The organism is Cohnella laeviribosi DSM 21336, from assembly GCF_000378425.1.
In the GTDB taxonomy this organism is placed as follows: Bacteria; Bacillota; Bacilli; order Paenibacillales; family Paenibacillaceae; genus Cohnella; species Cohnella laeviribosi.
The window spans coordinates 1-52,537 of the sequence record NZ_KB899814.1; the positions used below are offsets into that span (position 1 = coordinate 1).

Below are 52,537 nucleotides of genomic sequence, written 5' to 3' on the forward strand. Positions count from 1 at the left end.
GTAGGAAATTTGAGAGGGGCTGTCCTTAGTACGAGAGGACCGGGATGGACGCACCGCTGGTGTACCAGTTGTTTCGCCAGGAGCATAGCTGGGTAGCCAAGTGCGGAAGGGATAAGCGCTGAAAGCATCTAAGCGCGAAGCCCGCCTCAAGATGAGATTTCCCAATACGTAAGACCCCTGGAAGAACACCAGGTTGATAGGCTCGGGGTGGAAGCGCGGCAACGCGTGGAGCTGACGAGTACTAATCGGTCGAGGGCTTATCCTAAAGCTTCGACAACAGCGCTTCGTTTCGTATCCGGTTATCAAGGTGTAAGCCTTGAAAGCTTGATTAACCGATCCTGCGCAGCCGCGAGGTTGTGCATGGTACGTGGTGTGGCGGCGTAGCTCAGCTGGCTAGAGCGTTCGGTTCATACCCGAGAGGTCGGGGGTTCGATCCCCTCCGCCGCTACCAAATTACATATTTCGATCATGGAGACTTAGCTCAGCTGGGAGAGCATCTGCCTTACAAGCAGAGGGTCGGGGGTTCGATCCCCTCAGTCTCCACCATCACGCGGAGCTGTGGTGTAGAGGCCTAACATGCCTGCCTGTCACGCAGGAGACCGCGGGTTCGAATCCCGTCAGCTCCGCCACTTTCATGCATACAATAACTGCGGCTCGGTAGCTCAGTTGGTAGAGCAGAGGACTGAAAATCCTCGTGTCGGCGGTTCGATTCCGTCCCGAGCCACCATAGCTTTCACAGCCGGTATAAGCAATCGCGAAAAACGCCATGCTAACCGGAGACCGCGTGGAGGGTTAGCGAAGTGGCCAAACGCGGCAGACTGTAAATCTGTTCCCTTTCGGGTTCGGTGGTTCGAATCCATCACCCTCCACCATTTATCCGAGCCATTAGCTCAGTTGGTAGAGCACCTGACTTTTAATCAGGGTGTCGAAGGTTCGAGTCCTTCATGGCTCACCAGTTTTTTTGCAAACGACAGGCGCGCAGGCGTCTGTTTTTTGTTTTTGTACCGCTTTGCGCGATTCCTTCTCCATTCCGTATTCTTGTCGTCCGTTCGGGAAAAGTAAGAACATTCCCTTCAGTCCGGAGGACAAGCGCATGACGTACCTTTATGCAATGGGATTTGCGTTTCTGCTCGTCTTTTTGCTCGTTCCCGTCGTAAGAACCGCCGCGCTGCGCATCGGCTTCGTGGACCGGCCCGCTAGGCGCAAAATCCATAACCGCCCCGTTCCGCTAAGCGGCGGAGTCGCCTTGTATGCAGGGGTCGTCTTGACTTCCTGGCTGTGGCTGGGCGATTCGCCGCTGGTGCGCGCCCTTGCCGCCGGCGGCGGGCTGCTGGTCGTCATCGGGCTGGCCGACGATGCGTTCAAAGCCCGGGGACGGGAATTTCCGGTATGGCCGAGGCTCGTTCTTTACATCGGGGTTTCGCTGATTCCCGGATGGCACGGCATTGCGATTGCCGGCATTTCGTCGCCCTCCTCTTCCGCCATGATTGTCTTTCCGGAAGGATGGGGGATTTTTTTTACGGCGGTATGGGTGTTCGCTCTGATCAACATGGTCAACTTTATCGACGGCATCGACGGATTGGCCTCCGGGGTGTGCGTCATCTCTTCGTTGACGTTGTTCGCGGCGTCTCTGCTCGGCCATCAGGAGGTTACGGCCCTGATCGCGGTCGCGCTTGCCGGTTCGTGCCTGGCGTTTCTCGCGTTCAATTTTCATCCGGCCCGCATTTTCATGGGAGACGCCGGAGCCACGTTTCTCGGGTATACGCTTGCGGTTACGGCGATCGAAGGCACGCTGAAGGGGGCGACGTTTCTTTCGCTCCTTGTGCCGCTGCTTGCTCTGGGGGTGCCCATTCTCGATACGGCGGTCGTGTTTACAAGGCGGCTGCTCGAGGGCAAGGGGCTGCATCGGGCGGACAATCTGCACACGCACCACAGTCTGATGAAGTGGGGATTGACGCAGGTGCAAACCGTTTCGTTTCTTTATTTGATCGCGTCGGTGTTCGCGCTGATGTCCATCGTCGTATTGCTGATGCTGAGGTAGAGCTTAACGTCTTCGATCCCGGAATTATGTTACAATAACGGTAACGACTCGCGGGAAAGGGGCGGACAACGTTGACCAAAGCGAAACTTCAGCAGCTGCAGCAGGTGTTGGGCGCTCCCGTCGTGACGGGTACGATGAGCTTGGCCGACTGGGAACGAATCGGAGGCAAAAAGGATGCCGAAATCGGGGATTACGTGGAAACCGAAGACGGCGTCCGGCTGATCACGTGGACCGAGGCCAACGAGCTGCAGTACATTCAGACAGAGGCAAAGCTGACTCCGCTTGAGAAGGAACTGCTGAGATGGGCGCTGCGGCAGCAGTCGGGTAAACCCGGAGGCGGCACCGATCTGGAACGCCAGGCGCGCCGGCTTGGGGAGTGGATCGAGCAGCGCATTTTGTCCGGGCAGACCCACGCGGAGGTGCCGGACTGGCTGGAGATTCGCGGCAAGCTGTTTGACGGAATGATCCCTTTTCTTCTGCAGAACGATCAGGCGGGCGACCGGGAGCCCGCCTATTCCGAACTGGAAAAGGTGCTCCGCTCGTTCCTTTCCGATGAGATGCTGCTTGTGCCGCTTCAGGAAAGGGAATGGCTGATTCTCGGTCCGGACCGGCTGCTTTTGGAGGTCGATTCGGCCGACAGCGAGCTGGTCGATCACGAGGAGACGAAGGAAGCGCTTTTTTCCCTGGCTACAGGGCTGCACGAGATGTTCACGGAACAATGGGGCGGAGAATGCCACGTCGCCGTGGGCGAACCGATCATCCCGACCGAAAGCCTGGTGCGCGCGGTCAGCGAGCTGCGCGAGACGATTCATTTGGGCCGCAAGTTTCATGTCGGCATGCAGGTGCATATGCCCTGGGCCGTTCACCTGGAACGGCTGCTGAACGATATTCCGGAAGCCGCCAGGTCGCGCTTTATGGAAGAGATGATGGCGCGGCTGGATCTGTTCAACGACCCCGAAACGGTGTCGACGCTCGACGCTTTTTTCACGATGGACTGCAATGTCAGCGAAACGGCCAAGAAGCTGTATATTCACCGCAACACCCTTTTATACCGGCTGGACAAGTTGAAGCAGGAGGCCGGGCTTGACGTCCGTTCCTTCAACGACGCGGTTCTCGTGCGGATTATGCTGCTATTGTACAAAGTTACGAAAAGGAAATGAATTTTTTGTGCGCTTTGTGCATAGTCATTCGTTCTCCCCGTGCGGTAAGATATTACTGTACCTTAAACGAAGTGTTAGGGGGAACTTATACGATGGCAGGCGTACGTTTAGAGCATGTTTATAAAAAATATCCGGGTTCCGACAAAGCTTCGGTAACCGACTTCCACCTTGACATTAAAGACAAAGAGTTCCTCGTACTGGTAGGTCCTTCCGGCTGCGGCAAATCGACCACGCTGCGGATGATCGCAGGCCTTGAAGAAATTTCCGAAGGCAAGCTGTACATCGGCGACCGCGTCGTCAACGACGTAGCCCCGAAAGACCGCGATATCGCAATGGTGTTCCAGTCCTATGCACTGTATCCGCACATGAACGTGTATCAAAATATGGCGTTCGGCCTGAAGCTGCGCAAATTCCGCAAAGACGAAATCGACCGCCGCGTTCGCGAAGCTGCCCGCACGCTGGAAATCGAGCACCTGCTCGACCGCAAGCCGAAGGCGCTGTCCGGCGGTCAACGCCAGCGCGTCGCCTTGGGCCGCGCGATCGTCCGCGAACCTCAAGTGTTCCTGATGGACGAACCGCTGTCCAACTTGGACGCTAAGCTGCGTACGCAAATGCGGGCCAACATTTCCAAGCTGATGAAGCGTTTGGAAACGACCTGTATCTACGTAACGCACGACCAGACCGAAGCGATGACAATGGGCGACCGCATCGTTGTCATGAAAGACGGCGTCATTCAACAAGCGGCAACTCCGGAAGTGCTGTATAACCATCCGATCAACCTGTTCGTCGCAGGTTTCATCGGCGCTCCGGCGATGAACTTCATCCCGGGCCAACTGACGGAAGAAAACGGTGCCGTTCACTTCCGGGCGACGGGCATCAACGTCGAAATTCCGGAAGGCAGAGCGAAAGTGCTGCGCAGCAAGAGCTATGTCGGCCGCGAAGTCATTCTCGGCTTCCGTCCGGAAGACATTCACGAAGAGCCGGTATTCATCGAGGCTTCGCCGAAGTCGGTCGTAAACGCCAACATCGAAGTCTGCGAAAACCTCGGGCCGGAAATGTACCTGTACCTGACCGGTCTGGGCAAAGACAACGTCATTGCCCGCGTAGACGGACGTTCTACGCTGAAAGAAGGCCAAAACGTCAAGCTCGCCATCGACATGAACAAAATCCATATTTTCGACAAGGATACCGAGCTGAACGTGTTCGAAATCGAATAAGGCAATGCGGATCGCTTCCGTTTCAGAATGCCCGGCCGTCATGGCCGGGCGTCTTTCGTTTCGACGGCTGATGCGTCATAGTTTACATTGATTTCGCGCGTTTTTTTCGATACGATGAATAAATAACCGGGAAGGGAGCTGTACGATGCCCAAAAAAGTTAGAGTATCCGAACTCGTGCAGCAGTTCCAATTGGAAGTGGTGGCGGGCGAAGAAGGCTTGCGCCGCACGATCGAGACCGACGACCTCAATCGGCCCGGCCTGGAAATGGCCGGCTATTACGACTATTATCCAGTGGAACGCGCACAAATTCTCGGGAAGACGGAGTTGGCCTTTCTTGAGACGCTGACGTCCGACGAACGCCGGGAACGGTTGGAACGGATCTGCACGGATGAAACGCCCTGCATCATCACGACTCGCGGGCTTGAAGTTCCCAAGGAGCTCGTCGAAGTTGCGAACGAACGCCAATTTCCGGTTTTGCGCAGCGGCATGGCGACGACGATCCTGATCAGCCGCATCACCAACTTTTTGGAGAAAAAGCTGGCTCCAACGGCTACGATCCACGGCGTCCTGGTGGATGTGTACGGGGTTGGAATGCTTATTACCGGAGGCAGCGGCATCGGCAAAAGCGAAACGGCGCTGGAGCTCGTCAAGCGCGGCCATCGCCTTGTCGCCGACGATGCGGTCGAAATCCGGCAGACGGCGGATAACCTGCTGTACGGAAGCGCTCCGGAGCTGATCCAGCACTTGCTCGAGATTCGCGGGCTGGGCATTTTGAACGTCATGACGCTGTTCGGCGCAGGGGCCGTTCGCACGCAGAAGAAAATCAGCCTGGTCATCAAGCTGGAGAACTGGCAGCAGGAGAAGCAGTATGACCGCCTCGGGTTGGACGAAGAGACCACCAAAATTATCGATGCGGAAATTCCGCTTGTGACGGTGCCGGTCCGCCCCGGACGGAACCTGGCCGTCATTCTCGAAGTGGCCGCAATGAATTACCGCCTCAAACGGATGGGGTACAATGCGGCTCTGCAATTCACCAACAAGTTGACCGAAGCGATTGCGGACGATGATTACGATTAATGACGGCCCGCGGCGTCTTGCGCGGCCGGAAAGAGACGGAGGATACGGATGTTGCCGTTCGTGTTGAATCCCATTGCCTTTACGTTGGGGCCCATCGAGGTGCACTGGTACGGGATTATTCTCGGCATCGGCGCTCTTGTCGGGCTGCTGCTTGCGATTCGGGAGGGGAAACGCTTTGGAATTCCCTCCGACTTTTTTCTGGATTTGCTGCTGTTTGGCGCTCCATCGGCGATCATCGCCGCCCGTTTGTATTACGTGCTGTTCAAATGGGATTATTACCGCGAGCACCCGGGCGAGATTATCCGCATTTGGGAAGGCGGCATCGCCATTTACGGGGCTTTGATCGGAGCGCTCGTCTGCGGGATCGTCTATTGCCGCAAAAAAGGGTACTCGTTCCTGCGCATCGTCGATATTTGCGTTCCCTCGCTGCTGGCCGGCCAGATGATCGGCCGCTGGGGGAATTTCGTGAACCAGGAAGCGTACGGAGGGCCGGTAAGCGAGTCTTTTCTCCGGGATACGCTGCACCTGCCCTCCTTTATCGTCGATCAAATGAACGTGCAGGGCACGTACGTTCATCCTACCTTTTTGTACGAATCGCTGTGGAGCCTGCTGGGCCTTATTCTCCTGTTTATCGTCAGAAGACAAACGTTTCTCCGGGCCGGCGAGCTTTTTGTCATCTACTTCTCCTGGTACTCGGTCGGCCGCTTCTTTATCGAAGGGCTGCGCACGGATAGCCTCGCCTTCAAAGGGCCGGAATGGCTCGCCTCGCTGGTGAACGCCTTGTGGACGCCGATGGAATGGGCCGGCTTCGAGCAAGGCTATTTGGACCCGATGTACGGCAACGTTCGCGTTTCCCAGCTTCTCGCGCTTCTTATTGTGATTGCCGGTATCGTCTTTTTTGCGGTTCGCAGACTTGCGGGCTGGGCGAACGAGCGTTATGCCGATCCGATCGTGCCCAACCAAGCGGGCGCGCCCCGGCACGATGCCGCCGCAGCGGGCAAAGACGCGTCTGCGGACGCGGGAGCCTCTTCCGTCATCTCCGCGCATTCGTTTGCAACGCCCGATGAACGCAAAGAAGAGCGGCTTGCCGCAGGCACCGGAGATGGGCGTTCCGAACGGGAAGGAACGGCCTCTCGCGATGACGCTTCGGACAAGCCGGCAAGCCCGGACGGCTCATCCGGCTCCTCCGGCGGCAGCGATGGCGCGGGGGGATCGGATTCGAGCCCGGCCGATGCCGGTTCCGCGGGAGGAGCGGAGCCTGCGGGTTCGTCCGACGGCGGATCAGCGGGAGGTTCGGACTCTGGCGGAGGCGGGGGCGGTGCGGATTGACCGGCGTGCCGGGCCGCTTCGGGCCGGCGTATTCCGGGAGTTATTTTCAGCATGAATGTAAAATGAGGAGCTTCAACGCATGAACCAGGCTATAACGACCGTTCTGTTCGATTTGGACGGTACGATTATCGACACGAACGAACTGATCATCGAATCGGTCCTGCATGCCGTGCAAGGCGTCGTGCCGGAAGGCTTCAACCGCGAGCACATTATTCCGAAAATGGGATTGCCGCTGGCGATGCAGATGCGGATGTTCACGGGGCTGGAAGACGTGGACGAGCTGGTAAGGCGGTACCGGGAGTACAATCTGCGCCGTCACGACGAGATGGTGTCGCTGTTTCCGGGCGTGGCCGAAACGGTGCCCAAACTGAAGGACGCGGGCTTGAACGTGGGGATCGTCACGACCAAGATGCGCGACACGTCCCGCCGCGCTTTGAAGCTGCTCGGCATTTTGCAATATATGGACGTCATCGTGGCATTGGACGACGTGCAGCATGCGAAGCCGCATCCGGAACCGGTGCAGAAGGCGATGGCGGCGCTCGGCGCCGAGCCGGCCCAAACGCTTATGATCGGCGACAGCCCCGTCGATATCGAGTCCGCGCTGCAGGCCGGGGCGATACCGGTCGGCGTCGCCTGGTCGCTTAAAGGCGAGGCCGTGCTGCGGGAGGCCGGGGCGGCTTACGTGCTGAACAGCATGGACGATCTGCCAATTATATGCGGAATCGAGGCTGAATCCCGGTGAGACAGGTGGAGCGGTACCCGGTGGAGGGGCCGAATTCGTTGTGGCAGGTATACCGCACCGTGCCCAGGTGGAAGGCCGTGCGCAATTTCGTCTTTATCCAGCTGGCCCGGTACTGCCCGGATCTTCGGGTCAAAAACTGGATTTACCGCCGCATCCTCGGCATGAAGGTGGGGAAACAAACCTCTTTTGCGCTTATGGTGATGGTCGACGTATTTTTTCCAGAGAAAATAACGGTCGGCGACAACACGATCATCGGCTACAACTCCACGCTGCTGACCCACGAATACCTGATCGACGAATACCGCCTCGGGCCGATTCGGATCGGCTCGAACGTGATGATCGGCGCCAACGTGACGATTTTGCCGGGCGTGACGATCGGCGACGGCGCCGTCGTGGCGGCCGGGTCGGTCGTTCACCGGGATGTGCCGGCCAATGCCCGGGTGGGCGGCAATCCGCTGCGCGAGCTCGGTGCGGACAAGCATGAGCCGATCTCGGCGTTTCGCCCGGAAGGACGGGAATGAACGATAAAAGCCGTTTTCCCGCGGCGTTGCCGTCTTTGGCGTGTACGGCAGGCATAGGGCGACGAAAAAACGCTTTGGCTTACCGCCTCCAGACCGTCCTGATTGCAAGGACGGTTTTGGGGGTTTATTTCGTTCCGCTCAGGTTCGCTCCTTTGGGGCGGATTACCGGCTTGACGGCGGGCATGCTTCATGATAAAGTACATTCAAAATCTTTATTTTGGCAGTATGGTAATATGGTAGCACTTTAACGTGATAAAGAAAGTGCTCCGCAACATACAGAAACGGGGTTTGCGTTGTGTCCAAGCCAAAGGTGTTCGAAAAGCCGACGGGCGTCAAAGACTATTTGCCTCATGCCGTGGCGAAGCTGCGGCGGATCGAGCGGAACGTGCTGGAATGCATGCGGCGCTGGGGCTACGAGCAGATCGTGACGCCGACGTTGGAATATTACGATACGGTGGGGGTGGCCAGCGCCACCTCCGATCGGAAGCTGTTCAAGCTGCTGGACCATCGGGGCACGACGATCGTGCTGCGCTCGGACATGACGGCGCCGATCGCCCGCGTGGCCGCCTCGCTGCTGAAGGAAGCGCCGTTTCCGCTGCGGCTCAGCTATCACGCGAACGTGTTTCGCGCATTCGAGGACGAGGGGGGACGCGACGCGGAATTCGTCCAAACCGGCGTAGAGCTCATCGGCGATCCGTCCCCGGAGGCGGACGCGGAGACGATTGCGCTTGCCATTGCGTCCCTGAAGGCGGCGGGCGTGCCCGCGTTCAAAATCGCGGTCGGCCATGTAGGCTTTCTGAACGGATTGTTCGAGGAGGCGCTGCCGGGGCGCGCCAGCGAGCAGGAAAGCCTGAAAGGCAGATTGCTCCAGCGCGACTACGTCGGGTATCGCGAGGAGCTGCGATCGCTGTCGCTGGATGAAGCGGTGCGCGAGGAACTGGAAGGCGTGCTGCGGCTGCGCGGCGGCCGGGAAGTGTGCGAGCAGGCGATGCAGCTTGGCGCCAGCGGGGATGCGCAGGAGGCCATCCGCCATCTGCGCGCCGTTTGGGACGTGCTCGAGGCTTACGGCGTTCAGGAGCACGTGCTGATCGACCTGACGATGATCGGCGATTTCTCCTATTATACGGGCATGACCTTCGAGGGCTATGCGTCGAATCTCGGTTTTCCGGTGTGCAGCGGCGGCCGGTACGACAATCTGCTCGGCCAGTTCGGCCGGCCGGCTCCGGCGACGGGATTCGCGCTCAAGACGACGCGCATTCTCGAAGTGGTCGACGACGAGGCGGAGGACGCCGGGCGCACGCTGATCGTATACGCGCAAGACAAGCGGCGCGAGGCGCTGGCCGAAGCCGCACGGCTGCGCGCGGACGGGCGGATCGCGGTAACGGCTTTGGCCGAGGAGGCGCAAGAGGCCGAGGAGCTTAGGAAGCTGGCTGCGGACGGCGGACGTTTCGCTTACCGGGGCACGGACTACAGCCGGCTTGTCGTGTACGGATTCGGAGAGGAGGAGCGGGCATGACGGATAACGGCATGTTGAAGGTCGCGATGCCCAAGGGCCGCATCTACAAGCAGGCCAGTAAGCTGTTCCGGGAAGCGGGTCTGCCGATTCCCGAGGACTTTGACGACTCGCGGCGCCTGATCGTCCCGGTTCCGGAAGCGAATATGGAGTTTATTTTGGCCAAGCCGGTCGACGTTCCGACCTACGTCGAATACGGCGTGGCGGATATCGGCGTCGTCGGCAAGGACGTATTGATGGAAGAAAACAAGGACGTGTACGAGCTGCTCGATCTCGGCATCGCCAAGTGCCGGATGTCGGTGATCGGGCTGCCCGGCTGGAAGCCGGTCATTCATCCGCGCGTCGCGACGAAATATCCGAACGTGGCTTCGCAGTATTTCCGCGAACGGGGACAGCAGGTAGAGGTCATCAAGCTGAACGGCTCGATCGAGCTTGCTCCGCTGATCGGGCTTGCCGACCGCATCGTCGATATGGTGGAGACGGGGCAGACGCTGAAGGAAAACGGGCTGGTCGAGATGGAGACGATGTTCGCGGTGACGAGCCGGCTGATCGCCAACCGCGTCAGCTACCGGCTGAAAAACGCGCAAATCCAGGAGTTGTGCGACCGGATCGGCCGCCATGTGCCGGCCCGGAGTTAAGGAAGCAAGGGCAAATTCGTCAGGAGTAAGGGGGACGGCCTCATGTATATCGGTTCGGCGAAGGGCTTTCGCCTCGAGCGGGAGACCGAATACGGCACGCCGCAGCAGAATGCGACGGTCGCGGAGATCGTGGCGGCGGTGCGCCGGGAAGGCGATGCGGCGCTGCTTCGCTATACGGCGCAGTTTGACAAGGTGGAGCTAAAGCCGGGCGAGCTGCGGGTGACGGAAGCGGAAATCGCGGCGGCGTACGACAAGGTGGAGCCGGACTTTCTGAGCGCGCTGCGGCAGGCGGCGGCGAACATTACGGCGTTCCATGAAAAGCAGAAGCGGTCGTCGTGGATGGACGTGCAGCCGGACGGAACGATGCTCGGGATGGCGATCCGGCCGCTGAAGCGGGTCGGCTTGTACGTGCCGGGAGGAAAGGCGGCGTATCCTTCGTCGGTGCTCATGAACGTGCTGCCGGCCAAGGTGGCGGGCGTGCCGGAGATCGTGATGGTGACGCCGCCTTCGACCGGAGGGCGCGCGGGCATCGACCCGTACATTCTCGTTGCGGCCGCTGAGGCGGGCGTGACCGAGATGTACCGGGTCGGGGGCGCGCAGGCGATTGCGGCGCTCGCGTACGGGACGGAGAGCATTCCCGCCGTCGACAAGATTTGCGGGCCCGGCAACATCTATGTGGCGCTGGCCAAGCGCGCCGTGTTCGGCGCGGTGGACATCGACAGCATCGCCGGGCCGAGCGAAATCGTCGTGCTGGCCGACGACACGGCCGATCCGCGCTATGTGGCCGCGGATATGCTGTCGCAGGCGGAGCACGACGAGATGGCGTCGGCGGTGCTGGTGACGCCGTCGGAGAAGCTGGCGCAGGCGGTCGCAGCCGAGCTGGACCGCCAGGTGGCGACGCTGCCGCGCCGGGACATTGCGGCGAAGTCGCTGGCGGATTACGGCGCCATTCTGACGGTGGCGGACCTTGCCGAAGGCGTCGCGGTCGTCAACAAGCTGGCGCCGGAGCATCTGGAAGTCATGGTGGAGGACCCGCTTAGCCTGCTCGGATCGATCGAGAACGCGGGAGCGATCTTCCTGGGGCCTTACAGCTCCGAGCCTGTGGGCGACTATTTTGCCGGACCTAACCACATTTTGCCGACGAACGGAACCGCGCGGTTTTCCTCGCCGCTGAATGTGGACGACTTTTTGAAGAAATCGAGCCTGATCCGCTACAGCCGCGAGGCGCTGCTGCGCGACACGCCGGGCATCGCGACATTGGCGCGGCACGAAGGGCTTGAAGCTCACGCAAGAGCGGTCGAAATCCGATGGGAAGGTGGAAAAAACCAATGACGCAACAGGCGCAACAACGCGCGGCCGAAATCGCCCGCAAAACGAACGAGACCGACATCAAGCTGTCGTTTGCCGTCGACGGCACGGGCTCCGTGGATATCGAGACGGACGTCCCTTTTTTGAACCATATGCTGGACCTGTTTGCGAAGCACGGCCAATTCGACCTGAAGGTCGAAGCCCGCGGGGATGTGGATGTCGACGATCATCATACGGTCGAGGACATCGGCATCTGCCTCGGCCGGACGCTGCGCGAGGCGCTTGGCGACAAGGCCGGCATCAAGCGGTACGCGAGCGTGTTCGTTCCCATGGACGAAGCGCTGGCGCAGGTTGTCGTCGACATCAGCAACCGGCCGCATCTCGAATACCGCGCCGAATACCCGTCGGCGACCGTCGGCAGCTTCAGCACGGAGCTGGTGCACGAATTTCTGTGGAAGCTGGCGTTGGAAGCGCGGATTACGCTGCACGTCATCGTGCACTACGGGAAAAATACCCACCACATGATCGAAGCGGTATTCAAGGCGCTCGGGCGGGCGCTGGACGAGGCGACCTCGATCGATCCCCGGGTGAAAGGCGTGCCGTCCACGAAGGGAGTGCTGTAAGGTGATCGCCATCATCGATTACGGCATGGGCAACCTTCACAGCGTCAGCAAGGCGGTGGAGCGGCTTGGCTACGAGGCGGCCGTGACGTCGTCGCCGGAGGCGATTCTGGCGGCGGAGGGCGCGATTTTGCCCGGCGTCGGCGCTTTCGGCGACGCGATGCGCAACCTTCGCGAGACCGGACTGGAGGACGCGGTCAAAGCTTACGCCGCATCCGGCAAGCCGCTGCTCGGCATCTGCCTCGGCATGCAGCTGCTGTTCGAAGAGAGCGAGGAGCATGGCGTTCACAAAGGGCTGGGGCTGCTTCCGGGCCGGGTAGTCCGCTTTAAGGGCGACTATAAGGTGCCGCATATGGGCTGGAACCAGCTTGCGTTCACGCAGCCAAGCCCGCTGTTTGACGGGCTTAAGCCGGGCTACGTCTACTTCGTGCACTCCTACCATGCGTTGCCGGAGCGTCCCGAAGATTTGCTCGCGACCACGGATTACTACCAGCCGGTGACGGCGATCGTGGGCCGCGGTTCGCTGTACGGCATGCAATTCCACCCGGAAAAAAGCGGCGAGCTCGGCATGGCGCTGTTGGAGCGGTTTCTGTCGATCGCCCGGGCCGGATAAGGACGACCATAAAGGAGGAACGGGCGAATCATGTCCCATTTTATTTTGTATCCCGCCATCGATATTCGCGGCGGAAAATGCGTTCGGCTGCTTCAGGGCGACTACAACAAGGAAACGGTATATAACGAGGACCCGGTCGCCGTTGCCCGCGATTGGGAAGCGCAGGGCGCGCAGTGGATTCACCTGGTCGATCTGGACGGGGCGAAGGCCGGGCATCCGGTCAACGACGAGCTGATCGGCCGCATCGCCGCCGCGGTCAAGGTGCCGGTCCAGGTCGGCGGCGGGCTGCGGACGGAAGCGGACGTGGAGCGCCTCATCGGGCTTGGCGTCTCCCGCGTGATTCTCGGCACGGCCGCGATCGAAGACCGCGCGTTCGTGAAGAAGGTCCTGGCCCGCTACGGCAGCAAGGTCGCGATCGGCATCGACGCCCGGGACGGCTTCGTGGCGACCCGCGGCTGGCTGGAGACGTCCGAGGTGAAGGCGGAGGAGCTTGCGGTTTCGCTGGCGGCGGAAGGGGCCGAAACGTTCATCTTCACCGACATTTCCCGCGACGGGATGATGGGCGGCCCGAACGTGGAGGCGATCGTGCGGCTTGCGCAGGTGTCCGGGCGCACGGTCATCGCCTCCGGCGGCGTGAGCAAGCCGGAGGACCTGGAGCGGCTGGCCGGGCATGCGGCGGACGGCGTCGGCGGCGCGATCGTCGGCAAAGCGCTGTACACGGGCAGCATCCGTCTGGCGGATGCGGTGAAGCGGTTCGCTTCCCAATCATAACCAGACCGGCCGAAGGCAGCCGGGGCAGCGCCCAAAGAGCGTCTCCCGACGGCTGCCGGCGGCGGATCGGAACGGAAAGGGGCCAAGCTTATGCTGGCAAAACGGATTATCCCTTGTCTTGACGTAAAGGACGGCCGCGTTGTCAAAGGCGTCAACTTTGTCAACCTTAAAGATGCGGGCGATCCGGTCGAGCTTGCGGCGCTTTACGACCGGGAGCACGCGGACGAGCTTGTATTTCTCGACATCTCGGCTTCGCACGAAGGGCGCGCGACGATGGTCGATGTCGTCCGCCGGACCGCGGGGGAGATCACGATCCCGTTCACGGTCGGCGGCGGCATCGCTTCGGTCGACGACATGAAGCGGCTGCTCCGCGCGGGCGCGGACAAGATCGGCATCAATACGGCGGCGATCCGCAATCCGGATCTGATCACGGACGGTGCGAAAATGTTCGGCAGTCAGTGCATCGTCGTCGCCATCGACGCGAAGTTTAACCCCGAATGGGGCGAATGGGAAGTCTATACGCACGGCGGCCGCAATCCGACGGGCATCCGGGCGCTTGAATGGGCGAAAGAAGCCCAGCGGCGCGGAGCCGGCGAACTGCTGCTGACCAGCATGGACGCCGACGGAACGAAGGACGGGTTCGATCTGAAGCTGACGCGCGCGGTGTCGGAAAGCGTGAGCATCCCGGTCATTGCGTCCGGCGGGGCGGGCAATGCGCAGCATTTTGCCGACGTGTTCGCGGAGGGCAAGGCCGACGCGGGGCTGGCCGCGAGCATTTTCCATTACAAAGAAGTGACCATTCGCGAGGTTAAGGACGAGCTGCGGGCAAAAGGAGTGAACGTACGATGAGTGCGTCTTGGATCGGCGGGATCCGCTGGAACGCGGACGGGCTGGTGCCGGCCGTTGTGCAGGATGCGTTGAGCAAGGAAGTGCTGATGCTGGCCTACATGAACGAAGAATCGCTCAAAAAATCGCTGGAAACCGGGACGACCTGGTTCTGGAGCCGCTCGCGGGGAGAGCTGTGGAACAAAGGCGCGACAAGCGGCCATACGCAGGAGATCGTATCCCTGCATTACGATTGCGACGGCGACACGCTGCTGGTCAAGGTGAAGCAGAAAGGCCCGGCCTGCCATACCGGCGCTTACAGCTGCTTCTACCGCAACGCCAACGAAGACCTGCCCGGCGACGCGGAGGTTCGGCAGGCGGATCGTTTCGCCGCGCTGTCCAATCTGGAAGCGACGATCGCGCAGCGGGAGGCGGAGCGGCCGGAGGGTTCGTATACGACGTATTTGTTCGAAAAAGGCCTCGATAAAATCCTCAAAAAAATCGGCGAGGAAGCGGCGGAGGTCATCATCGGCGGCAAAAACAACGATCGCCGCGAAATCAGCAGCGAAGCGGCGGATTTGATTTTCCACCTGATGGTGCTGCTGCGCCAGCAGGGCATTCCGCTCGACGACGTGCTGAAGGAACTGGAGTTCCGCCACCGCAAGCCGGTCAAAAAGGACTAGGTGAAACCGATGCGCATCGATTACCATACCCATCACGTTCGCTGCGGCCACGCCGTCGGCGAGCTGGAGGAATATATTCAGAGCGCGATCGCCAAAGGGCTGAGCGAAATCGGACTGTCCGACCATATGCCGCTGCTGCACGTCGATCCGGCGGACTACTATCCGGAGATGGCGATGCCCATGGAGGAGCTGCCCCGGTACGTCGAAGAGTGCTTGCGCCTCAAGGAGAAGTACAGCGGCCGCATTGCGGTAAGGGTGGGGCTCGAAGGCGATTTTATCGAAGGGTACGAGGAAGAAATCGCCCGAATCGTCGAAGCGTACCCGTGGGATTACGTGATCGGTTCGGTCCATTTTCTGGGTACGTGGGACGTGACGGACTTCCGGCAGGTGCACAATTGGGAGGGCAAAAACGTCATCGACGTGTACGAGACCTACTACGACGCGGTTTGCAAAGCGGCGGCGACCGGATTGTACGATTATATCGGTCATATCGACGCGATCAAGCGGTTCGGCTACCGGCCGGAAGAGGATGCGACGGCGCTTGAGGACAGGGCTCTTAAGGCGGTGGCAAAGCACGGGCTTGCGATCGAGCTCAACGCGGCGGGCATCCATACGGCGGCTAAGGAAATGTATCCGTCGCGCAGGATGCTGGAACGGGCGTTCGCGCTCGGCATTCCGGTTACCTACGGTTCGGACGCGCATCATCCCGACCGGGTCGGACAAAAGTGGGAAGAAGCTTCTGCGATGCTGAAAAGTGTCGGATATTCGCAGCTGGTGACGTTTAACGGCCGACAACGAAGGCTGGCGGATTTTTAAAAGTCGGACCCGCTATTGTATAATGTTAAGGTCTATTTAAGAGAAATGTCGATAGACGCGATTTGATCGAACCTGTGGAGGGGCACATGTACGGTAGTAAGCTTCGTATTTTTTCGGGGTCGTCGACTCCGAGGTTAGCCGAAAATATCGCCAATCATCTCGGAATGCCGCTCGGGAAAATCAAGCTTTCGCGATTCAAGAGCGGCGAAATTTATGTTCACTACGAGGAGACGATCCGCAATTGCGATGTGTTCCTCGTGCAGTCTCTGTCTCATCCGATCAATGAATTTTTTGTCGAACTGCTGGTCATGATCGATGCGGCCAAGCGGGCTTCGGCCAGAACGATCAACGTCGTGATGCCGTACTACGGATATGCCCGCCAGGAACGCAAAGCGGCCCCCCGCGAGCCGATATCCGCCAAGATGGTGGCGGACGTGCTGACGACCGTCGGCGCAAGCCGCGTCGTGACGATCGACCTGCATGCCGCGGCCATTCAAGGCTTTTTCAACATCCCGGTCGATCACCTGACCGCTCTGGATCTCATCAGCGATTATCTCAAAGCGAAAAACATCCGCAATCCCGTCGTGGTTTCGCCGGACGCCGGAAGGGCTTCCACCGCGGAGAAACTGGCGAACCAGCTTGACTCCCCGTTTGCGATCATGATCAAAAAGCGCCCCGCACACAACGAATCGGTCATCACTCATGTTATCGGGAATGTAGAAGGCCAGACGCCGATTATTATCGAGGATTTGATCGATACCGGAACGACCATCGTCAACGTCGTGGAAAGCTTGAAGGAACGCGGCGCGGAAGACGCGTTCGTCTGTGCGACGCACCCGCTGTTCTCGGGCGACGCGATCAAGAAGCTCGATCACCCGAATATCCGGGAGGTCGTCGTAACCGACTCCATCGAAGTGCCGCTTGACCGTCCGGAGCGGTTCAAGGTGCTGTCCGTCGCGCCGCTGCTTGCCGATGCGATCCGGATCATTACGGAAGGCGGGTCGATCAGCACGCTCTTTAAGAACGCGGGCATTTGACCTGCGGGCGGAAATCGCATCCATGTCCCAAAGCGAACTTATCGGTTTCGGAGAAAGCTCCGTTCCCGTCTTGGCGGGCCGGGGCTTTGTTTTATTTTAGAGCGTCCATATGCGCATCCGTAACCCGCTTTCCTTGCGGAAACTGCAAATCGTGAAGCTGCCGGTAGCGCCCGCCCGCGCGCAGCAGCTCCTCGTGCGTGCCGGATTCGACGATGGCGCCTTTTTCCAGCACGACGATGCGGTCGGCCTGCCGAATCGTGGACAGGCGGTGGGCGATGACGATGCTCGTGCGGCCGGCCAGCAGGCGCGTCAGCGCTTCCTGAATTTGCTGCTCGGATTCCGTATCGAGCGCCGAAGTCGCCTCGTCGAGTATAATCAGCCGCGGATTGCGCAGCAGCGCGCGGGCGATGGCCAGCCGCTGCTTCTGGCCGCCGGACAGCTTGACGCCCCGTTCCCCGATTTGCGTATCGTAACCGTGCGGAAACGCCGTAATGAAGCCGTGCGCGGCTGCGGCCCGGGCGGCCGCCTCCACTTCCTCGTCCGTTGCGTCCGGCTTGCCGTAGGCGATGTTGTCCCGGACGGTCCCGTTCAGCAGCATAATGTCCTGCGACACGATGCCCATTTGTTCCCGCAGCGACCGGACGGTGACATCGGCAATCCGGTACCCGTCGATCGTGATCTCGCCTTTTTGCGGTTCGTAGAAACGGGCGAGCAGGTGAACGATCGTCGTTTTGCCGGCTCCCGACGAGCCGACGAGCGCCGTCATCGTGCCCGGCTCCAGTTCCAGATTAAAGCCCCGCAGCACCGGCGCTCCGTTCCCGTAGGCAAAATGGACATCCCGGAAAACGATTTTGCCTTGGACCGGCGGCAGGGGAACTGCCCCCTCCTTGTCTTGGATTGCCGGAGACCGATTCATGATTTCCTGAATGCGTTCGAACGCCGCCGCAGCCTGCTGTACCGTATTGAGCGCGCGGCTGAAACGGCGGACGGGATTTTGCAATAGCCGCAAATAGGCGAGAAACGCGACGATTTCCCCGACCGTGAGCTTGCCTCTCATCGCCTGCCAGGCTCCGATCAGCAGAACGGCGGCCATGCCCGTATAGTTGAGCAGGTCGATGAGCGGCTCATAGACCGCGCGCAGGCCGGCGGCCTTGACGCTCGCGGTCATGTTGCTCCGGCTTTTGTCCGAAAACCGCCCGGCCTCATAGTCTTCGCTTGTAAACGACTTGATGAGCCGGATCGACGAAAAGCTGTCCTGCAAATGGTTGTTGACCTCCGCGACCGATTCCTGCACCTTGCGGGAGGCGATGCGGATGCGATGGCCGAACTTGCGCGTCGATAGGATCATAAACGGGAACGTGGCGAGCATGATGCAGGTAAGCAGTCCGTCTTTGTACAGCATATAGGCGACGACGGCAACGAACGTAAACAAGTCGCTTACCAGCGACAACATGCTGGAGGATACGAGCTGCTGCAGCATGTTGACGTCGTTGGTCACCCTGGACATCAAATCGCCCGTGCGGTTGCGGTCGAAAAATCCCATGTCCATCCGCTGAATATGCCGGTACAGCCGGTTGCGCAGGTCGTAGATGACGCGCTGGCCGACGGATGCCATCGTGTAGCTGGCGATGTAGTTGAACAAGCCGAGCAGAACGGCCGTGCCGACAATGCCCGCCGCGATCCAGGCAAGCTCCGCCCGCCGCCGTTCGGAGATGACGTGGTCGATCGTATAGCCGGTCAGCTGCGGGATGACGAATTCGAGCAGGGCGATCAGGACGATGCAGATAAAGGCGGCCACGATCCGCTTCCATTGAGTTCGGATGTGCGGGGCGACGTATCGGAACATGCCGAGGATGCGGCGCTTGCTCGGCGCGGCCCCACCCGGCGCCGCTTTCGCCGCCGCCTGTGCCCTCCGGTTCATCGCGGGCGCTCCCATTGATCGAGCAGATCGCTTAGATGGCGCGCGGATTTGTCCAGCACCCGGCGCAGCGCCGCCCATCGGTCGGGATGCGATCCGGCCGCGCTTTCCGCGCGGACGAGCAGGCGAATCCATTCGGCTTCGGCAAGCCGCAGCTCCTCGGCGGACCAAGGGCGGCTTTCCGGGTTTTCCGGGGATGCGTCCGGAAACGCCCGCTCCTGCTTTTTGCGCGCATGTTCGGCCAGCCATTTGCGGCCGGCTTCGGTGATCGCGTAAATTTTTTTGTCGTCTTCTTCTTTCGCATCGGCCAGCCCCCGCTCCACCAGCATCTGAAGCGCCGGATAGATCGAGCCTGCGCTCGGGCTGTACGCCCCGTCCGACTGCTCCTCGAGCGCCTTCATCATCTGGTACCCGTGCATCGGTTCGTCCGCGATCAGGCGAAGAAGCATGACCGGAAGCCTTCCCCGGCCCAAATACCGGCCTCCGCCTCGCCCCGAGTGATGCCCCCACCGCATATGCCCGTCTCCTCTGCCTCGCATTGTGCAGCCCCTCCCGCAAATGGGTTTTAATATATCGATAAATTTATTTAACGATATATCGAAATCTAAGTCAAGCCGGTTTGCGGCTGCGGCGGGCGCATTCGGGGCAAGCGGCGTTTCGGGCGCGCAGGGAAGGCATGCAGCCGGGTTCGCCGGCTTTCGGGAGCATTTTATTTTAACGATGCTCCGCGTATGGTATAATCGTGGTAATGCAGCCGGCCGTGACGAACGCCCGTACGGAACCGTGCCAATTTACGCAACCGGGAAGGAGCCTTGCCGATGAATCAGCGCAAACGCGCGGTGAAGAGCCGTCGACCGAAAGTCATTCCGTTTTCCCCCGACGCCACCTTCTTTTTCGAACGGGCCGTGCAGTCGCTGGATCGTTTTCACTACGACAAGGCTTTGAAGTATTTCCGGCGCGCGGTGGAGTACGAACCGGACAACCCGGTCAACCATTGCAATATGGCGGGCATTTTGTCGGAGATGGGCCGGTACGAGGAATCGAACGACATTTTGCGTTCCGTCCTGGACCGGATCGATCCGGCCATGACGGAATGCTATTACTATTTGGCGAACAATTATGCCAACATGGAGCAGTACGAAGCGGCGGAGGACGCGCTTGTCCAATATTTGGAGAACGATCTGGAAGGCCATTTTCTGGAGGAGTCCGACGAGCTGCTCGACCTGCTCAATTATGAGCTGAACCGCCCGACCAAGCTGACGACGATCAAGTCGCGGGAAAATCTGTACGCCCACGACAAAGCCCGCGAACTGCTTGAGGCCGGGCGCTTTGCGGAAGCGGTGCGGATTCTGGAAGGAATTCTCGAGCGCCAGCCCGACTTTCTGGCTGCGCGCAATAATCTGGGCTTGGCATACTACTACATGGGGCTGTTCGACAAGTCCGTCCAGACGATCGGCGAGGTGCTCGAGGCGGACCCCGGGAACCTCCATGCGCTTTGCAATCTGGCGATCTTTTATCAGCATGCGAACCACGGCGAACTGAAGGGCCTGATCGCCCTGCTGAAGAAAACGATTCCCTTCCACCCGGAGCACGTCTTCAAGCTGGCGACGACGCTTGGAATCGTCGGAGAGCACGGCGAAGCGTACCGGCATTTCCGGCGGCTGCTGCGTTCCGGGGAATTGTCGGGCGAGCCGTGCCTGCACCATTTCGCGGCCGTCGCCGCGGCGAACATCCGGCGCTACGACGATGCCGAGCGGTTTTGGAAGCAGGCCGCGCGCCTCGATCCGGAATCGGAAGTGCCTCCGTTTTACTTGGGCAAGCTGGACGCGATGCGAAGCGGCGAGTATCCTGCGCCGTCGCATTACCATTTCCACCTTCCCTTCGACGAGCAGTTCCGCCAGTGGGAGCAGCATCCGGAAATGGTGCCCGACGCGCTGAAACGCAATCCGCTTATCCGTTCGTCGTTTTTCTGGGCGCTTCGCCACGGCGACCGCAACACCAAAGCGCAGGTGATTCAGGCGCTCGGGCTTGTGGCCGACGAGGAAGTGATCGACGCGCTGAAGGCGTTTTTGGTCGATCCCGGGGAAGAAGACGAGCTGAAGCGCGTCGCCGTGCTGGTGCTGCGTTCGATCGGCGTGCAGGATGCGCTGACGGTCGTTTACGGAGGTAGGACGCTGACGCTCGAGTCGCGCCGCAAATCGGCGAATTTGCCGATCTGGGACAGCGCCTGGCAGGCGGTGTTGGAGCTGGCGATGGAGCAGATGGCCGGCCGCTACGACGTCGTTCAGCAGCACGACATGATGACGCTGTGGGTCGATTATTTGTCCCGCGTTTATCCCAGCGTGCCGAAGCTGCTCAAGCCTTCCGGATGGGCGGCGGCGCTGGAATATTGGACGGCGAAGATGCACCGCAGGCCGATCACGTATGCCGACCTGGTCAGCCGTTACGGCGCCTCCCAGGCGAGCATCAGCCGTTACGCGAATCTCATTGACGAAGTTTGCGGCATCCGCGAGAAGCTGAAGCGCAGCAGCGCCACGTTCGGGGAATAATAGGCGGCAGCCTTCCCGGAATCGCCGAGCGCGGAAGCGCCGCTATTGGCCAGGTTGCGGAAAGAAGGGTCGACTGTTACAATAATTATTACAGTTAGAACAGGATTGCCGGCGAGCCATTGCCACCAAGGAGGAGAGAATGATGTACAAAACGATAGTCATCGGTACAGGACCGGCGGGATTGACTGCGGCGATCTACTTGGCCCGCGCGAATCTGAAGCCGCTCGTCATCGAAGGGCCCGAGCCCGGCGGCCAGCTGACCACGACCACGGAGGTCGAGAACTTTCCCGGGTTCCCGGAAGGCATTATGGGTCCCGAGCTGATGGCCAACATGCGCAAGCAGGCCGAGCGGTTCGGGGCTCAATTCCGTACCGGCTGGGTCAACTCGGTCGAGACGTCTTCCCGTCCGTTCAAGCTGTCGCTTGAAGGCGGCGAGACGCTGGAAGCCGAGACGCTGATCATTTCGACGGGGGCTTCCGCGAAATATCTCGGCATCCCCGGCGAGAAGGACAATGTCGGACGCGGCGTCAGCACCTGCGCGACCTGCGACGGCTTCTTCTTCCGCGGCAAGAAGATCATTGTCGTCGGCGGGGGAGATTCCGCGATGGAAGAAGCGAACTTCCTGACCCGGTTTGCGTCGGAAGTGACCGTGGTGCATCGCCGGGAAGAGCTGCGCGCTTCGAAGATCATGCAGGAACGCTGCCGCGAAAATCCGAAAATTTCCTGGAAACTGAACCGCACGCCGCTGGAAGTGGTCGCGGGCGAAAACGGCGTTACCGGGCTGAAGGTCAAAAACAACGCCAGCGGCGAGGAAGAGCTGATCGAAGCGCAAGGGGTATTCGTCGCGATCGGCCATACGCCGAACACGAAGTTCCTCGGCGGACAGGTCGAAACGGACGAACTGGGCTATATCGTGACGAAGCCGGGCTCGACGGAAACAAGCGTGCCTGGAATCTTCGCCTGCGGCGACGTTCAGGACACCAAGTACCGTCAAGCGATCACGGCGGCGGGCAGCGGCTGCATGGCGGCGCTCGATTGCGAGAAATTTCTTGAAGGTTCGGCCGTTCACGACTGGAGCCATACCCTCAGCTAACCATACTTCATCTTAACTTATCCGAGGTGTCAGCCATTATGTCTCAAGCTTTATACGTCGGCGTCGATTTGGGCGGTACAGCGATCAAAGTCGGTTTATGCAACGCTGACGGTCAGTTGCTCCGCATCTACGAAGGTCCGACGCAGACGGACCGGGGTACGGAGGCTATTCTGAACAATATTGCGGCGTACGTAAGGGAACTCGTTCCGCCGGATACGGACGAATGGAACGAGGTTCAGGGAGTCGGCATCGGAATCGCCGGGTTTCTGGACATTCCGAACGGCATTATCGACTTCTCGCCGAATCTTCCTTTCCGCAAGGTGCCGGTTAAGGAGATTATGCAGGAGAAGCTGGGCAAAGCCGTCAAAATCAACAACGACGCCAACGTAGCAGCCCTGGGCGAGGCGTGGGGCGGAGCGGGACGCTGCGTCGCGGACTGCGTCTGCTACACGCTTGGCACGGGCGTCGGCGGAGGCATAATCGTTGGCGGCCGGTTAATCGAAGGGTTCAGCGGAATGGCCGGGGAGCTCGGGCATATGGCGGTCGTTCCCGATCTGGAAGCGATCCAGTGCGGCTGCTCCCAAATGGGATGCCTGGAGACGGTGTCGTCCGCGACCGGGATCATCCGCATGGCGCGCGATGCGGTGGAGCGGGGAGACCGGACTTCGCTCGCATACGTGGAAGAGCTGACGGCCAAGGATGTGTTTGACGCAGCCAAAGACGGCGACGAGGTTGCGCAGCGAATCGTCAGCCGCGCCGCGTTCTACCTGGGCAAATCGATGGCGGCGGTCGCAATCGTCGTGAATCCGCAGCGGTTTATTATCGGCGGCGGGGTCAGCAAGGCGGGCGAGTTCCTGTTCTCGCAGGTCCGCGAAGCGTTCGTCAAGCTGACGCCCGAGAGGGCGCGAAACGGCGTCGATATCGTCGCCGCGGAGCTTGGGAACAATGCCGGTGTCGTAGGCGCCGCGGGCTTGTTCCTCCGGGCCTAATCGAGAGTGCGCCTGACTGTCGGCGTTCCTGCGTCGGCAGGCTGGCGCCTTTATTATACGATTCGGCGCGAATCCTTTCTGACGAAGGAGACTGGATATGGATACGCTAAGAGCCAACCCAACGCTGGTCATTATTACGGGAATGTCGGGCGCGGGCAAAACGATTGCCGTGCAAAGCATGGAGGATTTGGGGTTCTTTTGCGTAGACAACCTGCCTCCGGTGCTGATTCCGAAATTTGCGGAACTGATCGACCAGTCGCAGGGCCGCATTGCGAAAGTGGCGCTTGTGATCGATTTGCGGGGACGGGAGTTTTTTACCGCCTTGTCCGAATCGCTTAATTATATTCGCGAACATTATACGATTAACAGCGAGATTCTGTTTCTGGACGCGACGGATTCGGTGCTGGTCCAGCGCTACAAAGAAAGCCGGCGCAGGCATCCGCTCGCTCCGGAAGGCATGCTGCTCGAAGGCATCCAGTTGGAGCGGAAGCTGCTTGAGGACCTGAAGGGAAGAGCTTCCCAGGTCATCGACACCAGCAATTTGAAGCCGGCGCAGCTGAAAGAGCGGATTATCGCCCGCTTTACGAACCTCGACCGGAACGCGATTGCGGTGAACATCACCTCGTTCGGCTTCAAGTACGGCGTGCCGATTGACGCCGATTTGATTTTCGACGTCCGCTTTTTGCCGAATCCTCATTACGTCGAACACCTCCGGCCCCGAACCGGACAGGATCCCGAAGTTTACGAGTACGTGATGAAATGGCCCGAGACGCAAAGCTTTCTTTCCAAGCTTTTGGATTTGTTGCAATTTTTGCTTCCGTTATATCATAAAGAAGGGAAGAGTCAGGTGGTAATCGGCATCGGCTGCACGGGCGGCAAGCACCGGTCGGTGGCGCTGGCCGAGTACCTGGGGCGCACGCTCGGGACGAGCGAAACGGAAACGGTGCGCGTCAGCCATCGCGACGCAGATCGCGATCGACACGGATGAGGCGGTGAAGGGATGAACATAACGGCCAAGGGGGCCGGGCGCAAACCGCGAATCGTCGTCATTGGAGGCGGGACGGGACTGTCGGTGATGCTTCGCGGACTGAAGCATAAGAGGCTCGACATTACCGCCATTGTGACGGTGGCCGACGACGGAGGCAGTTCGGGCATTCTCCGGGAAGAGTTGCGGATGCCGCCTCCGGGCGACATTCGCAACGTGCTGACGGCGCTTGCCGATGCGGAGCCGCTGCTTGCGGATATGCTTTCCTACCGGTTCCATAATGGAACAGGACTAGCCGGACATAGTTTGGGCAATCTGATACTGGCGGCGATAACGGATATATCGGGCGACTTCGTAACCGGCATTCGGGAGTTGAGCCGGGTGCTCGCGGTGCGGGGCCGGGTGCTTCCCGCTGCGAATCAGGCCATTGTGCTGAAGGCGGAAATGACGGACGGCACCTGCGTCAGCGGGGAATCTGCCATCCCGAAAGCCGGAAGGCAGATCCGGCGGGTCTTTATCGAGCCGGCGCAAGTCGAGGCGCTGCCGGAGGCGGTCGAGGCGATCCGGGAAGCGGACGCCATTCTGGTCGGGCCGGGCAGTCTTTATACAAGCATTATGCCCAATCTGCTGGTGCCGAAGCTGGCGGAAGCGATCGTAGCGTCCGATGCGATCAAAATTTTCGTGTGCAATGTCATGACGCAGCCTGGAGAAACGGACAATTATTCGGTCAGCGATCATTTGAACGCGATTCATGCGCACGTCGGCCATCATTTGTTCGATTATGTCATCGTTAACGACGGAGAAATTCCTCCCCAGGTTCACAGCATGTACGCCGAGCAAGGCGCCAAAGCGGTCCATCTGGACTTGGACGAGGTTACCCGTCAGGGATACAAGGTTATTGCTGACAGGCTCGTTCTGTTCCGCACTTATTTGCGGCACGATGCAGCCAAGCTAAGCGAACATATTTACCAGTTGGTGGAGAACTGGATGCTGAGAAAGGAGTGAGCGTCGTGTCTTTCGCGGCTCAAACGAAAAAAGAATTGACGATGGTGGAGGCGGAACCGTGCTGTGAGATTGCGGAGCTGTCCGCACTGATTCGGATGAACGGGACGGTTCAACTCACCAACAAGCGGATCGTTCTGGACATCTCCACCGAGAATGCCGCGATTGCGCGTCGGATCTACACCTTAATGAAGCGCCATTTTGCCGTGCCGACAGAGCTGCTCGTGCGCAAGAAAATGCGGCTGAAAAAAAACAACGTCTATATCGTGCGGGTACCGGCCGGCGTGGAGCAACTGCTGAAGCAGCTGATGATCACGAGCGAAGGCTTTCAATTTCATCCCAAAATCAACAAAGAGCTGATCCGCAAGCCTTGCTGCAAACGCGCCTATTTGCGCGGAGCTTTTCTGGCCGGAGGCTCGGTCAACAATCCGGAAGGTTCGTCCTATCACCTGGAAATCGCCTCGATGTATGAGGAGCACTGCCGGTCGCTTGCGGAGCTGGCGAACAAGTTTCACTTGAACGCCCGGTTCATTGAGCGCAAAAAGGGCTTCATCCTCTACATCAAAGAAGGCGAAAAAATCATCGAATTTCTGAATATAATCGGCGCTCATCAGGCGCTGTTCAAATTTGAGGACGTTCGCATCATGCGCGACATGCGGAATTCCGTCAACCGGATCGTCAACTGCGAGACGGCGAACCTGAACAAGACGATCGGGGCCGCGATTCGGCAAATCGACAACATCAAGCTTCTGCAGAAGGAAGTGGGCCTGGAAAATTTGCCCGAACGGCTTCGGGAGGTTGCCGAAATTCGCCTTAAGCATCCCGATTTGAATTTGAAGGAAGTCGGCGATATGCTTAAAGGGCAAGTCAGCAAGTCCGGCGTCAATCACCGGCTGCGCAAAATCGACGAGTGGGCCGAAAAAATCCGGAACGGCGGAGCATAAGCGTCTGGCGCAACCGTTCGAATCAATGCTATAATAAGTGACAGACTAGGTACGGTAGGTCCCGCGATCGGGACGAAATCAGACAGGGGGTATCCGTTCCATGACGAGACAGCCGGTGGTTGTTCGGCTTAAGACGGGGCTTCACGCCAGACCGGCGGCTTTATTTGTACAAGAAGCCAATAAATTTTCCTCTGACGTCTTCGTGGAGAAAGACGACAAGAAAGTGAATGCCAAAAGCATCATGGGGATTATGAGTCTGGCGATCAGCTCGGGCACGGAAGTATACATCAGTGCCGAGGGTTCGGACGCAGAGCAAGCTGTAACCTCTTTAGTTCAGCTGGTCAGCAAGGAAGAACTTGAAAACCAATAAAAACGACCTTTTGCGACAAGCTCCCGGAAGGGAGCTTGTTGCGTTTTGGTGTTTGGCATGGTCTGCGCATGTTTGCAACCTTTTCCGCCTATGCTGCGTTAGGGAGGATAAACAGGGAAAGGGGCTTGAACGATGAAAAACAAAGGCATGATCATCGCAGCTGCTCTGCTGGTGACGGCAATCGGCTGGTTCGGTTTCGGACGCGGGGAGGCGGGATCGGCGAAAGCGGAGTCGCCTGCGGCGCAGTCGGCCGGATATGCGCCCAATACGGTTACGGTTGAAGCCCAAGGCTCGGTTAAGGTGGAACCGGATGTGGCTTACGTGAACGTTGCGGTGGAGACGCGGGGGCAGACTGCGAAGGAAGCACAGCAGGCGAATGCGGACAAGTTCGCGGCCGTAGAGAAAACGTTGTACGAAACGTATGCGATCGACAAAAAGGATGTGCAGACGACAAACTTCAACGTCTATCCGGAATACAATTACACGGAGAAAGACGGTCAGGTTCTGAAAGGATATGTGGCGCTTCACCAGGTGCAAATCACGTACCGCAAGCTGTCCGAGATCGGCAAGCTGTTGGATGCGCTTGCGGCATCCGGCGCGAACCGGATGGACGGCGTGACGTTCGGCACGGAGAAGCGGGAGCAGTACGAACTGGAGGCGCTGAAAAAAGCGATGGCAAACGCTAGCGCCAAGGCGAGCGTGCTGGCGTCCTCGGGCAACCGCCAGCTCGGCGGCGTCATCCATATCGTGCAGGGCGACGCAGCGCCCATCCCGGTCGCGCAAGCCTCCACGATGAAGGAGGCCAAGATGATGGCGAGCGATTCCGCCGCTTCATCTTCCGTCCAGTCCGGTCAGATCGAGATTACGGCAAACGTAACGGTCCAATACGAATTAAAGTAACGCTCGGCAGGGGCTGGCCCGTAAGTAGTGAAATCTACGGAGGGTCGGCTCTTTTTTATGTTGTAAAAAGCTTTTGGTTGTACAATTCGCGGTGGGAAGGAAAGTTGATCCCGTCTTTGGGCTGGTCTGTCCGCATTCTTTTTTCGGTGGGAGCACCCCCCGTCCGCTTGGCCGGTCTGGTGGGCAGGAAGCCCGATGTAGTTGCCGCAGAAGCAATTAAAACGGGGGCGTGCGCGGAAATGGGCTGTGCAGTTGCCGTTAAAGCAACTGCAGTCCCGATTGGACGGTCCGGCGCTTAGGCGTAGCGGCCACGCAAAAGCCCCCGGTAATAAAGCCGGGGGCTTTTGCGCGTGCGGACTGTGGAAATTAAACCGTTTCTAATCTATCTTGTCTTGCATGTCCGAATCATGTTATTCAGGCTTTCAGCCTGTGCTCCAGGCGGCGGAGCTCGATAGCATCTTCCAGCAACTCGATGAATTCGGCCGACAAGTTCATCTTCTTGGCTTCACGGTACACTTCCAACAGGTGCTCGTCATTCAAAGGGCGAAGCAGCGACGCTTTATCGCTTAAGCTCCGCGCGGCGATGGTGTCAGGAATGTCCGCACTGCGGCTGGCGGTTGCTGAATCTTTTGCGGTTGAGGTTCGCGGTACCAGTCGAACGATGTGCGACGTGCGACTCATGGGGATCCCCCCTTTGCAAGATTCCTAGGCTTTAGCTAGATATGGTTGTTTATGGAATGTTTCTCTAGCTTAGAATAACACGTTATGAAAAATTCGCAGAGGGGGGATTCACAGATTTGAATTCCTGTTGACAAAATAGAAAGATTATGATAATAAAGCCTCCCCTCGTTTGGACGAAACGGGGGAGGCGGGCAAGCGGGGCGCAGCCGTCAGAATTTCTCGATGACTTTGTCAACGAGGCCGTATTCTCTGGCGGTTTCCGCGTCCATGAAGTTATCGCGGTCGGTGTCCTTTTCGATTTTTTCGAGCGGTTGGCCGGTCCGTTCGGCCAGAATGCGGTTCAGTTTGTCCCGCATTTTCAGAATGCGGCGGGCTCTGATCTCGATATCGCTGGCCTGGCCTTCGGCGCCGCCGAGCGGCTGGTGGATCATCACTTCGCTGTTGGGCAGCGCGAAGCGTTTGCCTTTCGCGCCCGCCGCGAGCAGGAAAGCGCCCATCGAAGCGGCCAAGCCCACGCAAATCGTGGAGACGTCCGGCTTGATGAATTGCATCGTGTCGTAAATCGCCATCCCCGCCGTAATGGATCCGCCGGGACTGTTAATGTAAAGGCTGATGTCCTTCTCCGGATCGTCGGCAGCGAGGAACAGCATCTGCGCAATGACCGAGTTGGCAACAGCGTCGTTTATCGGCGAACCGAGAAAGATGATTCGATCCTTAAGCAAACGGGAATAAATGTCGTAGGCCCGTTCTCCCCGGTTGGTTTGTTCGATGACCATAGGAATGAAACTCATGCGATTCATCCTCCTTCGTTTGATTGTGAAGTGATTCCATCATAAACCATCCAAACGAAAAAGTCAAAAAAGGTCAAACAAAGGGCAGAAAAAAACCAGCTATCTTGATCAGCCGGCCGCTTAAACCCATGAAGGGCTGCTATTAGATTGAGCATTGGCGCGCCCGTAGGGAATCGAACCCCAATCTCAGGCTCCGGAGGCCTGCGTCATATCCTTTGGACCACGGGCGCATACTTGAAAGGATAAACCGTGCGCTGCAAGTTTGACAGCAAGAGTTATTATAGGCCAAACGCCAACAAAAAGCAAGAGCCCCCGTAAAAAGAAATTCAGTCCCGATTCGCAGGGCCGGTTGCTCTTGCAAGCGGCGTGAAGTTGGATTAAAATAATGGTGGGACTTAAAATGCAGTAGCGGGACGATTAGCGTCCAGCTTCGACGCCCGCATTCGTGCCGACTCCATCCGGCATCAGGGGAGGCCGGTAACATGCACATGCAGAACATCCTTCATATTCAAAAAAAGCTTGTGCCGGATTTGGTGCAGGTCATGCAAAAGCGTTACAAAATCCTGCACCAAATTCTCGTGTCCGGAACCGTGGGCAGAAGAACGCTGGCGGCAAACCTCGATCTTACGGAACGCACCCTTCGCTCCGAGCTCGACATCTTGCGCGAGCAGGGTCTGCTTGAGACCGGAACGACCGGAATGACGCTTACCGAATCCGGCAGGCGGCTGCTCGAGGAGCTGGAACCGTTCGTCAAGGAAGTGTTCGGGCTTTCGGAGCTCGAAGAAGCGGTCCGGCTGAAGTTCGGGCTGCGCAAGGTCGTGGTCGTGCCGGGGGATTCCGACGTTTCGGAAGATGCGAAGCGGGAGATCGGCCGGGCCGGAAGCCGGGTGCTCAGCCAGTCGCTCTCGCCCGGCGATATCGTCGCCGTCATGGGCGGCACGACGATGGCGCGAATGGCCGCCCAGATCAAAGTGCAGGCTCCGCTGACGGACAACTGGTTCGTGCCTGCCAGGGGAGGCCTCGGGGAGAGCGTCGAATACCAAGCGAACACGATCGCCTCGGAGCTGGCCAAGCGCACCGGAGCGCGCTACCGGATGCTGCACGTTCCCGACCATCTGAGCGAGGAAGCGTATCAGACGATCATGCAGGAGCCGAACGTCCGGGAAGTGGTGGACATGATCCGAAGGGCCCGCATCGTCGTACACGGCATCGGCGACGCGATCACGATGGCCCGGCGGCGGAAGCTCGACGCGGATACCGTTCGGGAGCTTCTGAAAGACGGGGCGCTCGCAGAGGCGTTCGGGTACTACTTTGACAAGAACGGAGCCGTCATCCATCGGATGGCGACTGCGGGGCTCAGGCTGGAAGACATCGAAGCCGCCGAAACGGTCATCGGACTTGCGGGCGGACGAAGCAAGGGCGAGGCGATCGCCGCGGTGCTGCGGTTCGGGCATGACGACATTCTCGTCACCGACGAAGCGGCGGCGGAGGAAGCCTTGAAGCACGGCTGACCGAGCCGGCAGCCGGGCAATGCGATGGTGGTCTGGGCGCAATGTTTCAGAGCGCCTGATATAGATCAAATTTGAACAACAGAATGTTAAGGAGGAACCATTCATGAGTGTTAAAATCGGTATTAACGGTTTCGGTCGCATCGGACGCAACGTATTCCGCGCATCGCTGAACAACCCGAATGTCGAAGTTGTGGCGATCAACGACCTGACGAGCGTAGACACGCTGGCGCACCTGTTGAAATACGATACGACGCACGGCAAGCTGAACGCGACGGTCGAAGTCGCCGACGGCGCGCTGATCGTCAACGGCAAAACGATCAAAGTATTCGCGGAACGCGATCCGGGCGCTCTGCCTTGGGCTTCCGTAGGCGCTGAAATCGTCGTCGAATCGACGGGTATCTTCACCGCCAAGGAAAAAGCCGAACTGCACCTGAAAGGCGGCGCGAAGAAAGTCATCATCTCCGCTCCGGCTACGAACGAAGACATCACGATCGTTATGGGCGTCAACCACGAAAAGTACGACCCGGCCGTTCACCACGTCATCTCCAACGCTTCCTGCACGACCAACTGTCTGGCTCCGTTCGCCAAAGTTTTGAACGACAAGTTCGGTATCGTCAAAGGCATGATGACGACGGTTCACTCCTACACGAACGACCAGCAAGTGCTGGACCTGCCGCATAAAGACCTGCGCCGCGCCCGCGCTGCCGCAGAGAACATCATTCCGTCCACGACGGGTGCTGCCAAGGCGGTTGCCCTCGTGCTGCCGGAACTGAAAGGCAAGCTGAACGGCATGGCGATGCGCGTTCCGACGCCGAACGTATCCGTTACCGACCTGGTTGCCGAGCTGAAAGTCAACGTAACGGTCGAAGAAGTCAACGCCGCGCTGAAAGAAGCTGCGGAAGGCCCGCTCAAAGGCATTCTGAACTATTCCGAAGAGCCGCTCGTTTCGAGCGACTACAACGGCGATCCGGCTTCCTCCACGATCGATGCGCTGTCCACGATGGTCGTGGAAGGCAACCTGGTTAAAGTCGTCTCCTGGTACGACAACGAATGGGGCTACTCCAACCGCGTCGTCGATCTGGCCGCTTACATCGCAAGCAAAGGCCTGTAATTCGTCCCAAAAGCCATATAGCCGCAACGGAAGAGGAGGCGCACGCTCCTCTTCCTCCGCGATTCGGGAAGTAGATGATGTCCTTTATCTTTCTCCGAATCGGCTCCGCTAAAACGGGTGCGCCCCGGGAAACGGACGGCGCAGCCGTTTTACTTGGATATACGGGGTTTGCTCTTTGACGTGCCGGTCCGTAAGGCCGCTTTCGTTTGAGAGCCGACTAACTCTGAAGGAGAGCTGACCATGAACAAAAAAAGCGTACGCGACGTAGACGTTCAAGGCAAAAAAGTATTTGTGCGGGTTGACTTCAACGTGCCGCTCGAGAACGGGAGCATTACGGACGACACCCGCATCCGCGAGACGCTGCCGACGATCCGGTATCTGATCGAACGCGGCGCCAAAATCATTCTCGCAAGCCATCTCGGCCGTCCGAAAGGCGCGGTTGTGGAAGAGCTTCGGCTTACGCCGGTCGCCGCGCGTCTGTCCGAGCTGCTGGGCAAGCCGGTAGCCAAAGCGGACGAAGCGATTGGCGACGCCGTCAAGGCGAAGGTTGCCGCGCTCAATGACGGCGACGTCCTGCTGCTGGAGAACGTACGCTTCTATCCCGGCGAAGAGAAGAACGATCCCGAGCTGGCCAAAGCCTTTGCCGAACTGGCCGACCTTTACGTCAACGACGCCTTCGGAGCCGCGCACCGCGCGCACGCGTCGACGGAAGGCATCGCGCATCACCTGCCTGCGGTCGCCGGCTTGCTGATGGAGAAGGAATTGGACGTGCTCGGCCGCGCGCTGAACAACCCGGAGCGCCCGTTCACGGCGATCGTCGGCGGCTCCAAAGTCAAGGACAAGATCGACGTCATCAACAAAATGATCGAAATTGCGGACAACATCATCATCGGCGGCGGTCTTTCCTACACGTTCTTCAAGGCAAAAGGCTACGAGATCGGAAAATCGCTGTGCGACGATTCCAAGCTCGACTTGACGCTCGAATTCATCGAGAAAGCGAAGAAGCTCGGCAAAAACTTCTATCTCCCGGTAGACGTCGTGGTAACGGACGAATTCAGCGCTTCGGCCAATACGAAAGTCGTCCCTGTTGACGCCATCCCGGCGGACTGGGAAGGCATCGACATCGGACCGAAAACCCGCGAAATTTACGCGGACGTCATCAAAAACTCCAAGCTCGTCGTCTGGAACGGACCGATGGGCGTGTTCGAAATCGAGCCGTTCTCTCACGGCACCCGCGCGGTAGCGCAAGCCTGCGCCGATACGTCCGCCTACACGGTGATCGGCGGTGGGGATTCGGCGGCGGCTGCCGAGAAGTTCCACCTGGCGAACAAGATGGACCATATTTCCACCGGCGGCGGCGCGTCGCTCGAATTCATGGAGGGCAAAGCCCTGCCGGGCGTTGTGGCGCTAAACGACAAGTGAGGTTGAAAATATGAGCAGAACTCCGATTATTGCGGGTAACTGGAAAATGTTCAAGACGGCAGGAGAGGCCGTTGCCTTCGCGAACGAAGTGAAAGGCAAGGCGGAGATCGACGGCGTCGAGAGCGTCATCTGCGCTCCGTTCACCGCGCTGCCCGCGCTCGCGGACGCGCTGAAAGGCACGACGATCAAAATCGGCGCGCAAAACCTGCACTTCGAGGACAGCGGCGCTTTTACCGGCGAGATCAGCGGCGTCATGCTGAAAGACCTCGGCGTTCACTATGTCATCGTCGGCCACTCCGAACGCCGCCAATATTTCGCGGAAACCGACGAGATCGTCAACAAAAAGGTGTTCGCGGCTTTCAAGCACGGCTTGACTCCGATTATCTGCGTGGGCGAAAAACTCGAAGAACGCGAAGCGGGCAAAACGAAGGACGTATGCAAGGTTCAAACCGAAGGCGCGCTTAAAGGGCTGACCGCCGAGCAAGCCGCACAGGCCGTTATTGCGTACGAGCCGATCTGGGCGATCGGCACGGGCAAATCTTCGACGGCCGAGGACGCGAACGAAGTGATCGGCTATATTCGCAGCGTCGTCGCCGGCCTGTTCGGCGAGGAGGCGGCCGCCAAGATCCGGATTCAATACGGCGGCAGCGTCAAGCCGAACAACGTGGCCGAGTACCTCGGCCAATCCGAAATCGACGGCGCGCTCGTCGGCGGAGCCAGCCTGGAGCCGGCTTCGTACATTGCGCTCGTCGAGGGGGCGAAGTAAGATGAGCCAAGCTCCGAAACCGGTTGCGCTGATCATTCTCGACGGCTTCGGCCTGCGGGACGAAGTGGAGGGCAATGCGGTCGCGCAAGCGAAAAAGCCGAACTTCGACAAGTATTGGGCACAATATCCGCATACGCAGCTTACCGCGCAAGGGGAAGCCGTCGGGCTTCCGGAAGGCCAGATGGGCAATTCCGAAGTCGGCCATCTGAACATCGGCGCGGGCCGGATCGTCTATCAGGATTTGACCCGAATCACGAAGTCGATCCGCGAAGGGGATTTCTTCACCAACGAAACGCTGCTGGGGGCGGTCCGCCACGCCAAAGAGAACGGCAAAAAGCTGCATTTCTACGGGCTGCTCTCCGACGGCGGCGTGCACAGCCATATTGCGCATCTGTTCGCGCTGCTGGACCTTGCCAAGAAGGAACAGATCGAGGACGTTTACATTCACGCGTTTCTGGACGGACGCGACGTGGCGCCCGACAGCGCGGTCCGCTACTTGCAGCAGCTGCAGGAGAAGATCGCCGAGGTCGGCGTCGGCAAAATCGCCACAATCCAGGGCCGCTACTATGCGATGGACCGCGACAAGCGCTGGGAGCGGGTCGAAAAGTCGTACCGCGCGATGGTGTACGGCGAAGGACCGACCGCAACCGACCCGGTGCAGGCCGTGAAGGAATCGTACGAGAAATCGGTTCTGGACGAGTTCGTGCTGCCGACGGTCATCGTCGGCGAGGACGGCAAGCCGGTCGGCCTGGTGGAATCGGGCGATTCGGTCATCTTCTTCAACTTCCGTCCGGACCGGGCGATCCAGTTGTCACAAGTGTTCACGAACGAAGACTTCCGCGGCTTCGACCGCGGTCCGAAGCAGCCGAAGGACCTGTATTTCGTCTGCATGACGCTGTTCTCGGAGACCATCGGAGGCTATGTCGCCTATAAGCCGAAGGAGCTTGACAACACGTTCGGCGAAGTGCTCGTTCAGCACGGCAAGACGCAGCTTCGCATCGCCGAGACCGAGAAGTATCCGCACGTCACGTTCTTCTTCAGCGGCGGACGCGACATTCAGCTTCCCGGCGAGACGCGGATTCTGATCAACTCGCCGAAGGTGGCGACCTATGACCTGAAGCCGGAGATGAGCGCCTACGAGGTTGCGGACGCGGCGGTGAAGGAAATCGAAGCCGGCAAGCACGACGCCATCATCCTGAACTTCGCCAACCCGGACATGGTCGGCCACTCCGGCATGCTGGAGCCGACGATCAAAGCGGTGGAAGCGACGGACGAATGCCTCGGCCGCGTCGTCGACGCGGTGCTGGCGAAGGGCGGCGTCGCGGTGATCATCGCCGACCACGGCAACGCCGACATGGTCATCGACGAGAACGGCCGTCCGCACACGGCGCATACGACGAACCCGGTGCCTTGCATCGTCACCAAGCCCGGCCTGACGCTGCGCGACGGAGGCATCCTGGCGGATGTCGCGCCGACGCTGCTGGCGCTGATGGGTCTTCCGCAGCCGGCGGAAATGACGGGCCAATCGCTGATCAAGGCTTAAGCCGCGTCCGCCGCGCCCTTTCGGGGCGGCGGGGCGGCTGCAAAATACAACAAACAGGAGTGTTAACCGATGACGATCATTACTGATGTGTACGCTCGTGAAGTATTGGACTCCCGCGGCAATCCGACCGTCGAAGTCGAAGTCACTCTGGAATCCGGCGCGCGCGGCACGGCTATCGTTCCGTCCGGCGCTTCCACCGGCGCTTACGAAGCCGTTGAGCTGCGCGACGGCGACAAGAGCCGTTACCTGGGCAAAGGCGTTCTGAAAGCGGTGGAGAACGTCAACACGGTGATCGCGCCGGAAATCATCGGCTTCGACGCGCTGGATCAAGTCGCCGTCGACCGCAAAATGATCGAGCTGGACGGCACGCCGAACAAAGGGAAGCTGGGCGCAAACGCGATTCTGGCCGTCTCGATCGCCGTCGCCCGCGCTGCGGCCGACGCGCTGGGCGTTTCGCTGTCCGCATACCTGGGCGGCTTCAACGCCAAAGTGCTGCCGGTTCCGATGATGAACATCGTCAACGGCGGCGCGCACGCGGACAACAACGTCGACGTGCAAGAATTCATGATTTTGCCGGTCGGCGCTCCGTCCTTCAAGGAAGCGCTGCGCACGGGCGCGGAAATTTTCCACTCCCTGAAAGCCGTTTTGAAATCCAAAGGCCTGAGCACGGCCGTAGGCGACGAAGGCGGTTTTGCGCCGAACTTCGGCTCCAACGAAGAAGCGCTGGCTACGATTATCGAAGCCATCGAAAAAGCCGGCTACAAACCGGGCGTTGACGTCTTCCTCGGCATGGACGTCGCTTCCACCGAATTCTACAAAGACGGCAAATACCATCTGGAAGGCGAAGGCAAATCCTTCACCTCCGAAGAATTCGTCGATCTGCTCGCAAGCTGGGTAGAGAAATATCCGCTGATCACGATCGAAGACGGCTGCTCCGAGGACGACTGGGAAGGCTGGAAGCTGCTGACCGAAAGACTGGGCGGCAAAGTTCAGCTTGTCGGCGACGACCTGTTCGTCACGAACACGACGCGTCTGGCCCAAGGCATCGAGAAGGGCATCGGCAACTCCATTCTCGTCAAAGTCAACCAAATCGGCACCCTGACCGAAACGTTCGACGCGATCGAAATGGCGAAACGCGCGGGCTACACCGCCGTTATCTCCCACCGCTCCGGCGAATCCGAGGACAGCACGATTGCCGACATCGCGGTTGCAACCAACGCCGGCCAAATCAAAACCGGCGCTCCGTCCCGTACGGACCGCGTTGCGAAGTACAACCAGCTGCTCCGCATCGAAGACCGTCTGGGCGCTACGGCGCAATACGCCGGCAAGTCCGCGTTCTACAACCTGCGCAGCTTCAAGTAATTCTCGGGCCGCGCTTCATCCATACATTCCCTTCGAAAGACGGATCCGACTGCCGTTGCGCTCGGGTCTGTCTTTTTCTTTTCCCGGCGGGCCATGGGGACCAAATGCCATAAGAAGATAGCCAAAACAGCGATTCGAACAAGAAGGCGTTTTCCTTATAATGGGGGATATAGACATGCGTTTGCCGAGGCAAGCGCAAATCGAGTTCTCAGGAGGCCATTCCGATGAGCAAGCCACAATTGGGCATTCAGCTTTATTCCGTTCGCGATCGCAGCGAACGCGATTTTCTCGGCACGATCCGCGAGGTGGCGGAAATCGGTTACCGCAACGTGGAGCTGGCGGGGACGTTCGGGTTCTCCGCGCGCGAAGTGCGCCGGGCGCTCGACGATGCCGGACTGAACGCACCCTCCGCGCATATCGGCCTGCCGTTCAAAGAACCGGACAAAGTGGGCGAGCATCTGAAGCAGCAAATCGAATACGCGCTGGAACTCGGCTTGAAACGGTTTATCGTCCCGTCCTTCCCGCTTGCGGAGGAACCGACGGAGGACGATGTGGCGAAGTTTGCGGCGGCGATTCAGGAGGCGGCCGAAACGGTGACCAAAGCCGGTCTGCAATTCGGGTACCATAACCATGCTTTTGAATTCAAGACGGTCGGCGGCAAGCCCGTGATCGATCATCTGCTGGAACGGGTTGCGCCCGAGCTGCTGTTCGCCGAATTCGACCTTGGCTGGGTGAAGGTAGGCGGCCAGGATCCGGCGGCATACGTCCGCAAATATGCGGGAAGGGTGCCCGTCGTCCATGCGAAGGACTTCAAGGAGGACGGCGTCGACACCGAGATCGGACGCGGCACGGTCGACTGGGATTCGGCCCTGGCGGCTTGCGAAGAGGCGGGCGTCGAGTATGTCATTATCGAACAGGAACGGTACGACGTCAGCTCGCTGGAAAGCGCCAAGCTGAACTTCGCGTGGTTCAAAAACCGCGGTTACGTTTGAGAGGACGCTGAAAGAGGCGACAAAACCGGGGGCAGCCGAGATCTGCCGGGAAAGTGAAATCGGGATCAACCGGGGAACAACTGCTGCCCCTGTTTCAGCATCCGGGGAAACCGGGATCAAACCGCAGAGCCGCGGGAAAACGGAATCGCTAAAACCATCCGCCTCGTTCCCTGCAAAGGGAACCGGGCGTTTTTTGTTGCGGCACGAAGACATGCGGCAACCGAGTCATTGGACGCGGCCGCCGCGGCGAAAGCTTCAGGCCATTCATTCCTTTTCCGGTTCGGGCGGCAGCGGCTTTTCCTGCGCATTGCGCGCAAATCCGGCTTCGATTTTTTTGCTGATCCACAGCGAGGCCGCGACAAGCAGCGCGATATACAGAAGCTGGACCGGATGCCTCACGAATCGGGACACGTCGTATCCGATGAGCGAGACGGCCATGACCATGACCGCTTTGCCGAAGGCGATGGCGATCAGAAAAGACCGGATCGGCATGCGGGCCAAACCCGCCGCGATGTTGACGACGACAAACGGCCCGACGGGTAAAAGGCTGAGCAGAAACACGTAGCTGAACGCATTGCGCCTGACCCACAGGACGCCTCTTTGCACCTTGGGCCTGCGGGCCCAGCGGTCCAGGAGCGGGTGCCCGGCCATTTTTCTCACAATCCAAAATGTGGTCATGCAGCCGGCGACTATACCGATCCAGGAGTAGAGGAAGCCGAGCCACAAGCCGTATACCGCGGCGTTGACGCCCACGATCAGCAGGGTGGGAAGCGGCGGCACGAACGACTTGGCGAAGGTGAGCAGAATCCCGGGCAGCGGCCCGAGCGAACGGTATCGTTCCAGCCAGGCGCGGAGGTCTTCTTCGGTCAAGTTTTGCAAGGCATCGGCAATATCCATCCGCACACGTTCCTTTGGGATTGATGGTTATTTTTCGCAAACATCTTCATAAAGAGTGTACACCATGCGCGGCGGGTTGCAAAAGACGCTTCGATCCGGGCGAACGCTTTCCGGCGCCGGACGCTGGAGAGGCAACCTCGCTTGCGGTGCGGTCCATCCTGTGGGCGCTGCATCCTGCGGGTTGTCACCCGGGCTCCGCTGTGCTAAAATGAAAATACTGTTGTCTGCTACGTACTGGAGGTGGAAGCAATGGGTGCATTAGAAATCGCTCTGAAAATTTTGCTGGTTATTTTCTCGCTTGGCTTGATCGCCGTCGTCCTTCTGCAGCGCGGGAAGAGCGCAGGGCTGTCGGGCGCCATCTCCGGGGGTGCGGAACATTTGTTCGGCAAACAGAAAGCACGGGGACTGGATCTGTTCCTGCAGCGTTTGACGGTGGGTCTTGCGGCCGGATTTTTCATTCTGTCGCTGATCGTCGCTTACGTCGTAACGGTTTAACGATGAACGGAATAAGAACGGGGAGCGGTTGCTTCTCGTTTTTTTTATATGATCGCGAATATACCATGTCTCAATGACGGCCGGAAGAAGAATTTCGCCGACTATTTCATTTTTGGGCCCCTAATGCTTCGGTCTTTCTGATTGCCGGGAATCGAAAGCGTAAATACTATAACAAGACGAGGTGATGCGGGTGCCATTGTGTACGGAGCAGGAACTGCTCAGCTTTATGCGGGAGAGCGCATATAAACCGTTGACGTACCAGGAGCTGGAGAAACATTTTGAGATTACGGACGCCGCGGAGTTTAAAGCGTTTTTGCGGATGCTGAACGAATTGGAACAACAGGGGAAAATCATGCGGACCCGAACGGAGCGCTACGGCGTGCCGGAACGGATGAATCTGGTGCGGGGCCGGCTGCAGGCGCATGCCAAAGGGTTTGCTTTTGTGCTGCCCGACGAGCCGGGCCATCCGGACTTGTATATTCACGCCAACGACTTGAAGGGCGCCATGAACGGCGACATCGTGCTGGCGCGGATCACGTCGAAGAGCAATGCCGGCTCCCGGTTGGAAGGGGAAGTCGTGCGCATCGTAAGGCGCGCGGTGACGCAGGTCGTCGGCGTCTTCGAAAACCACGAGAGCTACGGCTTCGTGCTGCCGGACGACAAGCGGATCAACAAGGATATTTTTGTGCGGCCCGAAGGGTTTCACGGCGCGGTGACGGGGCAAAAGGTCGTCGTCAATATTATCCACTACCCGGAAGGACGCTCCGCCGCCGAGGGCGAAGTGATCGAAATTCTCGGGCATAAGGACGATCCGGGCGTCGACATCCTGAGCATTATCCGCAAGCACGGGCTGCCGGAGGCTTTTCCGGCGGAAGTGATGGCGGAGGCGGAAGCGGTTCCGGATTCGATCCGGGAGGAAGAGATCGTCCAGCAGGGACGCCGGGACTTGCGGGACCGCACCATCGTCACCATCGACGGCGAAGACGCCAAAGACCTCGACGACGCGGTCAATGTGGAGCGGCTGCCGAACGGCAACCTGCTGCTGGGCGTGCATATCGCCGATGTCGGCTATTATGTCCGCGAAAACTCGCGGCTCGACGAGGAAGCGTACAACCGCGGCTGCAGCGTCTATCTGGTCGACCGGGTGATCCCGATGCTGCCGCACCGGCTGTCGAACGGCATTTGTTCGCTGCATCCGAAGGTGGACCGGCTGACGCTGACGTGCGAGATGGAATTCGAGCCCAAGACGCTCCGCCTGGTCCGGCACGATATTTATCCGAGCGTTATTCGTTCGACGGAACGGATGACGTATACCAACGTCCGCAAAATTCTTGTGGACCAGGACCCCGAATTGTTGGAGCGCTACGCCCCCCTGGTCGACATGTTCCGGTTGATGGAGGAGCTGGCGATGGGGCTGCGGGCGAAGCGGATGCGGCGCGGGGCGATCGATTTCGATTTTCAGGAGTCGAAGGTCATCGTGGACGATCAGGGCAAGCCGGTCGATATCGTCAAAAGGGAACGGTCGGTCGCGGAGCAGATTATCGAAGAGTTCATGCTGGCGGCCAACGAGACGGTCGCGGAACATTTTCACTGGCTGAAGGTGCCGTTTTTGTACCGGGTTCACGAGGAACCGGACAGCGAGAAGCTGATGACGTTCGTGCAGTTCGCGAGCAACTTCGGCTATACGGTGCGCGGCAAGGGCAATTCCGTTCATCCGCGGGCGCTGCAATCGCTGCTTGAGGAGATCCGCGGCACGAAGGAAGAGACGGTAATCAGCACGATGATGCTGCGCTCGATGAAGCAGGCGAAGTACGACGCGCAAAGCCTCGGGCACTTCGGGCTGGCGGCGGAGTTTTATACGCACTTTACGTCGCCGATCAGGCGGTATCCGGACCTTGTCATTCACCGCATTATCCGCGAGGTGATCGAAAACGGCGGCATGCTGCCGGAGGAGCGGTTCGACGCGCTGGCGCTGCGGATGCCGGACATCGCCCAGCAGTCGTCGGAGCGGGAGCGCATTGCGGTGGACGCGGAGCGCGACACGGAAAAGCTGAAAAAAGCCGAGTTCATGCTGGACAAAATCGGCGAGGAGTTCGACGGCATCATCAGCGGCGTGACCGGCTTCGGCATGTTCGTGGAGCTGGAAAACACGGTCGAGGGCCTGATTCGGCTGAGCGATCTGACAGACGATTATTATCATTTTGACGAGCGGCATATGATGCTGCTCGGCGAGCGCACGTCGAAGATGTACCGGATCGGCGACGAGGTGCGCATCCGCGTGGCGCGGGTGAACATGGACGACCATAACATCGACTTCGAATTGGTCGACATGAAGCCGCGCCGAGCGGGAGGCAGGGCCAGCTTCGGTGAAGCTGGCCCGATCGGGGGCGGCCGCCGGGCAGGGGCCGGCCGCAAGAAGCGCGGCCGCCGGGACGAGCGGGCGCTCGGTTTGGGCGCGGCCGCCGCTGGCGGCAAGCGCAGGGGCGCCGGCGCCGCGGCGGAACCGGCCGCGGCGGGGCGCAAGGGCAAGCGGCGCGGCAAGGGCCGGGCGGCGGAGCCGGTGGCGTTTGCGCCGGAGCCGGAGGTAAACCGCGATTCCGCCGACTATATCCCTCCGGCTTCGGAAACGAAAGTCACCCTGGACATGTGGGGACTGCCCGTTACCGGACGCAGCGAGCGCTCCTACACCGGCCGCAAGTCCGCAACCGGCGGAGCCGGAGGCCGCAAAGGCCGCAAGCGAGGGGCGACAGGCCTCGCCGCCGCCAAAGAAGCGGGCAAAGCCGGCGCCAAGCGCAAAAAACGCAAAAAGTAACGCTGTGCAGGAAGTCGCCGGCTTGTCCGGCTTCTTTTCTTGTCCGGTTCCTTTTGGACGAATCGGCTTTCTTTTCCCGCTGTAAAGTCTTCGCCAGTACACCGTACCCTGAAGGGACTGCCTTTCGCCCGGGATTGAGGAAGTTTCGTGGGTAGAGCCGATTTACTTTTGACGGTGTATCCTATAGGATAGAATTTGGTGTGATTGACGTGCTACGGGGGAAGGGGAAGGACGATGGAGCGGAAATTGTACCATGTCATGGGGGCCAAGCAGTTTAGCCGGCCGGAGCTGGAGGAACTGTTCGAGGCGGCTCAGGCGATGGAAGAGGTCGTGCGCGCGGGCGGAAGCCGCAAGTACGAAGGCCGGATTATGACGACGCTGTTCTTCGAAGCGAGCACACGGACGCGGCTCTCGTTCGAATCGGCGATGACCCGGCTCGGAGGAAGCGTAATCGGCACCGAAAACGCGGCGCAGTTTTCTTCCGCGATCAAGGGGGAAACGCTGGAGGACACGATCCGCATCGTCACCGGCTACAGCGACATCATCGTCATGCGCCATACGGAAATCGGAGCGGCCAAACGGGCTGCGGCGGTGGCGGGCGTACCGGTCATCAACGCGGGCGACGGAGCGGGCGAACATCCGACGCAGGCGCTTCTTGACGCCTACACGATCCAGAAGGAGTTCGGGCGCATCGACGGGCTGAGAATCGCGATGGTGGGCGACCTCGCATACGGGCGCACGGTGCACTCGCTCAGCTATATTTTGGCCAATTATTCCGATGTTTCGATCTACTACATCTCGCCGGACAACGTGCGGATTCCCGAGAGCGTGAAGCGGTACATGGACAGCAAAGGCATCCGCTACAAAGAGACCGCCGATCTGAACGCCGTGGCCGGGGAAATCGACGTGCTGTACCAGACGCGGATTCAGAAGGAGCGGTTCACTTCGCTGGAGGAGTACGAAAAAGCTTCCGGCAAATACATCGTCGATCTCGAATTGATGGACCGCTTGAACAAAAATGCGATCGTCATGCACCCGCTGCCCCGCGCCGGCGAAATTACCGAAGAGGTGGACCGCGATCCCCGCGCCGCGTACTTCCGCCAGGCCGTGAACGGGCTGTACATTCGCATGGCGCTGATCGACAAATGCTTGAGCTAAGGGGATAAAGCTTTTGGCCGGTTAAAAATCGGACAGGCCGGCGGCCGGAATTAACGGCGTTTACGTTTAGGGGCGTTAATCCTGTCGTGTGGCTCGCTGCTCTTATTCTGCCGCGCAAGACGGCCGGGAGCTGCGGCAGATCAGGTCCGGGTTTGCAGGGGCGAAATTGGCTATGATCGCCTCGTTCAGCCTTCGTTGCTAAGGGCAGTTGGGCGAGGCGTTTGAGATGCTGCGTTTTTGCTCCTTTTTCCCCCTTTTGATCCCCTTTGCGGGGCGGGCATTAGACATGATATAATATATATCCGGCCTTATCGGAGACCGGGACGGCAAATCATCGTTTCGTGAAGGAGATGAAGCGGAATTGGGCAAAAACAGTCAAACGGATAAGCCGTTGGCGCAAAACAAAAAAGCGTCCCACGACTACTTCATCGAGGACACGTACGAAGCGGGGATCGTGCTGACCGGTACCGAGATCAAGTCGCTCAGGCGCGGCCGCGCGAATCTGAACGATGCGTTCGCGACCATCCGCAACGGTGAGATATTCTTACACAATATGCACATCAGCCCGTACGAAGAAGGCAACCGCAGCAACCCTGCGGACCCGACGCGGGCGCGCAAGCTGCTGCTGCATAAGGTGCAGATTCATAAGCTGCTCGGCTTGTCCAAGCAGGAGGGCTTTACGCTTGTGCCGCTGAAGGTGTATATACGCAACGGCTACGCAAAAGTGCTGATTGGCTTGGGCAAAGGGAAAAAACTGTACGACAAGCGCGAAGCCGCCGCCAAGCGGGACGCGCAACGCGATATCCAGCGGGCGCTGCGCGAGCGCCAGAAGGTTTGAACAAGCGCGGGCTGCGCGCTGGTTCTGCAGGCAATGCGGCTCAGACCTGCCAGCAATCTCAGGCGGTATTTGCAGCCGAATCGTGTTATAATAGTAGTGTATCCGTTCAGCGATCTTCAATTCGCTTGTTAGCTTACTCCTCCTGCTCATATGGGGGAGCTGGTCTTATAGCGGCAAGAAGCTGGCAGCATCGAATTCTTTCCTTATTTGGGGGCGTTTTTGGATTCGACGGGGATAGATCGAGCACGGGTAGCGGGTAGTAGGGCTGCGGCTGCTTCAACAACGCGGAAGCCAAATTTAAACGGCAAACAACAACAACCTTCTCTGGCTCTGGCCGCCTAATAACGGCCTCCAGGCTCTTACCCACCATCGCCCATGTGGCGGGCTAAGGGCTCAACTCTAGTGGGCTACGCTGTCCAGTCTCCGCCTGGGGCTGGCTGAAGAAGACAATCAGGCTGACCCGAAGAGAATCCGGTGACAGGGAGTCTCTAGGGTGACATCAAAACTGTCACTACACCCGTAGAAGCCTGTGTGGCGTTATCTTCGGACAGGGGTTCGACTCCCCTCGCCTCCACCAATACCATCAGAAAAGAGACCGTGACAGGTCTCTTTTTTGTGTTTTCGTATTCGATGGAGATGGTAAATCCGCGTGATTACCGGGTTTCTGGTTCCTCTGACGCTGAATAAGAAAAATTTCTGATGGTGTACGGGGCGGTGCCGCATTGTATACCAGTTTAATGCCCCAAGAGACAATCGTAAAACGGCTTCCCTTCGGGTTAGTTTACTTATCATCTTCATCAATCTCAGACGGAGATCAGCCAACGTCTTGCCCGCTGTAGGTGGCAATGATGATAAGCTGACAGGAACATTTTTATTCAACTAAACCTTTCTTCCGCAAGTATTCCATGTACTCTTCCTCAAAATCATCATTTTTAATCGGTTTCTCGAAAGCCGGTTCAAATGTTTTTTCATATGTTTCTGTGAATTGCTGACCATCCATTGTCATGAATTCAAACCTATCAGAGATAAATCTGTAGCCACCGGGGATATGTTTGTCTTCTACTCTTTCATAATAATGATGAACCGAGCAATAAGTATGCACATTTTCAAAAAAGAGAAAGTGATTGCCCTTTATAAGAGACTCTAGAAACTCTCCTGACTCCCTGAACAGCATACAATCGAAAAGGGTTAGATGCTTGATCGAGTATAATTTCCCTGTTAGTATCCGAAAAGACTCGGGATGCAGTATTTGATCCAGCCGTGCTTTCATATAAGTGTCAATTGGCCTGTGATACCTTGCTTTACCTGCTGTGAAGAATTTAATATCAGAGTTCTCTCTGTTCACAAAACTTCTGCCGTCATACCGGTATGGAACCCATTCGCCGTCAATATAAAAATCAATGATATCCCCGTTTTTTATTTCTATCTCACCGATATCCCTGCCGCTGAAATAAATCTGCCCATTGAATTCAGAAAGTTTTCCTAATTCTTTACCGAAAGCATCATAGTAATCATAACTCATTATCAATGCCCTCCAACTATTACTGTGCTCCGTTTCCTTTATCAGCTATTAACCCTCATTTATTCAAGATCACTTTGCTTCCCTTTGCCATCGGGGCCTTGCACACTGGACAATCTTTCGATGGCAGTTCCGCTTCCTCGAAGGTTTTTATACGTTGCCATGCGTTGCATTTGTCGCTTGTGCATATCCATGCGAATACGGTTTCCGTTGTTGTCTTTTTTACAGTAGGAGATTTGCTTGCCGTCCCCGGATGTTGTTGACGGGATGGCGGGCTCGTTGTCCGTTTAGGGAAAGCATCCAATATGAACCTTGAAACTGCCGCTTTCTTCCCTCGAAGATAGGCAGGCGAGCTTATCAATAATTCATCTTTGGCTCGGGTGATGGCGACATACGCCAACCGCCGTTCTTCTTCTATCGCGGCCGTGACTTTATCGCGGCCTGAAAGCGTGGTGAACATGTCATTCATTTTATCAGCGTCAAAGATGGAACTATGCGGCATGTTGCCTTCGGATGCACCAATCAGGCAGACAACCGGAAACTCAAGCCCTTTTGACTTGTGAATCGTCATCAACGACACATTATCATTGTTTTCATTATCGTGACATCGGCGATTCATCGCTTTCCGTTTATCTGCAACTTCACCGATAAAGTAAACAAACTCTTCAATGGTAGCAAACCGTTTCGCAGACGATTCCAACTCGTCCAGCGTTTCACGCAGTATTTCTTTGTGGTGCGTCAATTTGTTCCGTTTGTTCGTCTCCAGATATTGATCGTAAAAATTCCGACGCATTCGTTGAATCGCATCAGCCGGTTTCATTGGCATTAGCAATTTGATCAGCTTCAGACGCTCCTTGAGCTTCTCTTTCTGAAAGTCCTTAAGGTCGGGAGATGATATCAAATGGATTAGCGGCCACTTTTTCTTTTGCATCGATTCCTGCTCGTAGATGAATTGCATGCCTTGCTCGCGATTGATGTATAATGTCGGCAATATGCCTTCCATCGCTTCGAACTCTTTCGGATTTAAGGAGAGACGGAAGTGATCGATGAGAGGCTTGACCAACCAATGATCGTAAAACGATTCCTCGCTCCCGTAATCGACGAACGGAACATCGTCCATGACAAATTGCTCGATGATTGCACGGCTATTGCTTGCCGTCCGATACAGGATTGCAAAATCCCCGAAGTTCCGTTTTCCTTGCTTGACTTGATGCAGGATGAGATTTGTAATTATCCCTGCCTCATCGTCTGTATTTTTAGGACGGAGGTATTTCGGCGTCGCCTTGCTTTGCCGGGTTGCTTTCAACGTTTTCTTTTTCCGCCGCATGTTATGCCGGATCACTTCATTGCCGAGCCCGACGATACTGCTTGTTGAACGGTAATTGATATCCAGCGTAACCGTCTTGGCATCATGGTACAATTTGTTGAAGTTCAGAATAAATTCGTTCCTTGCACCATTGAAGGAAAATATGGTCTGGTCGTCGTCTCCGACGATCATCAGGTTCCGGTGCGGCTGAACGATCATCTTGATCAATTCATATTGCACCATGTTGGTATCCTGAAACTCATCGACCATGACGAAAAGAAACCGTTTCTGCAACGCGGCCAACAACGACGGTTTATGCCGAAGCATATTGTAGGCGATCAATAATACATCATCAAAGTCGATTTTGTTGTTTGCAGATTTCCACCGCTCATATTCAGCAAAAATCCGTTTCAGTTCCTTCTCCTCATCGGTCGCTTCTGGCAGGCTGTCCACATTAACCATCTGCATCTTGTACGATGATAGAAGGGACAACAACGATTCCGGCTGATAAGCGTCCTGCAAGCCCATCTCACGCAAAATACGCTTTAGCAGAATATGCTGATAACGGGTTTCGCTCAGGATGTCCTGCGTTACACCATGTTTTCTGATGATTTTTAGGAAAAACGAATGAAACGTTCGGGCTTGTACGGTTGCCGCAATGCTTTCACTCAGTCCGGGCAGTTGTGCGATGCGGTCACGCATTTCCTCAGCCGCTTTATTGGAGAACGTCACCAGCAAAATGTTTTTCGGATTGATGTTGCGAACAGCAATCAAATAGCCTGTCCGGCATACTAAAACAGAAGTCTTGCCTGATCCCGCTCCCGCAAGTGTCAGCAGAGGCCCCTTGAAATGACGCACTGCATGGATTTGCGGTTCGTTCAGATGTATCCCCCGGTTTTCCAGCGTGCGAAAGAATGAAGCTTCGCAGTCGGATGGGGAGATCAGGTCTTTGCTTGTCTTGACTGCTTCAACTTCGGCATTCGGGATTGCTTGGCTTCCCGCTCCGAGCGGTATTGTAAAAAATGTCCGGGTACTCAAACCATCACCTTCATTTTGCTCGCGTGACCTCTACGATACGTTCTTTTCTCCATCTGCTGATCATATCATGGACGGTCAATCCATTGATCAGACGGATCCGCAACGATTCGGCGGCTTCTCTTGCCGCTTTTGTGAAGTTACTCGTCAATATAATCCATGCATCGTAGCAACCGTAAATCTGTTTTCCGGCTTTAAGTCTCAATACAATGTCGTTGCCGACATCCTGTTTCCACCGTTTGCATTGAACAGCGATTTTGTACCCTTCTTTGCCTTTGAGGATTAGATCGACTTCATGATTGCCAGAACCGCCGACTCTCTCTACGGTATATCCTTTGTCTTTGTAGTACATTTCCATGAGACGTTCAAAATCGGTATCAATATCAGCATCGATGATTTCCGCATCCGTCAATTTGCGTTTTGTTTTGGAGACGGTATGTTGTTTTGCTGGTGCTAGAGCTTTCTGCTTGGTTGATGGTCGAGCGGAAGCTTTAGTATTTTTTGCGGATTTCCTTTTATTTCGTGTCCATAAAGCACCGAGAATTTCCGTCGCGAGTATAGCTGTGAGCGGAAAAATGATCAGGAAGCTCCAGTGCAGTCCGGGAATGATGTAGAAGTACAAAACCAAACCCAATATCCCGAAAAGTCCGCGAAGGAAGTTTGCAATTTGCCAGCCTTCCGAATAGTACGTTCTAGCCATGATGAATCTCCCATGTCACACGCAACCTCCTTGATTTTACCACAACTGTATGGGTCTTTGTTCCTGTTTTTCTGCAATATATTGAACCTCATCGGTTTTTGTAACGTGAAGTGGTGGTTAATTTGTCAATCCATCTTGTTTCCTGTCCACAATACAGTAAAAAAATTCGGATACTTATCGGGCAACGATGTCTGTATTGCAAGTCAACAAGAGAAAAGAGCCGAACCGACAGGCCCAGCCCTCATCTCAAAATTAAAGAAATTTTTTCGTCACTTCAATGAGCTTATCTTTATGATTCATGAGATCAGATGGAGCGTTGATATTGTAGGTGGTCTTGTCATCGTCGTTAAATTGAACATACTTATTAGGGCCATTCATGCCGAGACGACAAATCCACTTTCGGATGCTATTATCAAGCAAAATATTGAAGTAACTTAAATTATCGCGATAATTGACCCTCTCCGGAGATACTATCTCCTTTAGCAACACTTTTGCAGTTATGTAGCCTTCAAGTTCTTCCTCAGTTGTTACGATTTGTGGGGCGTCTGATTTCTCAACTGTTGTGGCCGCTTCTTCCACTGAAGTTGATACAGGCTCGGTATTCGTAGTAGCGATTGCCGCTTTAAGCTTGTCATTAAGCAAGTCATTAACGAGTTGCTTAAATGATTTCTTCACCAAACCATTAAACTTTTCAAGTACCTGTTTTGTTTTCTTACCTTGGTAAAAGTCAGACAGAATAAACGAAACAAATTCATCACTTGGATTTTCGAACTGCTGGGATAAAAATTGTTTGATTTCATTTGTGTATTTAAGCTCCGATGCTGTTGTAAGGATATCATCAACATTGAAGTTATCCTTACGGAATTTATAAAGCTCAGCAACTTGATTGTCGCGAATATCAAAGAGGTTAAATTCAAAGAATGGAGCGGAGTCCATCTTGTTTTGCTCTTCTAAATCTGTATAGAACTTATAGACAATTCCATTTGTCAGAATTGCAAATTTTGCTTTTGTGGTACCGAAGTAACGGAAAAGCTGGGAATCGTGCTTTTCAAGCTTTTCATTGATTGCCTTTGCTTCTATGAGGATGATCGGGGAACCATTCTGTAGTATGGCGTAATCAACTTTCTCGCCTTTCTTAATACCGACATCTGCAACAAACTCGGGTAGAAACTCTTCGGGATTAAATACATCGTACTCTAAGGCTTGAAAGAACGGCATGATAACAGAAGTTTTCGTAGCTTCTTCTGTGGTTATGCTCTCTTTCATCTTTTGTACTCGGTTGGATAAGGATTTGAGTTTTTCATTTAATTTGTCCAAGTTACAATCCTCCCTCTAAATCATTAATCATCTCTGAAAATCAGACGAGCATAATATGGTATAATTTTACTACATAAAATCGTTGTTAGTTAAGAAAAAGTTTAATGATAATATATTGCTTTCAAGTCTGCTAATTTACATCTATCGAACCGGAATCAAAATTGTAACCTGAATTGGGAGTGGAATCGAAAAAAATTGTATTCCCCGGCTCGGTATCGCCTAACACAAGCATGAATCCCTATAAAACAAGCCAAAAGCCACGGTTTCAACCGATGAAGGAGTACTTACGGAAAATCAATCATCTATATATCGTCAAAATTAATAAATTGTAACGTAGCAATGGCCAATAAAAAGCAGAACTTGTTTTGAATCGGCTCGTGAAGTTCTATACAGCGTTGACAGTGAGTTGAGTAACGCCTACATCCATCCTTTTTTATGGGCGTACCATCCAAACCAGATAATTCCGGCTAAAAGTAAAGTGAGGAATGGAGCTATTCTTAAACAATAAAGCACGAAGCGAAGCAGGTAGCATGTAATCCATAATCCGAAGATGTACAGCGGCCACGTATAGACGTGCTCATACCAGAACGAGCCTGTTGCTAACCGCGGCTTCAACCAGTAAATGCCGATAGGATACAACACAGCCATCAAAAGAATCATCAAGCATCCGAGATTTCCAGCGGTGTCTGAATTCCGTTCCTCCTTGACACCAAACAGCTTCTTCAACCCATATTTAAAGGCTTCACCTAAAAGTAATTCGAGAAATTTAGCCACCCAAATCCCGCCTTTCGGCCATGTTGTTTTCGCAGTAAAAAGGGAGCACGGCGGCTCCCAATGAATTGATTATGAAATCTACATACAGGTTGATGCGGCGGATTGCATTGCTGTTTTTAGCGTAGAGAATGACATTACAGTTATTGTCGAAGCTGATTTTATCGATCTTCGTGATTGGCAACCCATCATTGTATGTCAGGTTTTTGCCGTCTACAAACGTAGCAATTCGTAGATCTCGCCCCACTGGTCAAGTAAAACTTGCCGTCATGCGAGGTGACGCTGTCAAACGGCGTGTTTTCGTATTCCACGATCTTATCCACCTTAAGCGGGTAAAACTGGACGCTGTAGAGTTTACTGCGGCCAAAGACAAACACTTTGTTGTCGGAAGCGATTGCCGCCGCGACAGGAGCGTAGCCGTAATAATCGGATATATCGATTGCTTTTTAATCCGAACTGCTGGCAAGCAATTCAGCTTGAGCAGAAAATTGCCCCTGCAAAATGTTCGATTCATGGGCACCTGTTAGACCATAAATTACAGAGCGAGCATCAGGGAAAGCGATGAAGTCAAAGTACCGTCCTGCCTGTAGCCCATACGTGGTCATGCTGACGCCGGACGAAATATCATAAATGACTGAGACGTTCCAGTATATCGACGGCAAATAAACATTTGATGCCAAGTACAGCTTGCTGTTGGCATAATCATAAGCTAGCTTCATCGGCGTTATATTCGTGTAATCGTAGTGCGAGACCTGACTGCCGTTTTTGGAGCACCCCTACTTCGGCTATCGGCGTATGACGAGATTCCTTCGGGATCAGGGTTTTGAGATCAATCGTAAGCGCGTACGCCGGCTTATGCAACTCATGGGCCTCGAAGCAATCTATCCGAAGCCAAACTTGAGCAAACGCCTCCATGCCAAGTACACTGTCAAGACCGATTGAAAATTCCTCAAAATAAACGGTTGAAAATTCCTCAGTAAGAGCGAGAGAGGGTCCCCCTAGGGGGACGACGCGGCAATCGAATTAACCGGTTTGTGCCGGTTTGTCACTTGCTGGTTCAGGTCTGAAGAAGCCGGCTTCTCCTGATGCTCGATAAACCGCAGGGTGGCCAGATCCCGAATGCGGCGTTCATCGATGGACGGCTGGAATCCGAAATCGAATTGGTCCAGCGTCTTATGGAAAGGCAGATAGGCCATTCGCGTTTTCATCCGGATAAACCGTTCCCGTTTGGCCGCAAGCTCCTCCTGCAGCAGCTTGTCCAAAAACTCCAGATACGATATATTGTGTTTAGCCGCTTCTTCAGCGTGGGTATGGAGGATTTCCGGTATCCGGCTCCATCCGAACTGCTGGAAAGCGTCCTGGAGGCGTTCCTGCTGGATCCTTGCACGGTCACCGCCTCATTCAGGAGCTGCTCATAGACGGACAAGTCGCGTTCGGCCACTTCGGGGGTCGCTTGACGAACCATTCGGGGCATGGATTTGGGGACCTTATGCTTACCTGTGGTTCGAAGCCCTTCGAAGTGTTTTTTATTGATGACACACTGCTGCTTTCCGTGCGATTTCGGGTGCTCCGCGATGAGCTGATCCCCGCTGAATATGCGGATCCGGCCGTTCTTCTGGTCCTGAATATGTACGGTTTGGCCTACCCAAAGAAAAGGTACGGAATAGCGGTTATTCCCGTACGAAACCATCCCGTCGGTCGAGACTTTCCGCGCATGCCGGTCCACTTCTGCAAAAGGCATCCGGTTGATCGGTTTGAGCTTTCCGCGGACAAACGGACGTATGGTACTTCAAGGGTGGTCCCATGCACCCGGACATTGGCAACCGTGTCCAGCCAGTGACGGACCTG

At 57.1% G+C, this 52,537-nt stretch carries 50 protein-coding genes, 7 tRNA genes, 1 rRNA gene, 1 other RNA gene and 1 pseudogene; 46 read left to right on the top strand and 14 right to left on the bottom strand.

Annotated elements, in window-relative coordinates:
- The 25 genes from F560_RS0106265 to F560_RS0106385 all read left to right on the top strand — a co-directional run.
- A 23S ribosomal RNA gene (locus F560_RS0106265) occupies positions 1–265 on the top strand; the annotation flags it as partial.
- Between the two features lie 109 nt (positions 266–374).
- A tRNA-Met gene (locus F560_RS0106270) sits at positions 375–451 on the top strand.
- Between the two features lie 19 nt (positions 452–470).
- A tRNA-Val gene (locus tag F560_RS0106275) sits at positions 471–546 on the top strand.
- A 6-nt stretch (positions 547–552) separates the two neighbouring features.
- Positions 553–629 (top strand) — tRNA-Asp (locus F560_RS0106280).
- Between the two features lie 22 nt (positions 630–651).
- A tRNA-Phe gene (locus F560_RS0106285) sits at positions 652–727 on the top strand.
- A 59-nt stretch (positions 728–786) separates the two neighbouring features.
- Positions 787–872 (top strand) — tRNA-Tyr (locus F560_RS0106290).
- Positions 873–879: 7 nt separating this feature from the next.
- A tRNA-Lys gene (locus tag F560_RS0106295) sits at positions 880–955 on the top strand.
- 138 nt (positions 956–1,093) lie between these two features.
- Complete coding sequence (locus tag F560_RS0106300) at positions 1,094–2,041, top strand: MraY family glycosyltransferase (RefSeq protein ID WP_019004871.1); 948 nt, start codon at positions 1,094–1,096, stop codon at positions 2,039–2,041.
- Positions 2,042–2,112: 71 nt separating this feature from the next.
- Positions 2,113–3,201: a PucR family transcriptional regulator gene (locus F560_RS0106305; protein WP_019004872.1), complete on the top strand. Its 1,089-nt coding sequence runs from the start codon at positions 2,113–2,115 to the stop codon at positions 3,199–3,201.
- 92 nt (positions 3,202–3,293) lie between these two features.
- Positions 3,294–4,418: an ABC transporter ATP-binding protein gene (locus F560_RS0106310; RefSeq protein ID WP_019004873.1), complete on the top strand. Its 1,125-nt coding sequence runs from the start codon at positions 3,294–3,296 to the stop codon at positions 4,416–4,418.
- Between the two features lie 145 nt (positions 4,419–4,563).
- Positions 4,564–5,496 carry an HPr(Ser) kinase/phosphatase gene (gene hprK / locus F560_RS0106315; RefSeq protein ID WP_019004874.1) on the top strand — a complete coding sequence of 311 codons (933 nt, stop codon included), beginning with the start codon at positions 4,564–4,566 and terminating at the stop codon, positions 5,494–5,496.
- A gap of 48 nt (positions 5,497–5,544) precedes the next feature.
- The gene (lgt, locus tag F560_RS22670; RefSeq protein ID WP_019004875.1) at positions 5,545–6,825 is read left to right on the top strand and encodes a prolipoprotein diacylglyceryl transferase; all 1,281 of its coding nucleotides are present in this window, start codon (positions 5,545–5,547) and stop codon (positions 6,823–6,825) included.
- A gap of 79 nt (positions 6,826–6,904) precedes the next feature.
- Positions 6,905–7,567 carry a pyrophosphatase PpaX gene (gene ppaX / locus F560_RS0106325; RefSeq protein ID WP_019004876.1) on the top strand — a complete coding sequence of 221 codons (663 nt, stop codon included), beginning with the start codon at positions 6,905–6,907 and terminating at the stop codon, positions 7,565–7,567.
- Positions 7,564–8,088: an acyltransferase gene (locus F560_RS0106330; protein WP_026298129.1), complete on the top strand. Its 525-nt coding sequence runs from the start codon at positions 7,564–7,566 to the stop codon at positions 8,086–8,088. The genes ppaX and F560_RS0106330 overlap by 4 nt, the downstream gene beginning before the upstream one ends.
- On the top strand, positions 8,085–8,336 hold the full coding sequence (locus F560_RS0106335; protein ID WP_019004878.1) for a hypothetical protein: 252 nt from the start codon (positions 8,085–8,087) through the stop codon (positions 8,334–8,336). Before F560_RS0106330 ends, F560_RS0106335 begins: the two co-directional genes overlap by 4 nt.
- A gap of 47 nt (positions 8,337–8,383) precedes the next feature.
- Positions 8,384–9,604 (top strand): ATP phosphoribosyltransferase regulatory subunit, encoded by a 1,221-nt coding sequence (locus F560_RS0106340; protein WP_019004879.1) that lies wholly within the window; start codon positions 8,384–8,386, stop codon positions 9,602–9,604.
- A complete protein-coding gene (gene hisG / locus F560_RS0106345) occupies positions 9,601–10,239 on the top strand; it encodes an ATP phosphoribosyltransferase (protein ID WP_019004880.1) in 639 nt (212 codons plus the stop codon). Before F560_RS0106340 ends, hisG begins: the two co-directional genes overlap by 4 nt.
- Positions 10,240–10,281: 42 nt before the next feature.
- The gene (gene hisD / locus F560_RS0106350; RefSeq protein WP_019004881.1) at positions 10,282–11,571 is read left to right on the top strand and encodes a histidinol dehydrogenase; all 1,290 of its coding nucleotides are present in this window, start codon (positions 10,282–10,284) and stop codon (positions 11,569–11,571) included.
- On the top strand, positions 11,568–12,170 hold the full coding sequence (gene hisB, locus F560_RS0106355; protein ID WP_019004882.1) for an imidazoleglycerol-phosphate dehydratase HisB: 603 nt from the start codon (positions 11,568–11,570) through the stop codon (positions 12,168–12,170). Before hisD ends, hisB begins: the two co-directional genes overlap by 4 nt.
- A gap of 1 nt (position 12,171) precedes the next feature.
- A complete protein-coding gene (gene hisH / locus F560_RS0106360; protein WP_019004883.1) occupies positions 12,172–12,780 on the top strand; it encodes an imidazole glycerol phosphate synthase subunit HisH in 609 nt (202 codons plus the stop codon).
- Between the two features lie 30 nt (positions 12,781–12,810).
- Positions 12,811–13,551 carry a 1-(5-phosphoribosyl)-5-[(5-phosphoribosylamino)methylideneamino]imidazole-4-carboxamide isomerase gene (hisA, locus tag F560_RS0106365; protein ID WP_019004884.1) on the top strand — a complete coding sequence of 247 codons (741 nt, stop codon included), beginning with the start codon at positions 12,811–12,813 and terminating at the stop codon, positions 13,549–13,551.
- A 90-nt stretch (positions 13,552–13,641) separates the two neighbouring features.
- A complete protein-coding gene (gene hisF / locus F560_RS0106370; protein WP_019004885.1) occupies positions 13,642–14,400 on the top strand; it encodes an imidazole glycerol phosphate synthase subunit HisF in 759 nt (252 codons plus the stop codon).
- Entirely contained in the window at positions 14,397–15,059 is a 663-nt protein-coding gene (gene hisIE, locus F560_RS0106375) for a bifunctional phosphoribosyl-AMP cyclohydrolase/phosphoribosyl-ATP diphosphatase HisIE (protein WP_019004886.1), read from the top strand. The genes hisF and hisIE overlap by 4 nt, the downstream gene beginning before the upstream one ends.
- Positions 15,060–15,068: 9 nt before the next feature.
- Positions 15,069–15,875 (top strand): histidinol-phosphatase HisJ, encoded by an 807-nt coding sequence (gene hisJ / locus F560_RS0106380; protein ID WP_019004887.1) that lies wholly within the window; start codon positions 15,069–15,071, stop codon positions 15,873–15,875.
- An 86-nt stretch (positions 15,876–15,961) separates the two neighbouring features.
- Complete coding sequence (locus tag F560_RS0106385) at positions 15,962–16,912, top strand: ribose-phosphate diphosphokinase (protein ID WP_026298130.1); 951 nt, start codon at positions 15,962–15,964, stop codon at positions 16,910–16,912.
- A 91-nt stretch (positions 16,913–17,003) separates the two neighbouring features.
- Here the strand turns inward: F560_RS0106385 and F560_RS0106390 are convergent, their stop codons facing one another.
- Positions 17,004–18,833, bottom strand: coding sequence for an ABC transporter ATP-binding protein (locus tag F560_RS0106390; protein WP_019004889.1), 1,830 nt, complete (start codon positions 18,831–18,833; stop codon positions 17,004–17,006).
- A complete protein-coding gene (locus F560_RS24510; RefSeq protein ID WP_083932024.1) occupies positions 18,830–19,369 on the bottom strand; it encodes a PadR family transcriptional regulator in 540 nt (179 codons plus the stop codon). The genes F560_RS0106390 and F560_RS24510 overlap by 4 nt, the downstream gene beginning before the upstream one ends.
- 279 nt (positions 19,370–19,648) lie before the next feature.
- On the opposite strand from F560_RS24510, the gene F560_RS0106400 reads away from it, so the two are divergent.
- The 8 genes from F560_RS0106400 (at position 19,649) to F560_RS0106435 (ending at position 27,662) form a co-directional block, all read left to right on the top strand.
- Positions 19,649–21,379, top strand: a complete 1,731-nt coding sequence (locus F560_RS0106400; RefSeq protein WP_019004891.1) for a tetratricopeptide repeat protein — start codon at positions 19,649–19,651, stop codon at positions 21,377–21,379.
- A 142-nt stretch (positions 21,380–21,521) separates the two neighbouring features.
- Positions 21,522–22,472: a thioredoxin-disulfide reductase gene (trxB, locus tag F560_RS0106405; RefSeq protein ID WP_019004892.1), complete on the top strand. Its 951-nt coding sequence runs from the start codon at positions 21,522–21,524 to the stop codon at positions 22,470–22,472.
- Positions 22,473–22,510: 38 nt separating this feature from the next.
- Positions 22,511–23,461 carry an ROK family glucokinase gene (locus F560_RS0106410; RefSeq protein WP_019004893.1) on the top strand — a complete coding sequence of 317 codons (951 nt, stop codon included), beginning with the start codon at positions 22,511–22,513 and terminating at the stop codon, positions 23,459–23,461.
- Positions 23,462–23,558: 97 nt separating this feature from the next.
- Positions 23,559–24,449, top strand: a complete 891-nt coding sequence (gene rapZ / locus F560_RS0106415; RefSeq protein WP_019004894.1) for an RNase adapter RapZ — start codon at positions 23,559–23,561, stop codon at positions 24,447–24,449.
- A 12-nt stretch (positions 24,450–24,461) separates the two neighbouring features.
- Positions 24,462–25,451 carry a gluconeogenesis factor YvcK family protein gene (locus F560_RS0106420; RefSeq protein ID WP_019004895.1) on the top strand — a complete coding sequence of 330 codons (990 nt, stop codon included), beginning with the start codon at positions 24,462–24,464 and terminating at the stop codon, positions 25,449–25,451.
- Positions 25,452–25,456: 5 nt separating this feature from the next.
- Positions 25,457–26,392, top strand: coding sequence for a DNA-binding protein WhiA (whiA, locus tag F560_RS0106425; protein WP_019004896.1), 936 nt, complete (start codon positions 25,457–25,459; stop codon positions 26,390–26,392).
- A gap of 100 nt (positions 26,393–26,492) precedes the next feature.
- On the top strand, positions 26,493–26,762 hold the full coding sequence (locus tag F560_RS0106430) for an HPr family phosphocarrier protein (protein ID WP_019004897.1): 270 nt from the start codon (positions 26,493–26,495) through the stop codon (positions 26,760–26,762).
- Positions 26,763–26,894: 132 nt separating this feature from the next.
- A complete protein-coding gene (locus F560_RS0106435; protein WP_019004898.1) occupies positions 26,895–27,662 on the top strand; it encodes an SIMPL domain-containing protein in 768 nt (255 codons plus the stop codon).
- Between the two features lie 414 nt (positions 27,663–28,076).
- Here the strand turns inward: F560_RS0106435 and sda are convergent, their stop codons facing one another.
- The 3 genes from sda to F560_RS0106450 all read right to left on the bottom strand — a co-directional run bounded on the left by sda (position 28,077) and on the right by F560_RS0106450 (position 29,364).
- A complete protein-coding gene (gene sda / locus F560_RS22680; RefSeq protein ID WP_019004899.1) occupies positions 28,077–28,343 on the bottom strand; it encodes a sporulation histidine kinase inhibitor Sda in 267 nt (88 codons plus the stop codon).
- A 209-nt stretch (positions 28,344–28,552) separates the two neighbouring features.
- Positions 28,553–29,134 (bottom strand): ATP-dependent Clp endopeptidase proteolytic subunit ClpP, encoded by a 582-nt coding sequence (clpP, locus tag F560_RS0106445; protein ID WP_019004900.1) that lies wholly within the window; start codon positions 29,132–29,134, stop codon positions 28,553–28,555.
- A gap of 155 nt (positions 29,135–29,289) precedes the next feature.
- Positions 29,290–29,364 (bottom strand) — tRNA-Arg (locus F560_RS0106450).
- Between the two features lie 258 nt (positions 29,365–29,622).
- Here F560_RS0106450 and F560_RS0106455 point away from each other — a divergent pair.
- From F560_RS0106455 to F560_RS0106485, 7 genes are all read left to right on the top strand, one after another.
- Entirely contained in the window at positions 29,623–30,645 is a 1,023-nt protein-coding gene (locus F560_RS0106455; RefSeq protein WP_026298132.1) for a sugar-binding transcriptional regulator, read from the top strand.
- A gap of 103 nt (positions 30,646–30,748) precedes the next feature.
- Positions 30,749–31,756: a type I glyceraldehyde-3-phosphate dehydrogenase gene (gap, locus tag F560_RS0106460; RefSeq protein ID WP_019004902.1), complete on the top strand. Its 1,008-nt coding sequence runs from the start codon at positions 30,749–30,751 to the stop codon at positions 31,754–31,756.
- A 240-nt stretch (positions 31,757–31,996) separates the two neighbouring features.
- A complete protein-coding gene (locus F560_RS0106465) occupies positions 31,997–33,178 on the top strand; it encodes a phosphoglycerate kinase (RefSeq protein ID WP_019004903.1) in 1,182 nt (393 codons plus the stop codon).
- A 10-nt stretch (positions 33,179–33,188) separates the two neighbouring features.
- Positions 33,189–33,944 carry a triose-phosphate isomerase gene (tpiA, locus tag F560_RS0106470; protein ID WP_019004904.1) on the top strand — a complete coding sequence of 252 codons (756 nt, stop codon included), beginning with the start codon at positions 33,189–33,191 and terminating at the stop codon, positions 33,942–33,944.
- Position 33,945: 1 nt separating this feature from the next.
- The gene (gene gpmI, locus F560_RS0106475) at positions 33,946–35,487 is read left to right on the top strand and encodes a 2,3-bisphosphoglycerate-independent phosphoglycerate mutase (RefSeq protein WP_019004905.1); all 1,542 of its coding nucleotides are present in this window, start codon (positions 33,946–33,948) and stop codon (positions 35,485–35,487) included.
- A 69-nt stretch (positions 35,488–35,556) separates the two neighbouring features.
- A complete protein-coding gene (gene eno / locus F560_RS0106480) occupies positions 35,557–36,849 on the top strand; it encodes a phosphopyruvate hydratase (RefSeq protein WP_019004906.1) in 1,293 nt (430 codons plus the stop codon).
- A 224-nt stretch (positions 36,850–37,073) separates the two neighbouring features.
- Complete coding sequence (locus tag F560_RS0106485; RefSeq protein WP_019004907.1) at positions 37,074–37,841, top strand: sugar phosphate isomerase/epimerase family protein; 768 nt, start codon at positions 37,074–37,076, stop codon at positions 37,839–37,841.
- Between the two features lie 264 nt (positions 37,842–38,105).
- On the opposite strand, the gene F560_RS22685 is transcribed toward F560_RS0106485, so the two are convergent.
- Positions 38,106–38,738 (bottom strand): TVP38/TMEM64 family protein, encoded by a 633-nt coding sequence (locus F560_RS22685; RefSeq protein ID WP_019004908.1) that lies wholly within the window; start codon positions 38,736–38,738, stop codon positions 38,106–38,108.
- Between the two features lie 249 nt (positions 38,739–38,987).
- Here F560_RS22685 and secG point away from each other — a divergent pair, with 249 nt between their 5' ends.
- The 5 genes from secG to ssrA all read left to right on the top strand — a co-directional run bounded on the left by secG (position 38,988) and on the right by ssrA (position 44,618).
- The gene (gene secG / locus F560_RS0106495) at positions 38,988–39,233 is read left to right on the top strand and encodes a preprotein translocase subunit SecG (RefSeq protein ID WP_019004909.1); all 246 of its coding nucleotides are present in this window, start codon (positions 38,988–38,990) and stop codon (positions 39,231–39,233) included.
- 190 nt (positions 39,234–39,423) lie between these two features.
- A complete protein-coding gene (gene rnr / locus F560_RS22690; protein WP_425393269.1) occupies positions 39,424–42,045 on the top strand; it encodes a ribonuclease R in 2,622 nt (873 codons plus the stop codon).
- A 234-nt stretch (positions 42,046–42,279) separates the two neighbouring features.
- Positions 42,280–43,203: an aspartate carbamoyltransferase gene (gene pyrB / locus F560_RS0106505; RefSeq protein WP_019004910.1), complete on the top strand. Its 924-nt coding sequence runs from the start codon at positions 42,280–42,282 to the stop codon at positions 43,201–43,203.
- Positions 43,204–43,564: 361 nt separating this feature from the next.
- Positions 43,565–44,041: an SsrA-binding protein SmpB gene (smpB, locus tag F560_RS0106510; RefSeq protein ID WP_019004911.1), complete on the top strand. Its 477-nt coding sequence runs from the start codon at positions 43,565–43,567 to the stop codon at positions 44,039–44,041.
- 209 nt (positions 44,042–44,250) lie between these two features.
- Positions 44,251–44,618, top strand: a transfer-messenger RNA (tmRNA) gene (ssrA, locus tag F560_RS24940).
- 294 nt (positions 44,619–44,912) lie between these two features.
- Here the strand turns inward: ssrA and F560_RS0106515 are convergent.
- The 6 genes from F560_RS0106515 to F560_RS25510 form a co-directional block, all read right to left on the bottom strand.
- Positions 44,913–45,563 carry a DUF2777 family protein gene (locus tag F560_RS0106515; RefSeq protein ID WP_019004912.1) on the bottom strand — a complete coding sequence of 217 codons (651 nt, stop codon included), beginning with the start codon at positions 45,561–45,563 and terminating at the stop codon, positions 44,913–44,915.
- Positions 45,564–45,618: 55 nt separating this feature from the next.
- Positions 45,619–47,904, bottom strand: coding sequence for a UvrD-helicase domain-containing protein (locus tag F560_RS0106520; RefSeq protein ID WP_019004913.1), 2,286 nt, complete (start codon positions 47,902–47,904; stop codon positions 45,619–45,621).
- A gap of 10 nt (positions 47,905–47,914) precedes the next feature.
- On the bottom strand, positions 47,915–48,601 hold the full coding sequence (locus tag F560_RS0106525) for a restriction endonuclease (protein ID WP_019004914.1): 687 nt from the start codon (positions 48,599–48,601) through the stop codon (positions 47,915–47,917).
- A gap of 252 nt (positions 48,602–48,853) precedes the next feature.
- Positions 48,854–49,918: a type I restriction endonuclease gene (locus F560_RS0106530; protein ID WP_019004915.1), complete on the bottom strand. Its 1,065-nt coding sequence runs from the start codon at positions 49,916–49,918 to the stop codon at positions 48,854–48,856.
- 417 nt (positions 49,919–50,335) lie between these two features.
- Complete coding sequence (locus F560_RS0106535) at positions 50,336–50,692, bottom strand: hypothetical protein (protein WP_019004916.1); 357 nt, start codon at positions 50,690–50,692, stop codon at positions 50,336–50,338.
- 443 nt (positions 50,693–51,135) lie between these two features.
- The gene (locus tag F560_RS25510) at positions 51,136–51,408 is read right to left on the bottom strand and encodes a hypothetical protein (protein WP_156828917.1); all 273 of its coding nucleotides are present in this window, start codon (positions 51,406–51,408) and stop codon (positions 51,136–51,138) included.
- Between the two features lie 43 nt (positions 51,409–51,451).
- Here F560_RS25510 and F560_RS24945 point away from each other — a divergent pair.
- Positions 51,452–51,583: pseudogene (locus F560_RS24945) on the top strand (IS3 family transposase); the annotation flags it as partial.
- A gap of 104 nt (positions 51,584–51,687) precedes the next feature.
- Here the strand turns inward: F560_RS24945 and F560_RS26205 are convergent.
- Together F560_RS26205 and F560_RS26605 are read right to left on the bottom strand one after the other, a co-directional pair.
- Complete coding sequence (locus F560_RS26205) at positions 51,688–52,008, bottom strand: ATP-binding protein (protein WP_281167165.1); 321 nt, start codon at positions 52,006–52,008, stop codon at positions 51,688–51,690.
- Complete coding sequence (locus tag F560_RS26605) at positions 51,894–52,430, bottom strand: Mu transposase domain-containing protein (RefSeq protein ID WP_425393270.1); 537 nt, start codon at positions 52,428–52,430, stop codon at positions 51,894–51,896. Before F560_RS26605 ends, F560_RS26205 begins: the two co-directional genes overlap by 115 nt.
- Between the last annotated feature and the right edge of the window lie 107 nt (positions 52,431–52,537).

Coding starts and splice junctions, on each gene's coding strand:
- sda (WP_019004899.1), bottom strand. CDS start 28,343: ATGAGTCGCACGTCGCACATCGTTCGACTGGTACCGCGAACCTCAACC.
- F560_RS0106420 (WP_019004895.1), top strand. CDS start 24,462: ATGAACATAACGGCCAAGGGGGCCGGGCGCAAACCGCGAATCGTCGTC.
- rapZ (WP_019004894.1), top strand. CDS start 23,559: ATGGATACGCTAAGAGCCAACCCAACGCTGGTCATTATTACGGGAATG.
- F560_RS0106435 (WP_019004898.1), top strand. CDS start 26,895: ATGAAAAACAAAGGCATGATCATCGCAGCTGCTCTGCTGGTGACGGCA.
- hprK (WP_019004874.1), top strand. CDS start 4,564: ATGCCCAAAAAAGTTAGAGTATCCGAACTCGTGCAGCAGTTCCAATTG.
- F560_RS0106335 (WP_019004878.1), top strand. CDS start 8,085: ATGAACGATAAAAGCCGTTTTCCCGCGGCGTTGCCGTCTTTGGCGTGT.
- F560_RS22685 (WP_019004908.1), bottom strand. CDS start 38,738: ATGGATATTGCCGATGCCTTGCAAAACTTGACCGAAGAAGACCTCCGC.
- F560_RS0106385 (WP_026298130.1), top strand. CDS start 15,962: ATGTACGGTAGTAAGCTTCGTATTTTTTCGGGGTCGTCGACTCCGAGG.
- trxB (WP_019004892.1), top strand. CDS start 21,522: ATGTACAAAACGATAGTCATCGGTACAGGACCGGCGGGATTGACTGCG.
- F560_RS25510 (WP_156828917.1), bottom strand. CDS start 51,408: ATGAAGCTAGCTTATGATTATGCCAACAGCAAGCTGTACTTGGCATCA.
- F560_RS0106300 (WP_019004871.1), top strand. CDS start 1,094: ATGACGTACCTTTATGCAATGGGATTTGCGTTTCTGCTCGTCTTTTTG.
- hisIE (WP_019004886.1), top strand. CDS start 14,397: ATGAGTGCGTCTTGGATCGGCGGGATCCGCTGGAACGCGGACGGGCTG.
- hisA (WP_019004884.1), top strand. CDS start 12,811: ATGTCCCATTTTATTTTGTATCCCGCCATCGATATTCGCGGCGGAAAA.
- hisF (WP_019004885.1), top strand. CDS start 13,642: ATGCTGGCAAAACGGATTATCCCTTGTCTTGACGTAAAGGACGGCCGC.
- hisD (WP_019004881.1), top strand. CDS start 10,282: ATGTATATCGGTTCGGCGAAGGGCTTTCGCCTCGAGCGGGAGACCGAA.
- F560_RS0106455 (WP_026298132.1), top strand. CDS start 29,623: ATGCAGAACATCCTTCATATTCAAAAAAAGCTTGTGCCGGATTTGGTG.
- F560_RS0106465 (WP_019004903.1), top strand. CDS start 31,997: ATGAACAAAAAAAGCGTACGCGACGTAGACGTTCAAGGCAAAAAAGTA.
- gap (WP_019004902.1), top strand. CDS start 30,749: ATGAGTGTTAAAATCGGTATTAACGGTTTCGGTCGCATCGGACGCAAC.
- hisB (WP_019004882.1), top strand. CDS start 11,568: ATGACGCAACAGGCGCAACAACGCGCGGCCGAAATCGCCCGCAAAACG.
- F560_RS0106515 (WP_019004912.1), bottom strand. CDS start 45,563: ATGAGTTATGATTACTATGATGCTTTCGGTAAAGAATTAGGAAAACTT.
- F560_RS0106310 (WP_019004873.1), top strand. CDS start 3,294: ATGGCAGGCGTACGTTTAGAGCATGTTTATAAAAAATATCCGGGTTCC.
- F560_RS26605 (WP_425393270.1), bottom strand. CDS start 52,430: ATGCCTTTTGCAGAAGTGGACCGGCATGCGCGGAAAGTCTCGACCGAC.
- clpP (WP_019004900.1), bottom strand. CDS start 29,134: ATGAGTTTCATTCCTATGGTCATCGAACAAACCAACCGGGGAGAACGG.
- hisJ (WP_019004887.1), top strand. CDS start 15,069: ATGCGCATCGATTACCATACCCATCACGTTCGCTGCGGCCACGCCGTC.
- tpiA (WP_019004904.1), top strand. CDS start 33,189: ATGAGCAGAACTCCGATTATTGCGGGTAACTGGAAAATGTTCAAGACG.
- F560_RS0106390 (WP_019004889.1), bottom strand. CDS start 18,833: ATGAACCGGAGGGCACAGGCGGCGGCGAAAGCGGCGCCGGGTGGGGCC.
- lgt (WP_019004875.1), top strand. CDS start 5,545: ATGTTGCCGTTCGTGTTGAATCCCATTGCCTTTACGTTGGGGCCCATC.
- secG (WP_019004909.1), top strand. CDS start 38,988: ATGGGTGCATTAGAAATCGCTCTGAAAATTTTGCTGGTTATTTTCTCG.
- F560_RS0106410 (WP_019004893.1), top strand. CDS start 22,511: ATGTCTCAAGCTTTATACGTCGGCGTCGATTTGGGCGGTACAGCGATC.
- F560_RS0106400 (WP_019004891.1), top strand. CDS start 19,649: ATGAATCAGCGCAAACGCGCGGTGAAGAGCCGTCGACCGAAAGTCATT.
- gpmI (WP_019004905.1), top strand. CDS start 33,946: ATGAGCCAAGCTCCGAAACCGGTTGCGCTGATCATTCTCGACGGCTTC.
- F560_RS0106525 (WP_019004914.1), bottom strand. CDS start 48,601: ATGGCTAGAACGTACTATTCGGAAGGCTGGCAAATTGCAAACTTCCTT.
- F560_RS0106485 (WP_019004907.1), top strand. CDS start 37,074: ATGAGCAAGCCACAATTGGGCATTCAGCTTTATTCCGTTCGCGATCGC.
- eno (WP_019004906.1), top strand. CDS start 35,557: ATGACGATCATTACTGATGTGTACGCTCGTGAAGTATTGGACTCCCGC.
- pyrB (WP_019004910.1), top strand. CDS start 42,280: ATGGAGCGGAAATTGTACCATGTCATGGGGGCCAAGCAGTTTAGCCGG.
- F560_RS0106430 (WP_019004897.1), top strand. CDS start 26,493: ATGACGAGACAGCCGGTGGTTGTTCGGCTTAAGACGGGGCTTCACGCC.
- ppaX (WP_019004876.1), top strand. CDS start 6,905: ATGAACCAGGCTATAACGACCGTTCTGTTCGATTTGGACGGTACGATT.
- hisG (WP_019004880.1), top strand. CDS start 9,601: ATGACGGATAACGGCATGTTGAAGGTCGCGATGCCCAAGGGCCGCATC.
- F560_RS24510 (WP_083932024.1), bottom strand. CDS start 19,369: ATGCGAGGCAGAGGAGACGGGCATATGCGGTGGGGGCATCACTCGGGG.